We start from the raw sequence: 52,093 nt of genomic DNA on the forward strand, positions 1-52,093 counted from the left end.
ACCACTGCGAGGGGGCAGTTAAGGGAGACTGGTCCTTCTTCTTAAGTCTTCGGGACACCGCACGTGCTCATAAGTTTTGATTGCATTGATGATTTCCTCAGTCAGCTCTTGATCTGAAAAAGTTCTAATTCCTGACTTGTATCTAAAAGGAGACATCGAAAGAGTTGAATTGTACTTTGTATTTAGCTTCTTACAGATGACGCTTGCAACTTCTTTTGCCATGACTCTAAAAGTCGTATATTTTCCACCTAGGATCACATGCATATTATGCTTTGGTTGATAATACTTATGATTTCGTGCTGTCTTGGCCCTATCATTTGTATCATCTTCTTTAACAAGAGGTCTAAGTCCTGCGAATTTGCCTACAACATGTTCGTGATTTACTTTTGCGTTAGGGAAGTACTCATTTAAGTTCGCAAGTAGATAATCAACTTCTTCATCGCTTACTTGCATATCAAACTTGTTTCCGTTGTATTCAACTTCTGTTGTCCCAATTAGAATGTGATTTCTTTGCGGGATGACAAAAATTACTCTGCCATCCTTGGGTGTTAATACTAGTGGAGAGCTAATGTTGACTGAGTCCTTCTTTAGCCAGAGATGACTTCCTTTTGAAGGGAGAAGCTTGCGACTCCATTTGAAATCAGGATGATCAATAAGAAGTTCGTCTGTAAATGGGCCTGTTGCAAAGACAATTTCATTTGCCGTTACTGTTTTCTCTGTATTGCTTAGTTCGTCGATGATTGTCGCAGTGACGGTGTTACCATTGAATCTGAAGCTTTTTAAGGAAGTGTGATTAATGGCATCGCAATCACTATTAAGTGACCCGTCTGCAATAACTTCGATAGTTAGGCGAGCATCATCGACGATAGCGTCGTGGTAGACGCCGGCGCCTATTAGTCCATTACTTCTTATGTCTGGGAGTGCCTTAACTGTTTGATCCTTGTTGGTCATAAAAAAAGGCTTGTTGTGAAAACTAGAGAGTAGGTCATAAAGGAAGAGGCCACATCTAATCATCCATTTTGGCCTTAGTGAGTCGCTGAAGATTGGCAAATAGAAAGGAGATTCAAAGCATAGATGTGGAGCAATTCTTAGCCATAGGTTTTTTTCGTGAAGGGCTTCAAAAACTAGATCGAAGTCCATGTTTTCGAGGTAGCGAATGCCTCCATGTAGCATTTTAGAACTCTTTGAACTTGTCTGTGAGGAGAAGTCCTTTTTATCGATGAGAAGTGTTGAAACTCCGTTGAGACTTAGGTCCCTATAAATACCTGCACCGACAATTCCACCACCAATGATAAGACAATCATAGTGATCTTTAATTTGATTTTGTGAATTAATCATGTTTTTGTTATCCATTTTTTTCGATAATCACTGCATCACCTGAACATTGAAGTTGATAGAGGGAGTCCCCGTCTTCTTCTTGATGATTAAGTACTGGAGTGAGAGTGTGCCCAATAGAGATAATTGCGTTGGCGCCTTTTTCAAAGGCCTGATCTTTGAGTGTTTTTATCATGAGGTCATAAATTTCTGTGGAAGAAATTTTGAATTCACTGACGTCGCCGTTGCCATCGAATTGAGTGGTTTGTTCACTTAGGTCCCCAAGCGAAACAAGGCGAGAAGTCGTGATGACTCCAATATGTTCGACAATTGTTGTTCCAGCTATTTGATGCTGCTTGGAAACAAGTAGGTCTTCAATAGAAAATTTATGTTGTGCTTTTTTATATTTCTTATCTTTGTTTTGAAAGATACTTCTCTTGGTTACTAGGCCTTTGTTCTCATTCTCGTAAGAGCGACTAGGGTGGATATCTTCTGATAGCCCAACTTGGATATCGACACAGTATTTTCTGAGCTTGGAGGCCAAGTAGATTGCACTATATTCTGAAATTTGGGCAATCAGGAGGTTCCCCAGCATCATTGATTGTTTGTAAATAGATTCATTGTCGCCAAGAAGGCCATGCTCATTGAGGATTGCTAGGATTGAATCGTGGACGTCTTCGCTTAACAGATCTTTTAAAAGAATTGAGAAAGCGGGATTTCCACCGACTTGCACGCTACCGTATGAGATATTTTTTGCAAATTCTTTAACATCTTTAAAATCTTCTCGTGGTGCTGAGTCTGAAGATGATGAGTATGAAGGTGTTTCTTCGTGAATAACTTGTACGGCCGCTGGGGAGTCTGTAAAACTGTCCTCATCTTGCACTGATTCATATGCGAGGTCTTGCTCTTCGTAGTCTTCCTCGTCCTCTGCAGAAAATTCATCGCCCGTATTATCTTCAAAGTCTTCTTCTGTATTGTCTTCGCTTAATTCAAAGCCGTCACTAAGCTCTTCTGTCTGTTCTTCAGGACTTTCTTCGTAGTCTGGGTAGGCGCTATCATCAAACTCGCTAGAGAATTCATTTTCTTCGGAGTCTGACTCTGAAGACATTTCAAATGAGTCTTCTGTATCATCTTCTGGCTCACCTAGCTCATCTAGCTCATTATTATCGTCGGAAGGAAACTCTGGGAACTCAGAATTTTGAAAAGACATTGTGGCATCTTCTACGTCTTCATCCGATTCACTTGGAATATCTGGGAATGCCAAATTTTCTTCATCTGAGTTATCAGTGAAATTATTATCTTCAGATTCATTACTGCTTAAATTAGGATTGAATTCTTGAAAATTATTGAAGTCCTCTGAGTCTTCATCGTCTTCAAGATCGTCGAGATTGGCAAGCGGAGCACCTATTGTCTCAATTGGTGGTGGTTCATCGTCAAAGAGAGAATCGGTCTCAGGATCCTCTTGGTGTAGAAATTCCGAGAGGTCTTCGATCCTTGTTAAATCTTCCTTGTTAGACTTTTTGCTCATATGCTTGCCATCCTTGGCGTTTAAATGTGAGGGGGCTAGTTAAGCCCCGTGACAATGTTTAAATTTCTTTCCTGATCCACATGGACAGTCGTCATTTCTTCCAACTTTTACTTGTCCTCTTTGAAGTGGAATCGCTCTTCTTGCTTCTGCTTCTGCTTGTTTTTCTTCAGCTTCTTGCATTGCTCTGTAAGCATCAAGTTGCTTTTGAAGCTCTTCTTCGTGCTTTCTTCTAAGCTCTGCAATTTCTTCTTCAGTATAAAGTCTTACTGAGAACATATTTCTTACAACACTCTTTTTAACTTCAACTCTGATTTCTTCAAATAGTCTGAAAGCTTCTCTCTTGTATTCAGTTAGAGGGTCTTTTTGAGCATATGCTTTAAGGTTGATACCTTCTTTCATATGGTCCATTGAAAGTAGGTGATCTTTCCAGTGCCCATCAAAAGTAGTGAGAAGAATTTCTCTTAGAGCAAGAGTAACTTGCTTTTCTTCATAAGCAGAAAGTTTCTTTTCAAGAATTTCGATTGCAGTATTTGCGAAATATTTATCGAGGTCACCTTCGTATTTTTGAGAGCACTCAAGGGCAGATATTTCGTAATCAGTGTTGAAAGTTGTTTTGAAACCATTTGCCATTTCATCCCATGGCCAGTTTTCAAGAGGTACTTTCTTTTCAGTTCTATATGTATCGATTAGGTGAGAAGCAACGTCTTCTGTCATTTCTTTAACAAATCCCATATTGTCCATGTCTGATAGAATATCTTTTCTGATTCTATAGATGACTCGTCTTTGCTCGTTCATTACGTTGTCAAATTCAAGAAGGTGCTTTCTAATTTCAAAGTTGTGAGTTTCAACTTTTTTCTGTGCTTTTGCGATGGCGTTAGAGATCATCTTGTGCTCGATTGGCTCATCTTCTTCCATTCCAAGAGTTCCCATAACTTTTGAAATTCTATCACTTCCAAAAATTCTCATAAGATCATCTTCGAGAGATAGGAAGAATTTTGAACGACCAGGGTCACCTTGACGACCTGAACGACCTCTTAGTTGGTTATCGATACGACGAGACTCGTGTCTTTCTGTTCCAAGAATAAATAGACCACCTAGGGCCTTGACCTCGTCATTGATTTTAATATCTGTACCACGACCGGCCATATTCGTTGCAATTGTGATTGCACCTTTTGTACCAGCATTCTTAATAATTTCGGCTTCTCTTCCGTGTTGCTTAGCATTTAGTACGTTGTGTGCAATACCTGCAGCTGTAAGCTCTTCAGATAAGTGCATTGAGCTGTCAATTGAAATGGTACCAACAAGAACAGGCTGACCTTTAGCGTGCAGTTCTTTGATAAGTTTCACGATTGCTCTGTGCTTCGCAGCTGTGTTTTTGTAGATAACATCTGCATCGTCAATTCTTGCAATCGGTAGGTTCGTTGGGATTACCACAACATCAAGGCTGTAGATCTTTTGAAATTCTTCTGCTTCAGTATCGGCAGTACCAGTCATCCCTGAAAGCGTTTCATACATTTTAAAGTAATTTTGAAATGTAATTGAAGCTAGAGTTTGGTTTTCACTTTTTAGTTCAACGCCTTCTTTTGCTTCGATTGCTTGGTGTAGACCATCAGACCAACGAGAACCAGTTTTTAATCGACCAGTGAACTCGTCAACGATAATTACTTCACCTTCTTTAATAACGTAATCAACGTCAAGTTTAAATAGGTTGTGAGCACGTAGCGCCTGGTTTAAGTGGTGAAGAAGTTCTGAATTTTGAATATCGTAGAGGTTATCTACTTTCATCATTTCTTGAACTTTTAAAATACCTTCTTCTGTAAAGATTGCAGATTTTGATTTTTCATCAATTGTGAAGTGCTTTTCTACTTGTAGTTTTGGGATCACTCCATTTGCTACGTGATATAGTTTAGAGTCACCTTCACTTGGTCCTGAGATTAGTAGGGGAGTTCTCGCTTCATCAATTAAAATCGAGTCAACCTCATCTACAATACAAAAATGGAAATCTCTTTGAACATAGTCATCAAGAGAGAATTTCATATTGTCTCTTAGATAATCGAATGCGAATTCGTTATTTGTTCCGTAAGTAATATCTGATTGGTAAGCGGCTTTTCTATCTTCGTCACTCATGTCTGAAACAATACAACCAACAGTCATTCCTAACCAGTTGTAGAGTACACCCATTTCTTCCGCATCACGACTTGCAAGGTAGTCGTTAACTGTTACAAGGTGAGCACCTTTCCCCTCAAGGGCCTTAAGGTACAGAGCAAGAGTCGCAGTTAGGGTTTTACCTTCCCCTGTCTTCATTTCTGCAATTTTACCTTCAAAAAGAACGATACCACCGATGATCTGTACATCGTAGTGTCTCATTCCCATTGCTCTTTTTGATGCTTCTCTTACTGTTGCGAAAGCTTCAGGAAGTATATCTCTGACTTTTGCACCATCTGCTAGCATTTTTTTTAGTTTTGGTGTTTGAGCTTTTAGTTCTTCATCGCTTAGTTTTTCCATCTCTGGTTCAAGAGAATTGATCTTTTGAACGAGTGGTTGCATTTTTTTGATATCCCTATCATGTTTTGTGCCAAATAAAGCCTTCATTGGGTTTAGCATATTTTCTCCTAATCTAATCTAAAATGTAGTAAAGAGGATCCACTGGCGTTCCGTTAACGCGAACTTCATAGTGAAGGTGAGGACCTGTTGAAAGACCTGTGTTTCCTGTCTTTCCAATTAAATCACCTCTTTTAACTCTTTGTCCTTTTTTGACAAGAAGCTGCGAGTTGTGAGCGTATAGTGTTTCTAGTCCATATCCATGGTCGATTTCGATATAGTAACCAAAACCAGGAGTCTTACTCGATGTTTTAACGATTCCATCTGCAGGGGCGAGAATATCTGTTCCAACAGGGGCTCCAACATCAAGTCCTTCGTGCATCTTCACTCTATCTGAGTAGTGACTGACACGTGGGCCGTAGTAAGACGTAATCCAACCATATGACGGCAGTAGCGTCGGCGTGGACTTTAAAAATGAATCTTTATCTAAGAGGTATTGATCAAGGCCGTTAATCCTATTTTCTAAGGCGCCAGCAATCTGTCTCATAATGGTAAAGCGATAATCGAAATAAGCAAAACTGATAGCGAGTTTAAAACTCTGCTTAATTAATTCGTTCCACTCTTTAGTATAACTATAACCAGTAAGAAGACCAAAGTTGGTCGCTATTTTACGTTCGTATAAATCTTTGATGTCTTGAAACTTTTCGACAGAGCTAACTTCTTCGACTGTTTTTTTTACCTCAGAAATAAGGTCATCCTCTTCCGTAGGAAGGGAGATTGAGTCCGGAGAACGTTCACTTGGTGATTTGCCGCCATGAGAGTGGTCGTGGTCGAGATCTTTGGCCTCAATACCAGGGTTAAACTTTAAAGGCTTCGTTTGGTTAACGTCTTTAAAGCCAGTAATGACCCTCAATTTCTTTTCAAATTGTTGAACTCTCTCAATATCATCAGTGAGAGTGTTGAGTTTCATATTGAAGAGCTGAATCTGTTCTTTGAGTTGTCTATTTTCGATCGAAAGGTGTCTGTTTTCGTAAACTTGTCTAAGAATCTTCACATAGTCGTAACTTAGGATACCGATTATCGCCACAACAACCAAGATGAAGAAAATAAAACTATTGAATATTATTCGTGGAACCCTAAAGGACTTAACACCTTTTTCCTTTTCGGGAATTACCATGATTGTGTAAAAACGACTCAAATCCGTGACCTCGTAAACAACTAATTATGAAAGCATTTTAGTTTTCTTATTAGGTGTTTGCAACTTGAAAAAGACAAAAATACTATTGCGCAGCAGCGATGATGACCGAGATATTGTCTTGACCACCATTTTCATTGGCCTGTCGCACTAGTCTTTGGACGCAGTCTCTTATTTTTGTGAAGCTCAGTTTTTTACCGATTAGGTCTTTTTTAATCATATAGATGATATCTTCATCTGATACTTTTCCGTGTAAACCGTCAGAACAGATAAGAAAGAAGTCGCCTTTTTTCAATTTATAATTGAAGACGTCAATTTTTACATTTTCTTCAAAGCCGACTGTGCGCGAAAGAATATTCTTATGAGGGTCTTCTAATGCTTGTTGTCTAGTATAAAGACCCATGTTCATTTTTTCTTGAACTAGTGAGTGATCTTTAGAGAGTTGAAAGATATTTTCACGACTAATCAAGTAGGCGCGAGAGTCTCCAACGTTACCAATAGTTACATTGTCGTCACCGAAAATCATCGCAACCACAGTTGTTCCCATTCCTCTTAAAGTTTCGTCATTGTCAGCAAATCTTTTAATGTTGTTATTAGCATATAAGATTGCATCTTTCATGTGCTTGTCGCGTGCATTTTTAAGATCTACTGATTTGAGATACTCTGACATATGTTTGATGGCCATTGTTGATGCGAGTTCTCCTCCAGAGTGTCCTCCCATTCCGTCTGCTACAATATAGACATGGTCCGAGTTATTTAGATAAATCGAGTCTTGATTTGTATCTCTTTTTCTTCCGATATCGCTAATCCCTGCAGCTATAAATTCCAAAATATTCTCCATCTGTGTATTTGAATATATTGGTTATATTTTCTAAAGGTGTGAAATTTTTGTCAAATTGGGGCAAAAAAAGTACCTGAACAAAATGGTGTCTTTTTGTCTCTATGTAATTTGTTAATTATATGCAATTTTTTTATGGTTTTACTTTGTTTATCCCCACAAGAGTGTATAATTAAATAGTATTAATGAACCACTCAAGGACGGGAGAGCTTCATGAGTAAATTAAATGTAAAAGAATTCGTAAGTGAGCATTATAAAGTACAAGATTTTGCTCATCTAAACTGGTCTGGCTCGTTTCAAGATTATGTTAATCTTGTTTCTGAGAATCCTAAAATTGCTAGAAATGCCTTTCAAAGAATCCACGATATGATTATGTCATACGGGACAAGTACGTATAACGAATACAAGAAAGAAATTACTCGTTATCACTTTTTTGATGATCCAAATAATAATGGAAAAGATGCTGTCTTTGGAATTGATGTTCATTTAATGAAACTTGTGAACTTCTTTAAAGCTGCGGCCCTTGGCTATGGAACAGAGAAAAGGGTTCTTTTACTTCACGGTCCAGTTGGTTCTGCAAAGTCATCTATTGCAAGAAATTTAAAGAAAGGCCTTGAGCATTATTCAAGAACTGACGATGGAGCTATATATACATTCGAATGGTATGATGCTGAAGAGAGCGACATTCTTGGCGGACAGAAAAACTTTCCATCACCAATGCATGAAGATCCATTAAAGCTTATTCCTGTTGAAATTAGAAAAACTTTCTTGGAACAAATTAATAAGGGCTTAAAGTCTGAAGACAAAGTAAAAATAAAAGGCGAAGTATGTCCGGCCGATAGATATATTCTTAACGAATATATGAAAAAATATAACGGTGATTTTAATAAAGTTGTTGAGAATCATGTACGTGTTAATCGTCTTATTCTAAGTGAGAAAGATAGATTAGGTATTGGTACATTCCAGCCAAAAGATGAGAAGAACCAAGACTCAACAGAGTTAACAGGAGATATCAACTACAGAAAGATTGCTCAATATGGTTCAGATTCTGATCCTAGAGCGTTTAACTTCGATGGTGAGTTTAATATTGCAAATAGAGGTATTATTGAATTTATCGAGATGTTAAAGTTAGATGTTGCTTTTCTTTATGACCTACTTGGTGCTTCACAGGAACAATCAATTAAGCCGAAAAAATTCGCGCAAACAGATATAGACCTTGTTATTCTTGGTCACACTAACGAGCCAGAATTTAGAAAGCTTCAAAATAATGAATTCATGGAAGCTTTAAGAGATAGAACTGTTAAAATCGATGTTCCATATATCACTAGGCTAGATAATGAAGTGAAAATTTATCAAAGAGATTTTAATAACGAAAAAATTCCACACGTTCACGTAGCTCCTCACACGCTTGAAATGGCTGCAATGTGGGCGGTACTGACTCGCCTTGAAGAGCCGAAGAAAGCTGATTTAACACTTCTTCAAAAAATGAAATTATATAACGGTAAAACATTGCTTGGTTATAATGAAGATAATGTTAAAGAACTTAGAAAAGAAGCGGTGAGAGAAGGACTTGAAGGAATTTCTCCACGTTATATTCAAGATAAGATTTCTAATGCTCTTGTTAAGCATGGTCACACTGGATCTTTAAATCCATTTATGATCTTTAATGAACTTGAGTCAGGTCTTAAGCATCACTCATTAATCAATTCTTCTGAGCAAGGTGAAAAGTTTAGAGAATTATTAGCAATCGTTAGAGAAGAGTATACTGACATTGTTAAAAATGATGTTCAAAAGGCAATTTCACTTGATGAAACAGCAATTGAAACTCTCTGTGCTAACTACATCGATAACGTTAAGGCTTATACTCAAAAAGAAAAAGTTAGAAATAAGTACACTGGCAAGCTAGAAGAATCAGATGAGAGATTTATGAGAAGTATCGAAGAGAAAATCGATATTGCAGAATCTCGTAAAGATGACTTTAGACGTGAAATCATGAACTATATTGGAGCGCTTGCAATTGAAGGTAAGCAATTTGATTATAAGATGAATGAAAGACTTCACCGTGCACTTGAATTAAAGCTTTTTGAGGATCAAAAAGATGCAATCAAACTTACAACAATTATTTCAAACGTTGTTGATAAGGAGACACAAGAGAAGATCGATATCATCAAGTCACGTCTAATCAAGAATTATGGTTACTGTGAGATATCTGCGACAGATGCTCTTAATTATGTTGCTAGTATTTTTGCAAAAGGAGATAGCGCTAAGTCTTAGGACTTTGCGCTCCCACTAAGCTTGGAGGCGTGAGTGGATCATCCAATTAAACGAGATCATGCAAGATTTCGTAAAATTATCAAAGGTAAAATCAGAGACAATCTGAAGAAATATGTTTCTCGCGGAGAAATGCCTATTCCTAAAGGGAATGGGCAATTTAAAGTTCCAATGCCATCAATTAACACGCCAAGATTTAAATTTGGTGACAAGAGCCAAGGTGGTTCAGGACAAGGTGATGGACAACCTGGAGATCCAGTTGATGGACAACCAGGAGAAGGACAACCGGGTCAAGGGCAAGAAGCTGGTCAAGATGAAGGAGCGAAGGAGCTTGAAGTTGAAATGTCTCTTGACGAGCTTGCAAGTATTCTTGGCGAAGAGTTAGCGCTACCTAAAATTGAGCCGAAAGGTAAAAAGAATATGCAGTCAACTGTCGATCGCTACACAAGTATCGGTACAGTTGGACCAGATGCTCTTAAGCACTATAAGCGTTCTTATAAAGAAGCGCTAAAGCGTCAAGTAGCAATGGGGACATATGATCCAAAGAATCCTGTCATTATTCCAATTAAAAGTGATATGAGATATCGCTCCTCTGATACTAAGATTGAATTTGAAAATTCCGCCGTTGTTATTTATATGATGGATGTTTCAGGTTCGATGGGTGATGAACAAAAAGAAATCGTTAGAACAGAATCTTTCTGGATCAATCTATGGCTAAAGTCGCAGTATAAAGATATTGAAATTCGCTATATCATTCACGACGCCACAGCGAAAGAAGTTGATGAAGAGACATTTTTTAGAACACGAGAAAGCGGTGGGACACTAATTTCATCTGCATTAAAAGTATGTCGTGAAATTATTCAAAATGACTACAACTCTGCTGAGTGGAATATTTATCCATTTCATTTTTCTGATGGTGATAACTGGTCAACTGAAGATACAAAGCTTTGTCTTGATATTTTAAAAGAAGACATTATTCCAAATTCTAATGTGTTTTGCTACGGACAAGTCGAGTCACGCTATGGTTCAGGGCAGTTTTATAAAGACCTCGCAGCTGTTTTTGGTGAAAACCATGAAGATGTTATCTTAAGTAAAATTAAGAGTAAGGAACACATCTTAGAATCGATCAAAGACTTTCTTGGAAAGGGAAAATAATATGATGGAGAGAACAAAACCACTAACTGGAGAACTTCTCGAATTACGCGATGAGATTTACGGTTACGCAACTGCGTATGGACTTGATTTCTATCCTGTTGTTTTCGAAGTTTGTAATTACGATACTGTTTGTATTTTGGCTGCAAATGGCGGTTTTCCGACAAGATATCCACATTGGCGCTTTGGAATGGAGTACGACCAACTCTCTAAAGGTAATACATACGGTTTTCAAAAAATTTATGAGCTTGTGATCAATACAGATCCTTGTTATGCATATCTATTAAGTAGTAATCGTTATGTTGATCAAAAGCTTGTTATGGCCCACGTTTATGGACACGCTGATTTCTTTAAGAATAATGCGTGGTTTGCTTCTACCAATAAGAAGATGATGGATGTGATGGCCAACCATGGAACAAAGATTAGACGTTACATGGAAAAGTATGGTCACGATAAGGTTGAGGCATTCATTGATATTGTTCTCTCTTTTGAGAATCTCCTTGATGTGAATGAATTATACCGCACGGCAGACTTTGCTGCTAAGACGGTTTTTGATGAAGATTTCGTGATGCCAGATGATCGCTCATCTGTTCTTAAGTCTTTTATGAATTCTAAAATTGGTGGAAAACCAAAAGAATTGGCGAAGCCTAAAGAAGATACTCCTCTGGATAAAATCGATGAAAAGGTAAAAGGAACTCGCGATATTATGAAGTTCCTGATGGACTATGCTCCAATTGAGGAATGGCAATCAGATATTCTTGGAATCCTTAGAGAAGAGGCATATTATTTTCTGCCACAACGAATGACGAAAATTATGAATGAAGGGTGGGCAAGTTACTGGCACTCTAAAATCCTAACTCAAAAAGCGCTTCGCTCTTCTGAGATCGTTGATTTTGCAGACATCCACTCTGGTGTTATGGCCATGAGTCAGAAGTCAATAAACCCATATAAAATCGGAATAGAACTCTTTAGAGATATCGAATACCGCTGGGATACGGGGAAATTTGGTAAGGACTATATGGAGTGCGATGACCTTCAGACGAAATCAAATTGGAACCGTGAAACAAATATGGGACGTGAGAAGATCTTTGAGGTACGTAAGTCTCACAATGATATTACTTTCATAGATGAATTCTTCACTGAAGAGTTCTGTGATCGCATGCAACTATTCACTTATAAGTTTAATCCACGTACAGGAAGAAATGAGATTGATTCTCGCGACTTTAAAGAAATTAAAGGGAAACTCCTACAGCAGCTTACAAATTTTGGTAATCCAATCATTGAGGTTGAATCTGCCAACTTTAAAAACAGAGGAGAACTTCTTTTAAAGCATGTTCATCAAGGAGTTGACCTCGATATTAACTTCGCAAAGGATACGATGAACAATCTATATAAGATTTGGAAACGTCCGGTTGTTATATCTACAATCATTGAAGAAAAGAGTGTTTTCTATATTCATGACGGAAAAGAGTTAAAAGAATTAAAAGAGTAAAACCATTGACCATGCCTTTAATTTGAGTCAAAATTATATTAAAATAACTCAGATTAAAGGCTTTATAAATGTCTCTCAAAAATATCATTTTTTGCATATGTTTATTTCTAAATTCATATGCATTTTCTCGCTCATCAATTGCAACTGTCGAAATTGTAAAAGGTAATGTTACAAAACTTATCCCTGGGGCTTTGATTGCTAATAAAGTTAAAACTGGAGACGAGCTTTATGAAGATACAAGTGTTGTAACGGGACCTAGAAGTTTTGTGAAAATCACTTTCATTGATGATTCTAAGATTTCAATTGGGCCACAATCTAAAGTTGTTATAAATCTTGTTCAAAAAGAAGCTGGAAGTGTGATTTCTCTTTTAAAGGGAAAGATTAGAACTTCTGTTATTCCAACAGAGGAAAAAGAAAAAAACAAATTCTATATCAAGACTCGTACAGCGGCCCTTGGCGTACGAGGAACAGAGTTTCAAACAATTTATAACCCAGAGAATAAAATCACAAACCTTCTAACTTTTAGAGGGGAAGTGGCCATGGTTAATATTGAGAAAGAAGCTCACTTGCAAGCTAGTGAAGTTGAGGCTGATTCAGTCTCTGTTGAAAGAGATGCTGATAATAAACTTCAATTGGAAAATAATCCTATTAAGTCTCAAGATGACAAGATTGCTAATCTTATCAATTTAAATGAGGCCTTAAAGGCTTCAGATGCGGTTGTTGTTAAAGGTGGACAATTCTCTGGAACAACTACTGAGCTCGATAAGGTCTCTCTTCCAGTTAAGATTAATCCAGTTCAACTTGGTATGTTGTATGCTAATGATACATTCACGAATAAGGATGCTAGAGACTCCAAAATTATTAAAAATGTTGGTGAGGTAGAAAAATTTGTTGCAGTAAAGCAGGAAGACCAGATCCCACCACCTGAAGGTTTTTATAACGAAAAGACTGGAGAGTATGCACCTAAGGCCGGAGGTCTAATTGATACTGAGACAGGTCTTTATATCCCGCCTGAAGCTGACGCAAAATTTGATGAAGATAGACAGATCTTCGTTCCAAATAAAGTGGGACGCCTTGAGGTTGATACTGGTGAGTATATCGCTCCACGAGGGATGAAGCTTGATGCAAGAAATGGATTTGTTATTCCGAATTCCCATAATCAAAAAATAGCAAGTCTTGTTCAACTGAAAGAATCGATGAATGATAGCATGGGTAAAGAGTTATTCATTGAAAAAGAAAAGAAAGCAGAAGATGTAAAAATTTATTCCCTAAGAGAAGAGTTTACGAAGGATCTTGTTCTGTTCTACGGGCATAGTTTCTCACGCGATCTTAAAGTCAGTGAGCGATCTGATTCATTTGATAATGAAGATCTCGCCCTTGATGGTTCAAAAGAAGTAGGGGTTGACTGGAGAATGGCCGGGAATGGTGATTATAGACCTAAAGTAGATTTCTCATTCACAAGAGCGGACTATAAAGGAGCACGAGATTATAAGGGAACAAGCTCTTCTCTTTATTCTTTTGGTTTTGGTGTTGATAAATATATTACATCAAGGTTCTTTATTGGTGCGGAGGTTAATATTCACCAGCAGATTTTCGCTCTTACAAACACAGACAAAGACCTTGCTCGTGTAACTCTCACTACTTTTATGCTAACTGGTGACTATGTTTTTGCTAAATGGAAGAAAGCATTCTTCAATCTTCATACAGGGATTGGTACAAACTTTTATAAGAAAGATGATCTTGTAAGAGTTAAAAATGGTCTTGCCTTCGAACTCGGTCTTGATTTTGGATACTGGATTAATCAGAAAAATCAACTAAAGATTGGACTACTAATTAATGGTGAAGATGCTGACATTGCAGGATCTGGATTCTTTGCCAATAACTCTTCTCACGAAAATGGATTAAGATTCGTTTTCGGCCATGTCTTCTAGATAAGGGTCCTCAACGATATCAAGCTCAATAATGTCTTTTTGCTTGATAAAGATGGACTCTTGGATTTTTGGATATAATTTTTTCTGAGTAAGATCTTCAAGAAAAGTTGTCACCTTGAAATCTTTCTTTTTAAAATCTTTGATATCTTTATGGTAATCCTTCCAGATCTGTGACTGAAAATGCAACCAGCAGTTAACTCCATCATAACGGATACAAGCTGTATCTGAAGTTTGCACCCAGCGATTATCCATTTCATTGAAGTAGATATAGCTCTCAAGCAATAGGCCTTCAAATGGCATTTTCTTATTATAATCGTAGTAGAGCCTCTCTATTTCAAAGGAAGCTCGTTGAAACTTCTTCTCTTGAACAAGAAATGATGTCGTCAATAATCTTTTTTCACGTTCATAGAGGGCCACTGGAATTACTTTTGATAATGCTAATCTTCCGTTCTTGTAATTCCCTGTGATCCAGCTGTTAGCAGTTAACAAGAGATTTGCATTGATACTATATGGCCTACGATTCAATGATGATAGAATATGAGCATATGAAGTTTTATAGTCATTGTCTCTTGAACTTAATAGCGCTTTTAAGTAAGCAGCGTTTGAGTTATTGATATCCTCAATGAAGTCCTTTGCTTGTGCCTTGTCATCAATTCGATACAAGTTGTAGGCAATTAAAGTCCTTAGAATATCGTTTTGAAATGCTTTTTCTGGAAGCATATCTATCGTATCAACTACAAACTTTTCATTGCCAAGAAGTAGTCCAAATTTTAGCCAAGATCTTAGATGGTCATCTTTGTTATAAATACCAAGTCTACGAACAATATTCGTGTAGTATTTAAAGTCTTTCACTTGCTGGGACTTAAAATTTTCAACATAATCAAGCCAAACATAGTCATTCAGTGAGTACTCAAAGTTAAGAGCTTTACATCGAAAGAAATCGCCTTTTAATTCATCAGTATATTGGCCATAAAGACTAGAAGCAATTTTAAGTAGACAAATTTTTTGAAAATTGGCCGTGTCTGAAAATCTTGGATCTTTTAATAGCTTTGATGTTTCTTGAAAATTTCCAGTTGAGAAGTAAGCTATTGCTAGATATCTTTTTGCTAGAAGAGTTAGCTTGTTCTTTTGATTCTTTTCTACTATTTGCGAAAGAAGTTTGATTGCACCATTCGCATCTCCACCTAGTAGGGCGATCTTGGAGACCTGAAGGTCTTTAATAAAATCATTTTTCTTTTCTATCTCCAATGTTTGCATTAATTCTTGAATCTCAACGTCGTTATAGATCGACCAATCAAGGTTAAGCTCATTGAGTACTTTTGCGTACAAATTGAATGAAAATACTATGAGTATTATTAACTTCTTCATATTAAACATTTCGGGTTAAATTCCGATAACTTAAATGAATCACAGGATAGGTAATGGAATACTTGACTAAAATGTTCATTGTAATGGCTCTGGCATATTCATCGCTTGCGATGAGCACGGACAGTAATATGGCAGTTAACAACTCATTTATTTTTGAGTTGATTAATTCTCACCATCTTGAAGTCGTATCAAAGTCGAAAAAACAATGGCTCAATCAAATGGCCCATTACCGTATCTTCTATGTGGAAGGTGAGAATCTAAAAAACTCTTGTGAGACGATGCCAAAAGTATACTATGCTAATAGTTTTGAGCAAAATAGTGTCGAAACATCTATCGTCGCAACTTTGCAGAAGATCATTTTTGATCACACCATTCCGGCCATCGAAAAGTATTCAAGAGCACTGGATTTGAATGAAAACGAATATTTTAATATGGTTGAAAATCTTATCAGAAGAAGTTGTTCTTCGAATCTTTCAGTTATTAGTCATCGCCGAATAAAAAAGAAATTTATAGATTTTCGCAAGAATAATTCTTATGTCCTTCCATCTTTAGAGGGGAATCCGCTCTACACTCCTAAGGTTGTTTTAAAACAATCTCGTGAGGAGAAAATTGCCAAAGAGCTTTATTATACAGTAGGTCTTTTCGAGATGGCATGTTCTTGGGGACAAAGAGTTGAGGCCCTTCGTGGACTGATGCCTTTAATTCAAAATCCTTCCATTGCTGCTTTTATCATTCGTCAAATGTCAGGATTAAAAATAGCTGATGATGCAAATTTTAATTCTCGTTTCCTTACAGAGAGTCAAGATACGACGAGAGTTCATTGTGATGGTCTAATTTGTCGTGAAAAAAGTAGCGCTAAGTTTAAAGAGGATTTTGTGAAATCAATTGGTCATCAAAGTATTCTTTCTGATTTAAAATCAAATTACTGTCATTCTATTTCAAAAATAAAAAAAGATGATGAATTTGAGGTTGATCAAAAAATTACCAAAATAATTCAAAAATATAGTGGTTTTGAGGGAAGCCGTATGCTTGGGCAATTCATTGCACTACTTACAAAAATTCCAGACTTTAATGTTTGGACAGATGATGCAAAACTACTTGATGAGTATATGAAATTTGGCCTAGACCACTTCTGGGATGGGTGGGCGATGAGAACAGTTAAACATCTTGAAAATAATCTGATGTATGAAGAACCATTAGAACTTGAAGTAGTTGATCACAATTTATTCCTTGATCCTGAAGATTTTAAACCTCGCATAGAGCTCGATTTAAATAGTGGAGAGTTTGATAAGTCTGTTGCAATGAAAGGGAAGATCACGTTTAATTTTGATATTAATATACTCGATCTTGATCTTGCTTGGATTTATCATGGCTATCGCGAAATAAATCATGAGGATAAAGAGGCGCTTGAAAAATTAGACAACTTAATAAAGCAATACGTTATTAAGGACTTCAAGCTTATTAAAAAAGAATTTGAGTCATATATCATTGATGGGGATCTCGTTGATCTCCTCGTTAATGAAATTAAGGACCAAATTCTTTTCTTTAGAAATATGAATCTTAAAATGGAGCGAAAGCTTGTTTCTATCCCCGTAAATGTGAACGTGAGCCCATTTGCCCTTATCTATTTGAAAAATAAGCGAGTTATGGATGAGGCAAATCAAAAAGAAATTGCTCGCGATGAGCAGTTTGAGGCCGCAAAGAGAATTGATTCTATGGCCTTAGAGCCGAATAAATGATAAATAAGAGACATGAATAAAAAGGATAAGGCACCAAAAGTCGAAGTTTTGCCATCATTAGATATTGATCTCAAAAAATCAGGCACTAGTGATAGAAAAGCTGATATCGACTACGAAAACATTATCTCTGAGCTTCATGATGAAGTTGAGGGTGAAGAGCCTGATCTTGTTGATCTTGATGAGGATATGATTCTTCCTGTGCTCAGTGAAAAACTTCCTGCTATTACAGATGTTTCAACTAATAAACTCAACCAATACCTCAAAGAGATTTCACGTTATAAACTTCTATCTCGTGATCAAGAGCTCGCACTCGCTAAAGCGCTAAAAGAAACAGGCGATATTGAAATCGCTAAGAAACTAGTTCTTTCAAACCTTAGGCTCGTTGTTAAGATTGCAATGGAATACAAGTATACATTTAATAATGTGATGGACCTCATCCAAGAAGGGAATGTTGGTCTAATGAAGGCCGTCTCTCTCTATGACCCAGATAAAGGGGCTAAGCTTAGCTACTATGCGAGTTGGTGGATTCGTTCTTATATTTTGAAGTTTATCCTTGATAACTTCCGACTTGTAAAAATTGGAACCACAAACGAACAGAAGAAACTTTTTTATAACCTGATGAGAGAGAAACAAAAATTATTGAACCAAGGGATTGATCCAGACCACAAAGTCCTAGCCGAAAACCTTGATGTTTCCGAAAAGGCAGTGGCCTTGATGGATATGAGACTTGGCGAAGGCGGGGGAGAGATATCTCTTGATCGCCCAGTTGGTGATGAGGCCAAACAAAGTATTGGAGACTTTGTCTCGTCAGGAGAGGACTTTACTGAGGATATTTCATTCCAGCAAAGCTTGAAATTATTGCAAGATAACTTAGACGATTTTGTTAAGGGGCTCAAAGAAAGAGATCGTGAAATCTTCCAAAAACGATTATTGTCCGAAGCACCTGCGTCATTACAAGCAATTGCGGACGATTACGGGGTTTCAAGAGAGAGAATTCGTCAAATTGAGTCTCGTCTTATTGATAACTTAAAGCTTTACATGTCAGATATTATTAGATAATATGCATCATTAAAAATCGCCCCATTCTCGGTTTGAAAAATAACTTTCATACTTGGTTTAGGGTTTGTTAGGAGTATATATGATTTCAAAATTAGAAACAGAAACACTAGTAAAAGAATTTGGAGCAGCTTTTGGTTCAGGTGAAAAAGATGCTGGTTGTACAGCTGTACAAGTTGCAGTTCTTACAACAAGAATCAACAACCTAAAAGAGCACTTTGCAGCTCACAAGCATGACTATTCTGGAAACAGAGGTCTATTAAAGATGATTGGTAAGAGACGTCGTCTTTTAAAGTATCTTGCAACATCTGATGATGCAAAATACAAAGCAGTTATTTCAAAACTTGGTTTAAGAAAGTAATAAAAAAGGGGAACCCAAGGGTTCCCTTTTTTGTTTTTAAGCAGTAAAATTTAACTAAGATTATTTGACCTTTAGTTGTAGAAATTTAAGGGATATTTGAATAGGGGTGGAAGCTCACATTGAAATATTCTTTGGATTTCCTCTAAACAAAAATAATCACAACATTTAATTTATATCTTAAGACCCACGAAGGGTCTTTCATCGGAGTGCATTTATGCTAAACAGCAAAAAACAATTTACGTACAATTACGGCGGAAAAGAAGTAACAATCGAAACAGGAAGACTTGCAAAGCAAGCTGATGGTTCGGTACTTGTTTCATGTGAAGGAACTCAAGTTCTTGTTACAGTATGTTCTGCAACTGAACTAAAAGACGGACAAGATTTCTTTCCACTTTTAGTTGAGTACACTGAAAAATTCTACTCAGCAGGTAAATTCCTGGGTGGATTTATGAAAAGAGAAGGCCGCCCAACAGTTGGTGAGACTCTAAACGCGAGACTAATCGATAGACCACTTAGACCAATGTTCCCAGAAGGATATATGTTTGACACAGTAGTTTCTTGTACTGTTATTTCTTATTCTGAAAATGGTGACCCTGAGGTTCTAGCTGGTATTGGTGCTTCTGCAGCACTTACTATTTCTGATATCCCATTCTATGGACCAATTGCTTCATGTAAAGTTGGTAGAATTGGTGGCAAACTAGTTCTTAACCCAAGCCACTCTCAATGGGCAGAGTCTGATCTTGAAATCGCTGTTTCAGCATCTGAAGATGCGATTCTTATGGTTGAAGGTGAAGCGAAAATTGTTCCAGAAAGTGAAGTTCTTGAAGCTATTTTCTTTGGACATGACGAAATTAAAGGTTTCGTAAAATTCCTTAAAGAAGTTCAAGCTGAAGTTGGTGTTGCTAAGAGAGAATATATCCCAGCAACTCCAAATAAAAAACTAATGGAAACAATCACTGAGCGTTTCTCAAGTAAAGCAAGAGTATGTCTTGCGATTGATGATAAAATGAAGAGACAAAAAGCAGTTAAGCTTCTTGAAAAAGATGTTGCTGCTGATATGTCAGCAAGTTTCGCTGATTATCAATTAGAAGAAGGATCAAGCTTTTCAAAATATGCTAACAAAGGTGTTGATGAGCTTCTTTATAACCTTCTTAGATCTGACCTACTTGATCACGAGAAGAGAATTGCTGGTCGTAAGCTAAATGAAGTTAGAGAAATTGAAACTGAAGTAGATATTCTTGCTACTCCACACGGATCTTCTTTGTTTACTCGTGGTGAAACTCAGGTAATGGCTACTGTTACTCTTGGAGGTTCATCAGGTGAGCAAATGGCAGATAGAATTCTTGGTACATCTTATGACAAGTTCTACCTACATTATAACTTCCCTCCTTACTCAGTTGGTGAAGCTCGTGGTGTTAGAGGTGTTGGACGTCGTGAAATGGGTCACGGTAACCTTGCTGAAAGAGCGCTTAAGGCTGTTTTCCCACACGGAGAATTCCCATATACAGCAAGAGTTGTGTGTGAGGTTCTAGAGTCTAATGGTTCAAGTTCGATGGGTTCAGTTTGTTCAGGTTCGATGGCCCTTATGGATGCTGGTGTTCCTATTACTGCTCCAGTTGCAGGTATTGCAATGGGACTTGTAAGTGATGGTGACAGATACAAAATCTTAACAGACATTCTTGGAGATGAAGATCACCTTGGTGATATGGACTTTAAAGTTGCAGGTACATCTGAAGGGATTACAGCAATTCAAATGGATATTAAGATCACTGGTCTTACTCGTGAGATTATTGAAAACGCTATTAAACAAGCACAGGAAGGAAGACTTCATATTCTTGAGCAAATGGCGAAGACAATTTCTACAAGAAGAATGAATTATAAAAAAGGTGTTCCTATCATGAAGTCAATGATGATTGCACAAGATAAAATCGGTGCACTTATTGGACCTGGTGGAAAGAACATTAAGAAGATTCAAGAGCTATTTGCCATTACAATTGAAATTGATGATACAGGTCTAACTAAATTTGTTGGTGCAGATTCTGAGATCGTTGATTCTGCAATGGAACTTGTAAAACTTCAGTTAACTGGACCAGAAGTTGGTGCGACATATACAGCTACAGTAGCTTCTATCAAGGACTACGGTGCATTTGTTGATATTGCTGAAGGTGTTTCAGGTCTTGTTCACGTATCTGAACTTGCTGATGAAAGAGTTAAAGACGCAAACGATTACGTAAACGTTGATGACAAAATCAAAGTTAAGGTTCTTGAGATCGACAGAATGGGAAGAGTTAAGCTTTCTGCTAAGGCCGTTGAACCTCTAAAGAGAAAAGATGGACAAGCACCAGCTCCTAAAGCTGAGAAGACAGAAGAATAATTTCCTATGACTTCGAAAGTTAAATTAAATATAGTTAAACTGCCTAATTATGATGAGGCCCTAGCACTCCCTAGTTACGAAACAACTGGGGCCGCTGGAGCTGATCTAAGGGCAAGTATTGGTCCAGGAGAGTCACTTGTGATTCATCCTGGTCAAAGACTTTTAGTTCCAACTGGTCTGGCCTTCGAAATCCCTCATGGATATGAAGTACAAATTAGACCTCGTTCGGGAATGTCTCTCAAAACAGATATTCTTGTGGTTAATTCCCCTGGTACAATTGATTGTGACTACAGAGGGGAAGTAAAGATCATACTTGGGAATTTTGGCTCAAGTGATTATACTATTAACCATGGTGATCGTATCGCACAAATGGTTATTGCTCCTGTTTTACAGGCTGACTTCCAAGTTGTTGATAGTTTAAGCGACACTGAAAGAGGCTCAGGTGGATTTGGCTCAACTGGGACAAACTAAGAGGATGTAAAATGGATCTAAATGTTAATTACAATATTGCAAAGTCGGCAACAGAAGCGTATGACCTAGCAAAAGAACAAATCACTCCTGATTATGTAGCAAAATTTAACGTTCCTTGTGACATTGATTACTCACCTGGATCAACTACAATTTCTGCTAAAGGGAAGGGATTTACTTTAACTCTAGTTTTTGAAGAAGATCGTTGTGCTGTAAAGCTAGAGCTTTCATTTCTTTTAAGACCGGTTAGAGGAAAAGTTCTAGATACAATTGAAAATAAATTAAAAAAGACGGTGTAAAAATGGCAAAGGTAAAGTTACTGCCAAGTGGAGAGACTCTCTACGTTGATAATTCAAAGTCACTACTTGAACATTTAAAAGATAGTGGAATCTACGTGAAATCTAGTTGTGGTGGTCACGCAAGCTGTACTGACTGTGTTGTAAAAGTAGTTGAAGGCGCAGACAATATGAATACGCCAACTTTTGATGAGATGAAGCTTCTAGGAAATGTTTTTCATATTACAAAAGAACGTCTTTCTTGTCAGTGTCTTATTGCTGATGATGTGACAATTGATATCTCGGCTCACGATAAAGGTTCTGATGAAGAACGTCGTGATAACAAGAGCAAGAAAATTACTTCTAAATTCAAAGTACGAAAGAAAGAAGAATACGATAAAATCATTACAGAACGTAAAGAAAATAGCATTAAGAAGCAAGAAGGTAAGGATACTTGGCAAAGACACTGGGAAAAAGAAGGTGTTAAATTTGACAAGAAGCTCGGTGGAAATCGTAGACCTAAAGGTCTTAAGGATCTTGATCTTGCTGAAGAAAAAAAGAAATCAAAAAAAGATAGAGAATAAATAAAAAAAGACCTCGATGAGGTCTTTTTTAGTATTTAGCGAGTAGTTCTTTCATTTTTACAAGATCGGCCTTGCGTGAGTGACGATCAAGGAAAAGTTCCTTCCCATTACTTGTGGTCATGAATAACTGGAAGTAACCCTTATTTTCAAAACCTCTAAGCTCGGCACTTCCCTGCATTTTTGCAACGTTTGGAGAGTCCATGAAGTGCTTTACTTCAAATGCATCCTGAGATTTTAATGTATGTTTTCTTGAGAAAAGTGGGATCCAAAATACCTTATGTGTAACAATAAGACTTGTACCAGATTTCTTAATAACTTTCTCATAGAAGAAAAAGCATAGCATGACGAGAGGGATGAGGGTCATCGTTAGGGTCGCTCCGATAACGATTGCCTGGTTGATTGAGTCTCCTGTCTCATAGAGCTTGAACATTGGTCCTTTAACAGCAAGGGCCATTGCGAAGACCACTGTCAAAATAGCTGCTAGATAACCCCAAAATATAAGAGGAAGTCCATAACTTTTTAAAGAGATTTCATTGTTTTTTAAATCGATTCTATCTGTTTCGTCTTCGGAAACAGGAAATTGTATCATTAGTCCCATGGCGAGATATTATGATTTTTGGGGCTTTTTGGCAATATTTATGCTGGGAGTGTGATTGAAAACTCCGCAAAGTCCCCAATTTTTCCATCTACGCTGATTTTCCCACCGTGTAGGCCAGTGATGATATCATAGCTTAGAGAAAGGCCTAGACCAGTTCCTTCACCTGTTGGTTTAGTCGTGAAAAATGGTGTAAATACTTTTTCGATAGTTTCTTTATCAAGTCCCATCCCATTATCATGAACGACGATATTGATGTTACTTCCATCTTTTCTTGTCGTGATATTTAGCTCGGGAATGTATGACTTATCATTAAATTTTTCACTCTTTTTAAGCATTGAATAAAATGAATTAGAGAATAGATTTAAAAATACACGAGCGATATCAGCAGAAATTACTTCTATTTCACCAATTTTATCATCAAAATTTTTAATAATATTGATATGAAAACCTTTGTACTTTGCTCTCATCGCGTGAAAGGCAAAGTTTAAGTTTTCATCGAGTATGTTATGAATATCTGCTTTCTCTTTGATATTATTTTCATTTCCTGCTCGTGAGTGGGCAAGCATACTTTTAACAATTTGTTCCGCGCGTTTTCCGTGACTGGAAATTTCACTTACCATTTTTTCGATGTCATTGATGTCATCAATAATTTCTGATTTTGCTGTTTCTGATGCTTCCATGTCGTTAACCTTAGTTAAGACGTCTTTTAAACTTTCATCTGAAACTTGTGCAAAGTTAATGACGAAATTTAAAGGGTTATTAATTTCATGAGCAATACCACTCGTTAAATTTCCAAGTGATGCTAGTTTTTCCTGCGCGATCATGTGATCTTGCATTTTATTAATCTCATCGATTTTTTGTTCAAGAATCGAATTCTTGTCATTCAGCTGCTTTGTTCTTTTTAGAACGAGATCTTCAAGATGAGACTTATAATCTTTTAATTGTGATTCTGCATCGTCTCGATTCTTAATATAATTCTTGAGATTGAGCCTCATGCGATTCAAGGAAATGATAAGATCGAAAATTTCATTATTTTCATCAATAGCTGACTTGTTAATGACAAGCTCTTGGTCGATATTTTTATGGGTCAAATCTTCGGCATACTTTGAGATAAGAATAATTTTCTTGGCAATTGTCACGTAGATAATAAAGAGAATTATAAACGAGACGAGGAATGTTTTTATTGTTTGGGTGACTAGAACGATAAATATTTTGTCGAGAATTCTATCGTAGAGGTAGTCTAGATTTGCAGAAACTACGACATATCCAATTGTACTTTGATTTTTCTTTCCATAGCTTAGGTCAAAGCGGTGCTCAATCTTTCTTGTAAATTGGTTATTACCCTTTTCCATGAAAATGGCATCACCATTATTCTTTGATTCAACGACTTTGATATACTCAATGTCACGAAGTTTTAATATACCTGTTAAGAGAACATCGATCTGGTCGTTGTCTAGATGCCAAAGCGAGTTTGCAAGAGACGATGAATAACTCGACTCGACCTGGATAATTGTCTTTTGAATTGAGTTATAATCACCTTTATAATCTATATAAACTTGTACCAATGTACTGATAAAAGTAAAAAAGCTACTAGTTATTAAAATATATTTTAATAACATAAAAGATAATCTGGATTTAAACCACTCTTTTACCATATTATTCCTGTAAACTGATTTCGCTTATAGTATCGGTTATTTTCTAATTCCCTTAAAGCTTTTTATTTCCAAATATCTGTTTTTAGGGAATTTGTATTGATGTGCTATTAATTGATGTACTTTCTCGAGATTTAGAATATTAAGGGTAAGGGGCATTGAATCGTATATAGCCCCTTTGCTCTTTGCGACTTCGATGCCACAAAGTTGGGGGCATAGAAATAAAAAAGGCTCCTTGTGGAGCCTTTTTTTATACTGCTCCTGTGCTTCTTACTAGAATTTTGCAAAAAACAGGGGAGCATAGATAAAAAAAATGCCCCATTAAGGGGCATTGTTTTTATCTATTTAATAGCTTCGCGGATGCGAGAAGATAACCAGTCCATTAGCCATACGATGATAGCGATAACGATAACTAACATCCCGACTTCGTTCCACTTTGCAAGACCTTGGTACTGCATAAGCATAGTACCAATACCCCCACCACCAACTAGACCGATAACTGTCGCCATACGAACGTTGATATCCCATCTATAGATTGTGAAAGAAAGGTAAGGAAGAACGATTTGAGGTACAACACCAAACCAAATAACTTGGATTGGGTGAGCTCCTGTTGCCATCATTGCTTCGATTGGACCGTTAGAAACGTTCTCAATTTGCTCAGAGTAAAGCTTAGAAAGCGATGATACCGAGTGAAGACATAAAGCAAGCATACCAGCGAATGGCCCGATACCAACCCATACCGAGAAGATAATCGCCCATACTAGTGGCTCAATTGATCTTGAAACGTTAAGAATAAATCTTACAGATGTGTAGATCGCCATAGTTGTACGTGATCCGCTCATAAGATTTCGAGCTGCAAAGAAAGCAAGAATAAATGCCATTGGAAGAGCAACTACAGTTGCAATAAATGCCATATAAATTGTTTCAATAGCTGCAAATGTTGCATCTTCAATAATTCCCCAGTTCGGATTAATTAGAGCAGTAAAGATTCTCTTTGCTCCATGAAGTCCACTTTCTGAAAGGAATTCAGTAACTGAAACTTGTGAAATTCTAATTCCAGCTACAAACGTTAAGAATACAACGAATAGTAGTAGGAAAGTGAAGTTTTCACGCATGATTGGTTTACTTTCATCTCTTTTCATTAGACCTGTAATAGCTCTACCAAGTGAGGCTGATGTAAAGTATAGGACTAGCGCTATAAGAGCACCTACAAGTAGGGCCGTTTGAGGCTGAGTCCAGTCAAATTTTGGGTATCTTAAGCCTAAGATAACTTTTTCATAAATTACTTTCCAAGATACAAGGACAGTATATGCCCAAAGTAATGTATCGATTGCGTAGGCAATAAAATGCTTTTTCGCTAGTGTGCCAGAGAATTCCTTTGGCGCGTTTAAATTTGAAGCTTCTGATGATGCACTCATATCTATTCCTTTAAGAATTAATTAATTGTCACTTCAACGGCATCTTCACCGTAGATTGTTTTAAACCAGTTTTCATCGATGTCTAAAGGATTACCTTCATAAATCAACTGTCCACCTTTAAGAGCAACTACTCTCGAAGCATATTGTCTTACAAGAGATAAGAAGTGTAGGTTACAAATAATCGTTACACCTAGTTCTTCATTAACCTTCTTAAGGTACTGCATAACTGAGTGAGAAGTTGCAGGATCGAGAGAAGCTACTGGCTCATCAGCAAGTAGAACTTTTGGATCTTGCATTAGTGCTCTAGCAATCGCAACACGTTGTTGTTGACCACCTGAAAGGTTGTCAGCTCTCGCGTTCTCTTTTCCTTCAAGACCAACGATTTTGATATATTCTTGGGCTTTCTTCTTGTCCTCTTCTGAGTAGATTCCAAGGATTGACTTAAGAACGCCTGTTCTTGAAAGCGTTCCTGAAAGAACGTTAGTCATAACAGTCTTTCTAGGAATTAGATTGAAGTGCTGAAAGATCATTCCAATTCTGGCCCTAGCGTTTCTCATCGCTTTACCTTTTAGTTTTGTAATGTCTTGTCCTTCAAATAGAATTTCACCATCTGTCACATCGTGAAGACGGTTTAGGCATCTTAGCATTGTTGATTTTCCAGAACCAGAAAGTCCAATAATTACTAAGAACTCACCTTTTTTTACGTTAAAGCTAACGTTGTTTAGAGCGCGGCATCCGTTAGGGTAGACCTTGTTTACTTTTTTAATATCAAGTATCATTTTTTGTCTCGCTTATCTTATTTCTTTAGTTGTTCTTCAATATTAATATTAATTGCTTTAATAACATCTCTTAAGTTGTTGTAGTCAGCATCTGTAGTATCATTAACAGCTTCAACACTGTAGATATTTCTGAAGATTTGCTTCCCTTCTGGTGATGCGATGTACTTCTTTACAGCAGTAATAAACTTTTCAGTAACTTCTGCAGGTAGATCTTTTCTAAATACGAATGGATCGTTTGGAATTTTATCTGTAATCGTAACGATCTTTACCTTGTCTTCAACGTCTGGGAACTGAGTTTTAACTCTTGATCTTGCGTCTCTGATTTGACCATCTTCTGAAGGAGCAGAGTAGTAAGTTGCTCCAGCATCTACTTGTTTTTGGTAAACCATAGTTACAACGTTATCGTGCTTAATTGCAAATGTTTGGTTTCCAAGTTCTACACCTGCATCTTTAACGATTTTAAGTGGGAACATATAACCAGAAGTTGATGATGGATCAGTAAATGCAAACTTCTTTCCAGCAAGGTCTTTTATTGATTTGATATCAGAATCAACGTGAGCAATAATTTGTCCTTGGTAATAGTCGTGACCATATCTAACAGTTCTAAGTAGAGCTTTAGCTCCATACTTATCATTTGCCATTAGGTAACCGAAAGAGTTCATTACTGCGATATCTGCTCTTGATGAGCCAAATGCTTCAACTACAGAAATGTAGTTTGTTGGAATACCACTTTTAAAAAAGTAACCTGTTTCACTTTCAAGAAACTTAATGAAGTCTGTTGAGTTAGATGCGATTGTATCGGCGTCAACTGATGGTGTGAAATAAAGCTTAATTGGGTTGTTCTCAGTTCCTAGTTTGTCTTGTTTTTGGCAAGCCGAAAATAATAATGCTGCTAAAACAGGAACGATTAAGCGAATACCTTTCATTCGTTTCTCCTTACGTCAATTCAAGTATTTATGATTTCTTTTCTGGCCCATTATTATCATGAATGACACGATTCTTTTAGAATTTAATGAATTCTTTAATCAGTTTTTTTAAAATGCGTGTAATTTTAATACTTTATCTACTTGTCTTGTGCTGTGCATTTATGTGAAAAAAATGGAGACGCGGTGTATAATTCCTTTATGGCGTTAAATATAAAAAATCTATTTCCATTGCCTCACCCGAAGCAGACAAAAAAAGGTGGGAAAATAACCTTGGCTTTTGGTGAAGAGGAGCAGGGCCTAGATAATGCTACCGAAGATCGTCACCGGTCTAAAAAGCGTTATAAGTTCACGAAAATTAACAATTTAACCAAAATTAATATCATTAATTGAGTTGAGCTTCCGATAAAGAAACAATAATTTTCAGGAGATATTTTGAAGATCGTAAGAAAGGTTCTTATTTTATCGATTAATACTGATTGGGCCAATGAATTGGCCGAGCTATTGAAAGAGAGCCCAAAGATAGAAGTAGTCTGTGCGACTTCAAGAACTGCTGCAACTAAGCTTATCACTGACTCTCATTTTGAAGCTGTTATTATCGAAGAGAGCTTCAAGGAAAAGAATATTGATTATTTTTTCCGTGTTGTCGTAACTCAAAAAGTAAAACCAGATAATGTTTTTTTGTGCTTTAGTGACTTTTTAAGTTATAGACGAATAGAATTACCTGATAGTTTGGATGGGATCAAAATTAAGATCCACAGTCTTCCAATGCCGAAAGTGATCCTAAAGGATCTTCTCTATAACGAGCTCTTTCCTATGGGGCTTTCTAATCTCTCGATCGATAGAGAGTTTAATCAAGTACTCGTGCGTGCGTCCCATCGTGTTCTTGAAAGTTTAAGTATAACCGATATCAAGACCTCTAAGCCTGTTCTTCTTTCGAAAATGGAGAAGTTTGATATTGCTATTCGTGGAAAAGTGATCATTAAGACGGAGTTCTTTTCAGGAGCTTTGTTGATTTCGTTTCCACTGGAAAGTTACAAGTCTCTCTACAAATCAGTTGTTGGAGTTGAAATCGAAGAACTTTCTGCCGATAACACTGACTTCGCTGGGGAAGTCGCTAATATGATTTATGGTCAAGCTAAAAAAGAATTAGATGAAAATGGTGTAAAGCTTAATATGGCCATTCCGGTGCTTGATGTATCTAAAGAGTTGTTATCAAAAAAACCAATTTACGTTATTCCCGTTGATAGTTCTGTTGGCAGAATCTATATCAAAATAGCCCCTGATTACTTTTAGGGGCTAGACAAAAATCACATCTAAAATATCGAGATGAAGAAAAGTTAAATGTCTTAATGGGATATGATTTAACTTACTCATTATTAATTCTTTTTCAAAACGAAGCCTTAATTGCTCATTTGTTGGTATATGACTAATAAGTTGTTTTGAGTTTGTAAGTTTTGAAAGCCTAAGGTCTAAAATTGCTGACATATCTTTAAAGTAAGGCGTGAGTCTTGAATGAATTTCGAGATTTTCTTCCATTAGCTGTGAAAGTGCAAATTGTCCTGGTTCATGAATGTATTGAGCAACGATGAAAAAGAAGGTAACAAGATCGTGCTCTTCCTGACCTTCTGTAAATTCTAGTGCCATCTGTAGTTCGTGATAACCGTTAACTTCGTCATTTGTATCAAAGCTAAATTGTGCTTTGATGAGATGGAGGTATAAGTCTTTCGCTCGTTGATTTGTTTCTTTTTTAGAAAGTAGATCAGTTCTTTGACGATCCCATAAGTCTGACAGGTTTACGATATTTCCGGTATAAACTTTTGGGGCCTCTCCTGCAATATAAGAGGTTGTCATAGCACTTGGATTAAATATAACTGCAGCCATAGTTGAAGGGGTAATTGAAGAGAGACTTGATAAACTTTTCTCGGTTGGTGTAGTAAAACTTTTAAGGATCTCTGCATCTTTTTTATTGAAAGTTTTCTTTTCAAGCTTCTTACAATTTTTTCTTCTGACTGAATTGTAATTACTCATTCCAAAGGGCAAGAAGTCTTCTTGATTGGCGTCTGTATTTACAAGCTCATTACAAATGTACAAGAATTTTTTGTCATGAATATTGTATAAGTTGTAATGCCTTTCGTTACCATCAATATCTATTTCAAGGATATTTCCTTCCTTGTCCATAATATTAAGATTCCAGCAAGTAATAGTTTGTGAGCGCTCTAACAGTTCAAGTGCTTCTTTTACGCTACTGCAGTTTGAGACAACTTGATGGGCCAGGAAGAAGATCGGTGTTCCATGCTGGTTGAAGGTATTTGAAAATTTTTGATGAATAGCTACAGTTAGACCACTACTATTCATACTAGTTAGTCCAGAGAATGGTAGTCCAACACTAGAGTAGTTAAAAGTTTTAAGGCGATTTTTAAAGTTTGTTGTAACGATTCGTTCATGTTTATCGTAAGTATTTTTTAGTGGAAAATCTAAGATTCTAGCATGTACCGGTTCACCCTTTTCATTGAGAGTGAAAAGACTTGAGCATCCAAAATTAATCGGGGAGATATACTTCGTCCACGAACCTAGAAAAGAACAAAACTCTGGTATAAGTAGTGCACCAAAAATGTCGGTCTTTAATACATTTGCACCTTGTGCGTATGCGCCTAAGAGTTTATCAAACTCATTATTTTTATACAGTACTTGATCAATTATCTTTGAAAACGACTGATGGATAAGCTTATTCACTGGGGCCCAGGGTGTGGAGATAAGTGATCTAATCATTTGGATGGAGTATTTTGCACTCTCTCCATCTTTTAGGCCTAGTTGGTAAAACGCTTCTTCCTCTTCGCCGAAGAGGTTAATGAGCGGTAATAAGTCGCAGTTTTTGGAGATTTTAGTCATGTCTAGTATTTTAAATTCAATTATCTACCCAAGCAATCAAACAATTATTGCCATCATGGTAGCTCTTGCAGGACTTAGAGTTTTTATTGAGATGACACCTCTTAACCCTTCTTCATGGCCTATTTCTGCTCGTTGGGCAAAACGTGTGGGGCAAGAGCACGTAGAAAAATTTCACCGCACTGGTCTTATTATTTGTATTGGTCAAATTTTTCTCTGGGCACCACAACTACTTTTTAGTTAAGGTTAGTAGAGTTCTAGTGATTGAGCACCAAAACTAAACTGTTCAGGAATATTTAGAGTCGTCTCTTCTGCTTTTTTTCTTATATAGATTTTAATTTCAGGGTCGACCTGAGTTCTTTTGATCATATCTTTTAGCTGGTAAATTTTATTGAGCAGAAGACTATTCTGTTTATTGCTAAGTTTAAAAGCTTCGTAATTTTTTAATCGGTTCCAAATTTCTCTCGCCTCAAGTCTTCCTTTGAGAAGTTCATAGAATGTGAGATAGATAAGTGGATCAGATTCGAAGTTATCTCCCATCAGAACTATCTCTTTTGGGATTCCTGTCATGTAAATAATGTCTAGCAGATGCCCTAGTTTATAGATTCCCTGAACCTTTAAGTCTTTTGGAGTAAGATCCCCTTCGATGATTGAAAAAATCTTACGGTAATCTTTTAAGAATATTCCCGCCGAGTAGATATTGTTTGCATACAACCAATCCCTCATCGCTGTTTCATAAAAGTGAGGAGAGGCCGAAAGGATAAAGGGGTGATATCCCTGATCAATATATTCTTTTATTATCTTTACCGACTTATCAATTGTCGGGAACTTTTCAATCGGGCTTGTTAGGGACTTGTAAACTTCTTCTGGTGTCGAATACTTTGTATCAACGAGTGTTTTGTCAAAGTCACAAATCACAAGTTTCTTGTCTTCGCCAATTTTAAGAGGAATATATGTTCCAAGAAGAATATCGAGGCCTGGGTACTTGGCAACTTCGTAAACTTCAATCACGTGAACCTTTTCAAGCTCATCTATATTTTTCATTTTGATATTAAAACATCCAAAAGAATCAGATTCAAATTCTCTATTAAAAAGAAATTCGTGTTTCTCGTCGCGTGCAACAATTTTAATCTTGAAGGCATAGGCCTTTAGAAGTTTGTAGGCCTGAATTGGAAAACTTGGGGAAAATTTCTCAAGAGTTGTCGTCTTGGAAAAAATATTTTCCTTCATAGTTAAAGAAGCTCTTATGGCGAGTTCTTCTTTTGTTTTAATTGCGAGAAAGTTAACTAAATGAGCTCTTTTCATTGTGTATATTCTCACGCATAATATCTTTGGTGACAAATAAAAAAATGGAAAATGTTAATGAAGAATATGTATATTGAATTTTTTGGTTTTCTCCCTCTGTACATTGCGCTTGGGATTAAAATTGTGACTGCTCTTATCCTTGGTGGACTGGTTGGACTTGACCGTGAGCAGAAAATGAAGTCTGCCGGGATTAAAACAAATATGCTGATCTGTCTGGGGGCAACTGTTTATACTGCGTTATCAATTCTATCAATTGATCAGGGGATCGGTGCTGCTGATCCAAATCGTGTTGCGGCTCAGATCGTATCAGGGATCGGTTTTCTTGGCGCTGGTGCGATTATTCATGGTCGAGGTGGGGTTGTTGGACTGACAACTGCTGCGACTATCTGGGTTGTTGCGGCCATCGGTGTGACAATTGGTTACGGCTATCCGATAGCAGCAGGTCTTATTACAATTACAATTTTGATAGTTCTAAGAATGGTTACCCCACTTTATAAGCTTTTTGAATCAGAAAAGCACTTTAGACGCTTCCATGTTGAGGTTCTATCTCAAGGTCGTGTAAAAGGTATGGTTAAGGAGATCGTCTATAATAGAGTAGATCAAATTGATGAGATTTATGAAGAAATGATGGATGTGGATAATGATATCCGTTTACTTCATGTATACTTAAAAGTTCATCCAAGAAGAATTCCACAAATTCAAAAGTCTATTAGCTCACTCATAAAAGTTGATAAAGTAAAAATCCATGAAGCTGAGAGAACAATTGATCATAATAATGAGGAGAGTGACGAGTAGTTACACTCCTACAATTTTGCGATTTGAAAGCTTAATATACCATCTTGGTAGTTTGATTTAACTGTTCTTGGGTCCATAATTTCTGCGACTTTGAAATTTTTTGATAGAACCTCTGTTCGGCGAGTATCAAATTTCTCATCACCCGCTTGGGTTTCTTCCTGAAATTTTCTAGTAAGTACAATATTGAGATTTCTCTCCTGAGCAGTAAGGTTAACTTGTTCTTTTTCAAATTCAGGAACAGGGAGGGTTACCAGGTAGTGTTTTCCTTGGTCGACAATTGTTGGTTCTAGTTTTGTTATATGATAGAAGTCATCTTGCGCCTTGTTGGCTACAAGATCCTTAGCTTGGGCATATGAACCAACTAGTTTTTTGATATCAGTATCAAATTTAGTTTTAAGACGATTTAGAATCTCTGTATGGTCTTGCTCAAGAGTTCTATATTTCTGTTCAAAAGACAGCCTTTTTTGCTTTAAAACTTCATTGTGATGATCAACTTCACTTTTTGTAATATGTTTTTCTGAAGCAATTCTTTGGTTTCGATCAATAGAATTTTTTCTTTGAAGCTCATCAATTGTTTGATTATGATTTCTTTGTATTTCTTCAAGCTGCGTATCATGTTGTGAACTTACTACTTTAACTTGATTATCGTGTGCTCGATTTATTGTGATGAATTTTGAATCAAGATCACGAGATAGTTCATCGGCCCTGATTTTAGTGTCAAATAATACGTCTTGGACTCCAAGCTCACTATTTTTTTGAATATCTTTTATCGTGCGATTTGATTTATCAACAATATCACGATTGATAAGTTGGTTTCGAGTATTAACATCTATAATACTTTGCTCATGTTGATTTGTAAGGTCTTCATAGCGTTCAAAGTAATCACTCTTAAGTGCCTGTTCTTGGTCCACGAATTTTTGGGTGTTGACTTTATGTTGGGCCTGAATTTTTTCGAGTCGTTCTTGCTTGGAAAGAAGTGAGTTTTCAATATCAACTTTATTAAGTTCAACCTGATTATAAAGGGCAAGATCGCCTTCTTTTTTTACGTTTTCGAGTTTTTTGTCATAGAGGACATCAATCTTTTCAATTTCATTTTCTTTCTTTGCAATAATATTGCGTTGGGCTTCAGTAAGCTTATTGAGGTATTCTCGATTTTGCTGATCAAGAGTTGTCTTCAATTAAGCTCCTTCGTTGTTGATTCTAGCATTAGTTTTGCTACTGGATCATCGCAAATGTCACTGGCAGAAGTATTTCCTTTGCAGGTCCAAGTCTTTAGCAAATTGATTCTTAGAGCGTTCATACCACCGTGGTAAGTAACATAAGTTTTTGGATCAAGTGTACTTGTCACTGTAAAGCTTGATGGAGTTCTCGTTTGTAGGCGAGGTGATACAATATACTGATAAACCCTGTATTCAGCGAATGCTGGTATAGAGATTAAAGAGAATAGTGCGATCTTACTGAAGATGTGGATTTGCATCAAGGATCTTTCCTTCAATTAGTTCTAGTAGCGCCTTTGCTACGATTACTCTGTCTAAATCTGTAAAGCTTGAGAATAAAACCTTTTGCTTCTCAAGGTTGTTATATCCTGAAATTTTTTTTAGGAGGCTTTTTGCCTTTAGGCGGTCAGACTTAGTCATTTTTACGGTTTGGAATCCATCTGTGTAGATGTCATTTTCAAAAAGCGGAAAATATCCATTTGATCCAAAATCAATGAGCCTTTTTATCGAGTCGTACCTTTTTAAAAAACCTAGTTCAATCAATTTGCTTCCTCCTGTTACACATAAATATCTTAATCTATTCTTAATGTAGAACTACAGGAGGAAGATTCTACCTTCACTGAAATATTAGTATGTTAGGCTATTTGTAAGTAATTTTTATAATCTTTGATAGAAATGTTCGTGTTTTATTTGATCTTAGGTGTTTTTTTTGTGTAAAATTAAGCGGATTAATGTTTCCTATTAGCAAGGATGGTATATGAAAACATTATTTTTATCGCTAATTCTATCACTCAATTCATATGCATTAGTTGACTATTCTGATCCGTCAGAGTCAGCAGCACCTGTCGTAAAAAGAAGTGCTCCTGTGGCCGCAAAGGCAGTCAATAGATCAAGTGCAAGACAATCTGCCCCAAGCCGTGGTTTTGATCGCTATCTTGAGCTTTCAACTTCATTTGCAAGCTTGGATTACGCTAATGACCAACGAGCAGGTAAGGTTGATGAACTATTAGTCAAGGGCAAGATCGAGACCGATTACAATATCTTTTTGAAGTTTGAGCAGCCTTTTTATTCAGGGAAATATCAAGATGACCAAAAGTCAGTGTCAAATGAAAGAGGAAATGCCTCGTTAATCCTTGGTATTAACTGGTTTGAATACGGTAGCACAAGTGATGCTATTACCATTGATCTTCATGGTGGCGCTATACTTGGTGGAAGTGGCGAATTTACGTCAAAGAGAACTGACAAAGTTGTGGGTGTAGAAACATCTAAAAGGTTTTATAACTTTGCCTTAAGTCTTGGGTATGAATTAACTCTTACTGGGGATTCATCTGATGACAAAGAACAAGACATTGGTAATATCGGTACAATGAAAGCACAACTTGGTTGGCTTGTAAGTAATGATATTAGCTTTGTATTAACTGGGGCAACTGTAACAGTGAATAAATCAAATAATGATTCAAAAGCAAATGGCTTAGCTAAGGAGCTGAAGTTTGCATATGTTCGTCCTGAAGTTATTTTAGGGCTTGGTGGCGGAGTGGACTTAACTCTTGCTGGATTATTTAGAACAAGAAGAGTAAGTAGTGAAGATATTTCTTCACAGCTTAAGCTATGGAACGCTCCTGGACTATATGGAAATTCAATTAGTGCCGGTTTAAGCTTTTCAATTTAACAAAGGCCATTAATTGCTAGTTAATGATAATTTCTATTTTTGTAAAAACTGTAAAATGATTAAAGATAGTCTTGATGATCTTCTTTTTGTTGAAGAGGGATCATCAAATTGCTTTTGTAGTGAAGACTGTATTGAAAAGTTTTATGGGCCAATTATTGCACATTATTCAAATAAGATAAATAAGCTAAGAAAAGATCTTAATCTACTTGAGGAAGATGCCCTAAAACTTCTTGAAGACTCTTCTAATATTGAAAAAATGCTCTCAAAGCCAGATGAGATCTGGCGAGTAGAAAATCAATTGAAGGAAGAGATTTATACATATATTAAGAAAATTACAAAAGGTGATAAAACTACTTATTTAGCGGCCCTTTGTTTTGTTTTTAATAAGTCACCATCTTTTATTTTAGGACTAACTGCGACGAGTAATGAGTTTTTCTTGCAACAATTCCAAATTGGTGAGCAAGTTGAATCAATTGATGAGTATTACGGAAAGCAGTTTGCTGATGAGTATCAAATTGATCCAGAGCTTTTAGAGCAAATTGAATTTAAGAAATCTCAATACCTAGCTAATCATCTCGAATTGAGATCGGAAGTTGATATCCCTTTTGAAAACTTTGAGCTATACGTCGATTACATCGGCCAGACACTTGATGCACCTGATGAGTCATACTCTGCTCAAGATGAATTCTCTGAAACATTTTCGACATTTATCAAAGCTTTCGCTCGAGATGGAATCTCATTTTTCTATATTGTTGTTTGTATGCAGATCACTTCAGAGGAGGGGGCGCAGGTAATTGTTCCAGTGTTCTCGTTCCCAACAATCGACGGTAAGCTCTGTGATGAATACCGTCGTGGTGAGCAGTTAACTGGTAATTTAAAAAATTAGAATTTTTTGAAAACGTATTCGCCTTTTGATTTGAAGGCGTCACAGTATCTTGAGTCGCCATAGAGATCAAGATTAACTGAACAAATAAAGAAAGCATCGTAAGAGATTTGGTCTCTATAGAATGGAGAGTCAAAAAAGTATGATGCTTCTTTCATTACCATTACACTATTAATTTGAAAATTTTGGTACTTTCCGTAATCTCTATTCTTAACAAGAGGGAATCTATACAGTTTTAAATTAGATTCGATGAACTGACATCTTGCTTCTCCAAGAAAGATTGATCTATCTGATGTTGTATACGTTGGTATAACGCAAAGTCTAGTGCTAGGAAGAGGCGTTTTAAGCTGAACATAAACCTCTGATTGGTCTGTCGTACTTTGACAGATGGTATGTGCACCTAAGTGAGTATTGCTTGAAGTTGCAAACCCTGACTCACCATCTAGAGACCAACTACATTTTTGTAGTGCTGCTGGAATCGTAGAGCCTGATGATCCTGTTGTTGTGCCTGAACCATCATCCACCTCAATGGCCGAACCATTTGAGCCCGATGATGAAGATCCATTACTACTCGATGAAGAAGAGCTTTTCTCGTTGTCTCCGTATAGCGCACGTTTGTCACGTGGGGCTACACATGAAACTAAACTCAGTGTGATTAATAATATAGAAAACTTATTCATTCAGTTACTCCATAAAAAGACTTCCAATAGTCTTATCGTAAAATTTTAAAAAAAATTAAGAAATATATGTAGTATTTTATCTAAGTAACCGAAAAGATGATTGTGAAGGCAATATTTTTACTGTTGATTTTAATCTGTCCACTATTATTGGGTGTTTCTCTTTTATTAGAGTCGCCTTATCGCTTTTATGAAACTGTGAGAAAGGAAGGACTTAGTGATGGTCTCGTAAATATTTCGAAACCTAATCCAAGGTTATTTGGTACACAATTTCTTAAGACGTTTGATGCTATGAAGTTAGATTCCGAATCCCTTTGGAAGATGATTGATTACGATAATTATAGTATTCCATTACCATTTGGACATCCAAGTTTTTATATTGCACCGAGGCCATTTCTGGAAGGTAACAGAATCATTCCTGCATTTAGTTATAGTGAATCAGATGGAGATGAGCTTGTTAGATTTAGACCTCTTCAAATTGAAAAGGTCGATCTTTCTCTTCCTCCTGATAAGCTTTTTAGGCTACCTCTTGTTAGGAAATATATTCATAGGAAGAAGGCCATAAATATTTGGCACGATATTTACAACAAGAATTTAAAAGTTGAGGAAACTTCAGTACTAAATCCATTTAAGTCCTATGAGCTTTGGAGTAAAGTTAGTCCTATTGAAATTGCTTATAATATCTATCTTTATAAAATGAGAGAGAAATTGATTCTTAATGATGCACTAAAAATCTACTTTATTGGAACAAGGCATATTCTTTCTGAAGTTGGGGCAATTGATGAACAACGAAGTCGATATATCGGTCAATATTTTCACAGTGGTAGGCTTTACACTTATGAGTTACTTGTTAAAAATAATTTCGCAATGGCCAATATGATCATGACTCGTTTTATACGTGACTTCAAAGTAAGTGAATCAAATGCTAAAGAGGATTCACAGCGTCTCTACGCAGCCTATCGTGCAATTCCTTATAATCAGCGTGCTTCATATGATGCTTTAAATTACCTTTATAGTGCCTGGACCCATGAAAAGGAGAATCAGGCTTTTATTCGTGAGATAATTCAATTTTTTGAAAAGAATAAAGATTTTCAAAATATCCTAACTCCGATGTATTCTTTTGCCCGTAAGAAATGGGGAACAACTTTTTCTAATAAAGATAAGTTGCTTGATGAAGCGGCAGAAGTTCGTCTTCAAAGAGGAATCGAGCAAGAAAAAAGGAAAGAGGAAATGGAACTTGGAAATTTTGAGACTGAAGATATTGAAAACTTATCTAAGGAAGAAAAAATTAAATACCTCCTCAAAAAAGGGAAGAGGTACAAGCAAAACAATTCTGGTTCAATTATTGAAAACTAGATTTTATAAGAGATACCAAACTCAATCTTAGCTCCTCCCATTGAAGAGAAAGTATATTCGTTAAGATCGTCATCTTGAATGGCATCCATGTTTGTTATTTTATTGCTAAATAGAGAAGCTGAGGCATTGAATCCAAAAGTTGAAAAAGGGAATAGTCTAGCCCTAACTCCAAGATCTGTCCCATACATCACACTCTTGGAGATTTGACCATCGATCATTGTAATCTTCGCACCACCAGAAAATTGTAGTCCTGCAAAGCCTTCGATTGAAATCAATTTTGTTTGAATCAGGCGGTACTGATATTCTCCTCCGATAAGTGGAGCTTCAAATTTTGCTATATCCGTAGATGTATTCATGTAGCCTAGCCAGATTGAGAAACCATAACTTTTTAGGCTTGTTCGATGTTCTAGGGAAAGTCTGAAAGTAGAGAGGTTCTTTTTTTCTGACTCAGATTCAAGAGAGCTATTAAACTCTTCCCATTGTGTCCCAGTTCCGCTTACTCCAAGTGATAAAGTCAGAAAGTTATTTTCTTTTAACTTGTCTTCATCAGTTAGAAATAACATGTCGACATCATGATCCTTTATTTCTGGTGCAGCTGATATCTCACTGCCGTTTGACTCAAAAGTAATATCTTTTATTTGGACATAGGCAATTCTTCCGGCCACCAAAATAGGAGTAATTGTATTTGTTTTTAAATTATTATCTCCTACAGTAATTTTACGTCCTGCCCGAATATAACCGATAGGAATATCAAGGTTTTCATCTGCATAGACGATTGTCTTGATATTGGTTGTATATGCCATACGAGTAGCTAAAATTTGAAAGTGGCAAAATACCAGAATTAGAGTTAAAATTATTTTCATATTATTATTATACTTTGATCTAAAAACATTGCAAGAGAGTCAAATAAATTAAGGTGAAATTATGAAGTTTCCAGGAAAGAGAAAATCTAAACATTATTTTCCAGTTGAAGAGCTTGGTAGAGTTCCCTTTGAGAATAATTTGATGTCTGAAAAGAGTGTCTATATTACAGGGATTGATCAACTCTTAGTAGATATCGAGATCGACGTAACGGATGATATCTTGGAAAAATATAATGTTACTAAGGGACAGTCACAGGTTTTAAGTGATGAGATTGTTGAGAGTATTTATCGGGAATGTAAGGATAAGAATCTTATTCTTGGAGAGTTTGCTGGAGGTGCTGTTGGTAACACTCTTCATAACTATTCGACGCTTTCTGATGATCGATCAGTTGCTCTTGGAACAATCTGTGAAAATATAAAAGTTGGTGATTACGCTTTTAAATATATTTGTACGACGAGTTCAAAAGTTGATTTCAATCACCTACAACCAGTTAAAGGGGCAATGGCCAGAGCAATGTGCTTTGTTACTCCAGACAAAGAGAGAACATTTGCTATTGGAAAGGGGATTATGAATGAACTTGATGAATCATATATTCCTGAAGATGTTATCAGGAACTCAGCTTCACTTTTAGTAACAGCATTTCTACTTAGAGATGAGAAGTCTCCACTTTTTAAAGCAACAATGAAGGCCGTAAAAGTCGCAAATGAGGCCAATGTTCCAGTTGTTTTTGCTCTTGGAACAAGTTTTTTGATTGAAGAGAAGAGAGATTTCTTTCTCGATTTTATTTCTAAGCATGTTAACGTTGTTGCAACAAATCTTGATGAGGCCAAGGCACTTTCACATCATGATGACCCTTTACTGGCAGGGGAGTTTATTTTAAACCTCGCAGATCTTGTTTTGCTTACGGTAGGTGCTCGTGGACTCTATGTATGTGCTTGGGTTGATGAGAAGAATGCGCGTGAAACTAAAGACCATCTCCACTCAAAGTCACTTGTCGATTACAATGCTTTTGAATACTCAAGAGCTCAATTGAAAAGTGATTGTGAAAAGCCAATCAAAATATATACTCACATCAATCCTTTTATGGGTGGACCAGTAAGGATTGAAAATACGAATGGTGCTGGAGATGCTGCATTATCTGCTCTTCTTCATGATATTTCGGCCAACAACTATCACCGTCAGTGTGTGCCGAACTCACCAAAGCATAATGCAAACTATTTAACTTATTCTTCTATTCATCAGATTAGTAAGTATGCGAATAGAGTCAGCTACGAAGTTTTAAAGCAGAGGTCGCCTCGTCTTGCACATGGTCTTCCAATGAAAGAAGAATCTCTTGATGAGAGTTATTGGGAATTGTAAGACTGGTTATTCTTCGTCTTCGTAAGGGATAACAAGAGTAAAACTAGTATGACCATTTACAGGTTCATAGTAGAGGTCTGCTTTATTCTTGATTGCTAAGTCTTTGCAAAGACCAAGCCCAATTCCTGTTCCAGTTTCTTTTGGTTTTGTGGTAAAAAATGGTAGAAATATTTTTTCTAGGTCTTCGTCTTTTATTCCTGGTCCTGAGTCGGTCACTTTTACATGAATAAGTTTGTCTTCTTTTTGTACTTCGACTCTAATCCATCGATCTTCACTATCGCTGATTGCTTCAATAGAATTATTGATAAGATTGATAAGAATTTGAATGATTTGACCTTCGATGCAATTAATCACTGTGTTTCTAATTGACTCAAGATTCTTTACACGAAAATCAATTTTAGCAGAGATGATTTTTGATCTTAATAAGACATCAAGTTCTTCAAGAATTTTGCTAATCTTCGTTTTTTGAAGGTTATCGTTGTAGTCATCACGAGCAAGATTTTTTAGACCATCGATGATATTAAAAATTCGATCAGTCATATTATCGATTTTTTGAATGAACGATTTCTTTTTTTCTTCGGGAAATTCATCATGATGAATTAGTAAATCAGTAGTTCCCTTGATGATAGATAATGGATTTTTTATTTCGTGAATAATTCCAGTTGAAAGAGCTGCAATTGTTTTTAGTTTATCATTGTGCCAAAGTTTGGATTCTAGTAGCTTGGTTTGAGTGATGTCAAAACCAATGATAATGGCCTCTTGCGAGTTTTTATACTTTTGAGCGACAATAAGAAAGACCTTATGTTTTCCATTGATTGTCTCATTAATTTCGATTTGGCTATAGTCACCATGGTGAAGGAAGAATTCTTTAATAAAAGTTGTGAATTGACTTTCGTCTTCTTGAATAAAGCCAACTCTTTGGTTTTCTATGCTTTTTTTCTGAATTCCAATTAGGTCTTCAAGCGCATTGTTGATAGCGATATATCTTAGGTCGCTATTGATCCAACTAATTGTGCATGGAAGATGATTAATAAGATAATCCTTCTGCTTTAGTTCTTCCTGAAGAGCGCTATTTTTCTCTTCGAGTTCCTTAATCAATTCTTTTAGTTCTTCAATATTTTCCATACGACCACCACATGGATAATTGTAGTCGTTATTTTAGAAAATTCAATGTTAATTGTTTAAACTAGTAATTCGCTCTGGATTATCTCTCAACGCACGTCCCATAACAAGATAGTCAGCCCCTCGTTGAAATGCCTCCTCAGGCGTAGATACGCGCTTTTGGTCATTTACTTGATCTTGTTGAAATCTGATCCCAGGACAGATTGTTAAGATTTTGTCATCTTTTGAAATGTATTTAAGTTCTTGAGTAGAGCAAACAATTCCGTCTAGATGAGATAAGGTCGCTTGTTTGAATAGATTTTTGAAGGTCAGCTCGAGGTTTTGATTGTAGATACTTTGGCACTCTCTTTCGTCCATTGATGTAAGAACGCTAACTCCAATCAATTTAGTACTTGGGAGATATTCATCACAAGCTTTTCTGGCGGCCTGAAGCATTGTTGTTGAGCCGCTGAGATGAATAGTTAAAAAATCAATTTCAAGGGGAGATAGAGATTTGATCGCACTGGCCACTGTGTTAGGAATATCATGTAATTTAAGATCGAGAAATATTTTTAAATTATATCTACTCTTTAATTCGGTAATAAGTGTTGGCCCATATCTATAAAATAATTCCATTCCTATTTTAATAAGCGAGAGATTCTTTGCGTGTAGGTCTAAGAAACTTAAGACCTCTTCTTTAGACATATTATCTAGAGCAAGAAAAATTCTATTCATATTTTTTGTTCCCATCAAAATGATTCGCGGTAATTTCTTGTAAAGCAAGAGGAGAAGAATCTTTAATATTTCCATGGATCATTGACTCACAAACGGCCTTTATATTTTCAAGCCGTGTAAAGCAAGGAACTCCATAAGAGATTGCAATATTTCTAATTATTTCTCCATGATTTTTTGATTTTCCTTGATTCATTGGAGTATTAAATACAGCTACTAGATGATCGTCTTTTATCGCATCAATCATGGCCACGCCCTTCACATGTTCATCAAATTTCTCAACAAGCTCACAACTGAGACCAAGTTGTTTAATGGCATGGTAAGTACCTTTAGTCGCCATAAACTGCATTCCTAATTCATGAAGGGGAGAGAGTAGAGATAAAATTTCATTCTTTGAGTCATTAGACAGTGATAGAAGTATTTTTCCTGGTCGATCAAGGTTTGGATAATTTCCGAGATATGACTTCATTAGTGCGGTCTCAAGCTTTTTGTCTATTCCGAGAGTCTCGCCTGTTGATCGCATTTTAGGCCCAAGAATAATATTGTCTTTTACAAATCGATCAAAAGGAAATGTTGATTGCTTTACAATAAACGCATCAAGTTCAAACCGTGTAATATTTGGAATTTCTTTTCCTAGAAGCGCATCAGTTGCAAGCCCTGGTAGGTCAATGTCATAGGCCTTACTTAGAAATGGTAAGGTTCTTGATCCCCTAGGATTTGCTTCGATACAGTAAATTCGATTTTCTTTAAGTGCAAACTGAAAGTTGACTGGGCCAACGATATTGAGGCGACTGGCCAGAGTAATCGATAGCCTTTGCATTTTATCGAGATTCTCTTGTGAGATAATAACAGGAGGGGAAATCATTCCTGAATCTCCCGAGTGTACGCCGGCGTGTTCAATATGTTCACAAACAGTAAAGACGGTATGACCCTTAGTATCTCTTATTAGGTCAACATCATATTCTATTGCGTTTTCGATATAGTTTTCGACTTGAAATACTATTGAAGATCCTGAGGCATCATTGTCAAAAATTCCATCCAATTGTGCTAAGTCATTATGACCATTGATGATGAACATACTTTCTCCACCAATTACATAGTTTGGTCTGATGATTACTGGATAGCCAATTTCTGCAATAATATTGAGAAGCTCTTTATGACCCCTGGCCTGTTTTGATACTGTATGATCAAGCTCTGTCTCCCTTGTTACCATATCAAAACTCTTACGATCTTCTACCAAGTCCAGAGTTTGAAGGTTGGGTCCAAGAAATTTTAATTCATGATATTTTTTTCTAAAATTTGCTTCAAGGTTTTCTCGAATATTAATTCCTGTTTGACCACTAAATGACGAAATAATGTGATTAGGCCTTTCAAAGTGAAGGATGTCAAAGAGGTCCTCTGAGTAAAGAGGAGTAAGGTAAAGTCTATCACTACTGTCATAGTCGGTACTTACTGTTTCTGGGTTTGAATTTAGCATGATACTCTTGATACCGTGCTCGCCGAGTTTTAGGCACCCTTTAACACAAGAGTAATCAAATTCAATTCCTTGGCCAATTCGATTTGGTCCTGAGCCAAATATTGCTGTACTCTTAAACTCATTTGATAATGGCGTTGGTTCGTTCTGTACCGAGTATGTCGAATAATAGTATGGAGTTCCCGCACTAAATTCTCCTGAACAAGTATCTACCGCCTTGTAGACTGGGAAGATAGAGTTTTTAAATCTAAGGTCAAGAATATCTTCTTGTTTTTGGTCTGTTAAATGGGCGAGGTATTTGTCTGAGAACCCATACTTTTTAAAGTTTAAAAGCTGTCCAGGGTTTTGGATTAGTGTTGGATCGTTTTCTAGTTTTCTTTGTAGGATAACGAACTGTTCAAGTTGCTCTATAAACCATTTTGTAATTTTGGTTTTTTGATAAATATCCTCACTAGTCACTCCAAAGCGAAGGGCCTCTAGACATGTCAATACGGATAGTTCTCTTGGACGTGAAAGTCTATCCATTACGTATTCTTCACTTGCAATAAATGGAGTAGTTTTTAATTGATTGAGTTTTGGTATTTCTAGACCTTGTTCTGTTGAACGCAGGGCCTTCATTAAGGCTTCGGTGAAATTTCCTCCAAGAGCAAGTACTTCGCCAACACTTCTCATCTGAGGACCAAGATCTTGTGATGAGGAAGGGAATTTGTTGAATGGAAAAATCGGAATTTTAACCGCGACATAATCAAGTGTCGGCTCAAAACTAACGGGAGAAACTTTTGTAATGTCATTTAGAATTTCAAAGAGAGTTAATCCAACAGCAAGTCCAGCAGAAATTTTTGCGATTGGATACCCCGTCGCTTTAGATGCTAATGCAGAAGATCTTGATACCCTAGGATTCATTTCAATAACTACAATATCGTCTTCATCTTCATTGTTAATGGCAAATTGCACATTAGCCCCACCTGCAACAACATTCATATGTTTTGCAATGGTTAAAGACATTTCTCTAAGCTTTTGATAACACCTGTCTGATATAGTCTGCGCCGGTGCAACGGTAATTGAATCCCCTGTGTGGATACCGCATGGATCGACATTTTCGATCGAACAAATCACAACTCCATTTTTGTTCTTATCGACCATTACCTCGAGTTCAATCTCTTTCCAGCCGAGGAGTGACTTTTCCATTGTTACAGGAAATTTAATATCACTACTGTCAAAAATTTCTTTGAGATCATTCTGATTGTAGGCAAGGGCGGCCCCTTTTCCTCCCAGTGCGAAGTCTCTTCTAATAATTAGTGGAAATTCAACTTCTGATTTTGCAAGTTCGTAAGCGTGCTCTTTAGAAGTCGCTGAAAATCTCTTGCCGGCCTTGTAGCCCAGTTTTTCAAGTTCTTTTGCAAATAACTCTCTGTCTTCAGTCTTCTTTATCGTGTCGACATTGGCCCCAAGAAGTTTTACCCCATTACGAGAGAGAAACTCCTCTTCTTCAAGCTCAATACAGATATTTAGTGCAGTCTGTCCTCCCATTGTTGAGAGAACAGCATCGACATTTTCTTTTTTTATAATTTTTTTGATCGTATCTTTAGTGATTGGTTCAATATAAGTTTTAAAACTCATATTCTTGTCCGTCATAATTGTTGCTGGATTTGAATTCAAAAGGACGACTTCAATTCCTAACTCTTTATATGCTTTTAGTGCTTGGGTTCCTGAGTAGTCAAACTCTGAAGCCTGACCAATTTTAATTGGACCTGATCCTACTAATAGAATTTTTTTGATCTCGCTATTTAATTTTCCCTGGTGATAAGTTGGTAGTGCTTGTATATCTTCCGATTTGAATGTCAGTTTCTTCCCATTTATAAGAAAATCTCTAATTTCATCAAAGAATACCGCTGCATCTGTTGGCCCAGGATTGGCCTCTGGATGAAATTGTACAGAACGAATATTAGAGTCAGTGCTTCTTATCCCTTCAATTGATCTGTCAAAAAGCGAAGTGTACTCACAGACAAATTCACGCCCACTTGAATTGCAGTTACGGAGTTTTGAAAAAGAGCTTTCTTCAATCGCATATCCATGATTTTGAGCAGTGATCAGTAAATTTCCAGTGATGTGATCAAATACGGGGTGGTTTGAGCCTCTTTGTCCAAATGGAAGCTTAAACGTGTCCATCCCAAGAGCTAAACCGATTAACTGATGACCAAGGCAGATCCCACGAATTGGAATGTCTGTTTTTAAAAGCGCTGCAATTGTTTGTATTTGATCTTTATATAGTTTTGGGTCTCCTGGTCCATTTGATAGAAAAATTAATGATGGTGACAGAGCTAGAATATCATCGCTTGTGGCACTATAAGGTAGTTCAACAACTGGTAGACCAAAGCTTAGTAAGTTATTTGTGATTGCCTGCTTTATTCCATAGTTTATGATGACTATAGGCTTTTCACCTTCTCTATGTATCTTTTTTGTCGCAATAGAGACGCGCCTAAGATCATTGCAAATCAAATTGTCACTTTCAAAATCATTTATTGATGGTGGTGCTTCAGAGCTTGTGATTATTGCCTTATGATTTTTAGACTTTGTTGATAGGTACTTTGTAAGTGCCCTTGTGTCGACATCTGAGATTAGCGGAGTATCGATTTGGTTGAAGAATTCATTATAAGAGAAGTTTCTTGCAATCAATGTTTTTGCGTGAACCTTCTGTGATTGCAAGACTCTCTCGTCTGCGGCATAGTTTCCGATATGGGCACTTGTGTAGATAATATGTTGTCCGAGAAATGATGGGTCAGTTGCCGTTTCCTGGTAACCTGACATTGATGTCGTGAAGGCCGCTTCTGCGATGAGTATGTCTTCAAAATTTGGGATGTTAATGAATCCTTGAAAAGTTGTGCCGTCAATGAAATGAATATAAATAGGAGATTGTTTGAGAGAATCTTGAAAAGTTTTTTCGTCGTGAATAAATTTTTTAGGTATTCCTGATTCTCTCACTAATGTCTCCTGGGATTTTCTTATATTGTGAACCAATATGATGGTCTTCGTTATTAATCATTGCTTCAATTATCGCCATTCTCACAAAAACAGAGTTTTGTACCTGCTTGTGTGCCATCCATATCTCGGAGTTAACAATGTCCTGTTCGACTTCTATGCCAATATTTGCTGGCCCTGGATGAAAGACTGGGAGTACTTTTGAGTGTTTTCTAAAACGATCAAAAGTTAGTCCCCATTCTTGCTGGTAATTTTTAAGTTTGTCTGAGATCGACTTATCATGTCTTTCAGTTTGAACGCGGAGTAAATAGATAGCGTCTGATTGTTCAATTGCTTCATCGAGACTCGTGACACGGTTTACTCCTGCTGGCATCTCTTCTGGGATGAAAAAGTCAGGTCCACAGAGTAGTACATTTACACCAAATTGTGGAAGTAGGTCTGTTAGGGAATGAGTTACTCTCGAGTGGATACAATCTCCAACAATTGAAATTGTTTTCCCCTTAATATTCTTGAGGCCGCCGAAGTGATCTTGTAACGTATAGAGATCTAGTAGTGCTTGTGTAGGATGTTGATTAATTCCATCTCCTCCGTTAATTATTTTAATTGGAGGATATTCTCTAAATTGATCTAGGAGGTGTGATTCGTTAGTTCGAATTATACAAATATCAACACCCTGATATTTCAATGTGAGGAGTGTCTGTTCAAGAGATTCACCTTTTTTAAGTGAAGAGCTCTCTGCATGGAAATCAATATGGTATCCACCAATTCTCATGATTGCCATAGCGAATGATAATTTTGTTCTTGTGGAATTTTCGAGGAATGAAGTAGCAACAGCTAAGGTTTTTTGCAAGGGAAGACGAGGGGGCTGACCTGATTTAAGGTCATTCGTCCTACGAAGCAAGGCCTTAATATGGCCAAGTTCTAGGTCTTTAATTCCTTCTAATATTGAAGGGAAAGCAGACATTACTATCCTTTTCAACTATAATTTCGTATGATTACCTTATTATAGTTGATGCTGTGAATTTTAATAATAGTAGAAAAGAAATAGTCTTTTGGCCATGAAAATAAATAAAGAATTTAAAACCATTCACAATAACATTCAAAAAGAAGCCTTGATTAATGAAATTAAAGGCAATCTCTTTGAATATCTTGTCGCTCATCATTGTGCCAAGCGTCTGAAAATTGAGAATGCTTTTCTCGAAAGCTTTAGTGGCGATATGAAGAGTATGTTGATGACTTATGAAAAATGGCTTCGTCAAAATGATCGAGAACTAATTTCTAAGTTACAAACACTTTCTATGAAAACTTCTAATGAGGTTTCGTCTTATATAGAAAGTATTTTGAATGAAGGTGAGATCATAAAGACGATTGTGGTTATTGGAAAAATTACTGGTGGCCATCATAATGATATCTTCAAGGAAGCCGATATCATCTTTAGTACAAGTGAAAGGGAAATCCCATTAAGCCTAAAACTCTCAAAGAAGAATGCTTTTGTTAACACAAAAAGCGCTGGTGCAAAGAGTTTTGTTTCAAAGTATTTTGATGGCTTTGTGGAAGCTCCAATTTTTCAAAGTACGTATAATGATATTATAGATAAACTCTTCTTTGAGCTGGGTGAAAAGTTATACGAACGTCATGGGCTCGAGTTTTCTGGACGCTTCGATTCTACTTGGGATGGCCCAGACTTACCTGGTGAGCTCGATGAAGAGGATCGCGCTGACCTTCATTATATGTATCAGGAGTTATCCCGAAATCTCTATCAAACACTTAAGCAGTTTTTTGAGATTTCCCCTGATCGTTTCATGGCATCTCTCTTTCCACTTTTAGGTCAGGGGAGTGATAATCTCATTCAAGTAACCTGTTTTCACCAGGAAAAAGTCATTTCCGGAGTTAAAAATCGTTATGAGTTTTCCTCTGTCAGTATTAAAGATTACGCAACTACACATACGGAAGTTGAATTTTTACCATTTAAAGACAGTACCTCTTCTTTTGATATTCGACTTAATGATGATATACTTCAGATCAGAATAAAACCGATGAATAAGTTTACAACCGCATCATACAAAGTAAATTGCTCAGTGAGATCAATCAATGAATAACAGCCTATTTGATACAATTATTACCGCTTACCACTTTGACGAATATCTCAATGCATTTGGAAAATATTTTAAAATGTTTAAAATGAAAGATCTCGAGGAAGCTGTCGCAAACTCCAAGGGAGCACTTGTTATTAACAATGAAGAATTCTTAGATATTTTAAATATCTCTAATATATCTTCTCCATCAAGTTTTAAAGTTTTTGGATACTGTGAGCATATAAAAGATCATTCTAGAGAAAGAATCTATCCTGGTGAAGATTACAAAGATTGTAGTGATTATTTCGTCGACACAACCTCATACGTTGTTTCTGCAAGTGAGTGTCACACCTTTAGCAATGACGTCGAATTTTCAAATTATCTTTTTTGCCCGATTGTTGAGAAGCTTGTTGGCCCTGATGAGTATAGAAAGGCGGTATTTCTTGACCGAGATGGTGTCATCAATATTGACCATGGTTATGTTTATCAACCTGAGAAGCTAGATCTCATCCCTGGTGTTATTGATTTTCTACAAATATGTGAAGCCTCAAATATTTTAAAGCTAGTTGTTACTAATCAGGCAGGTGTTGCGAGAGGACTTTTTACTGAGGCCGATGTTGCTCACTTTCACGATGTTATCTGTGAAAGACTCTCTAAAGAAGGTATTACGATAGATGCAATTGAAATTGCTCCTTATCATTTTCAGAATGGACACGGAGATTATAAGAAACATTCTTTTACTCGGAAGCCAGGTATCGCAATGGTTTACAAGCATCTTTATCGCTTTTCTGTAGATCTCTCACAATCTTGGATGATTGGAGATAAGCCAAGTGACATTTTAAATATCGATCTTCTTAATTATCTTCTTCTTCGCGGAGATTATAATTTGTCTCCATATGACAGTATGGTTTACGATGATTTTGAAGGAATAAAAACATACCTTTTTTCTCTTGATTTTTTGCATCAGGCCTGACATCATTTACCCACCACGGATTGGCAATTTGGAGACAAAATGAAGTTTGTTCTAACTATTTTATTCTTATTTATCGTTTCTTTTGCATTTAACTCAAATGCTCGCGACCTTACACTAAAAGAAAAAACGGCAATATTAAATCTATCTAAGACGACGCGTGTAGCGGAATTTGCTCTTAGTCATATCGATGCTTCGAGCCTATCTTTAACAGATTATCTAAGCTATAAAGTCTTGAAGAACTCTTGTACTCCACTAAATAAACAGATTGATAAAATTGGGCAGGAGACAAGTGAGTATGAAGACCAATCGGCTCGTCTAAGTACGCTGATGAATATCTGCTCACACGGAGTTATTTCATTAACAGATCTTATGATCGAATATAACCACTAAGGCCTTTATATGTCTCAAAAAATTCGTGTTCTTGTTGCTGATACCTTTGACCCCTGGTTTAATTTAGCGACAGAAGATTGGATTTTTCGTGATATGGACCCTGAATACAAAGTTCTCTTCCTCTGGAGAAATCAAAATACTGTTGTCATCGGTCGTTTTCAAAACCCATGGACAGAGTGCAATGTTGAAAGAATGAATGCGGACGAAATTAAGCTTGCCAGAAGACAAAGTGGTGGCGGGGCCGTTTTTCACGATCTTGGAAATACAAACTTTACATTTATGGCATCTAAGGAGACTTACGATAAAAATGCCAATAATCAAATAATCATCAATGCGCTAAAGCGCTTTGGAATTGAATCTCTTGCTTCTGGAAGAAATGATCTCGTTTTAAAATCAGATGAGGGAGAGAAGAAGTTTTCTGGTAGTGCCTTTAAAGAGACTAAAGAGCGTGCATTTCACCATGGAACATTATTGATTAACGCTGATCTTTCACGTCTTGGAAACTATCTTAATCCAAATAAGAAGAAGCTTGAATCGAAGGGGATTAAGTCAGTCGTGGCGAGGGTGACAAACTTAAGTGCAGTAAACTCAGATGTTACACACGAAAGTTTGAGTCAGGCAATTATTGAAGAATTTTTTAAATTCTATGGTAGTGAATGCGAAATTGAGCACCTTGATTATGAATACCTCAAGTCAGTTCCAGCACTGAATGAATACTATGAAAAATTGAAAGATTGGAATTGGCGTTTTGGTGAGACTCCGAAATTTACTCACTTTATGGAGGAGAGATTTGTCTGGGGTGGGATAGAGTTGCATCTTAATTCTCACAAAGGACTAATTACAGAGGTACAAATCTACACAGATTCACTTCATCCTGAAATGATTGAGATTCTCGGTGAAAGCTTAAAAAATCTTCGTTATGAAAGAGATGATATCTCTCGTGCCATCGGTGAGTTAATTTCTCAGTATAAGATGTATGAGGAATTTCTGACTGATTTTAGAAATTGGCTTTGTTCTCAAATTAATTAATTTTAAACTGCTCCAGTTAAATGGGGACAGCATCTCTCAAATAAATCGAGTTATAGTAATTTATAAAAATATCGACATGCTTTTGAAGCATGTCGATTCTCTTTGTCGTACACCAAGTTCTTCTCGCTAGTCTGTTAATATTTGCCCTAAACATGGCGCACGTGTGATTCAATGTAAATAGTGGATCGAAGCGAAGCTTCTTAAGTTCGCCTTGTCCAGCTACACAACCTCGTCCTCCTTTGTATCTCTTATATTCTGCTGCTGGAAAGTATCTACTCACAAACTTTGGATATGCTTGGTGTTCATCTGATTGAATTGTTGCATCTTGAGCGACAACATTTTTAATCTTTTTAAATACTACTCTTAATCCTCTTTCATGATCATTTTTTCGATATCCATATTTCTTTCGTGATTTATCAGCGAGTAGTCCAAATGCAGGAATGCTTGAAACCTTTGCTGCAAGTATATA

General features: G+C 36.7%; 44 protein-coding genes and 1 pseudogene. 22 read left to right on the plus strand and 23 right to left on the minus strand.

The window, feature by feature from the left end; all coding sequences use genetic code 11:
- Positions 1-18: 18 nt before the first annotated feature.
- The 5 genes from M900_RS05985 to M900_RS06005 all read right to left on the minus strand — a co-directional run bounded on the left by M900_RS05985 (position 19) and on the right by M900_RS06005 (position 7,407).
- On the minus strand, positions 19-1,338 hold the full coding sequence (locus M900_RS05985; protein WP_021273960.1) for a glycerol-3-phosphate dehydrogenase/oxidase: 1,320 nt from the start codon (positions 1,336-1,338) through the stop codon (positions 19-21).
- 7 nt (positions 1,339-1,345) lie between these two features.
- Positions 1,346-2,842, minus strand: a complete 1,497-nt coding sequence (locus M900_RS05990; RefSeq protein WP_021273980.1) for a heavy metal-binding domain-containing protein — start codon at positions 2,840-2,842, stop codon at positions 1,346-1,348.
- Positions 2,843-2,881: 39 nt separating this feature from the next.
- A complete protein-coding gene (gene secA / locus M900_RS05995) occupies positions 2,882-5,446 on the minus strand; it encodes a preprotein translocase subunit SecA (RefSeq protein WP_021274003.1) in 2,565 nt (854 codons plus the stop codon).
- 13 nt (positions 5,447-5,459) lie between these two features.
- The gene (locus M900_RS17010; protein WP_157680562.1) at positions 5,460-6,581 is read right to left on the minus strand and encodes a M23 family metallopeptidase; all 1,122 of its coding nucleotides are present in this window, start codon (positions 6,579-6,581) and stop codon (positions 5,460-5,462) included.
- Positions 6,582-6,663: 82 nt separating this feature from the next.
- Complete coding sequence (locus tag M900_RS06005; RefSeq protein ID WP_021273964.1) at positions 6,664-7,407, minus strand: Stp1/IreP family PP2C-type Ser/Thr phosphatase; 744 nt, start codon at positions 7,405-7,407, stop codon at positions 6,664-6,666.
- A 222-nt stretch (positions 7,408-7,629) separates the two neighbouring features.
- On the opposite strand from M900_RS06005, the gene M900_RS06010 reads away from it, so the two are divergent.
- The 4 genes from M900_RS06010 to M900_RS06025 all read left to right on the plus strand — a co-directional run bounded on the left by M900_RS06010 (position 7,630) and on the right by M900_RS06025 (position 14,262).
- Complete coding sequence (locus M900_RS06010) at positions 7,630-9,690, plus strand: PrkA family serine protein kinase (protein WP_021273959.1); 2,061 nt, start codon at positions 7,630-7,632, stop codon at positions 9,688-9,690.
- A gap of 33 nt (positions 9,691-9,723) precedes the next feature.
- Complete coding sequence (locus tag M900_RS06015) at positions 9,724-10,842, plus strand: DUF444 family protein (protein ID WP_021273997.1); 1,119 nt, start codon at positions 9,724-9,726, stop codon at positions 10,840-10,842.
- 4 nt (positions 10,843-10,846) lie between these two features.
- Positions 10,847-12,331, plus strand: a complete 1,485-nt coding sequence (locus M900_RS06020) for a SpoVR family protein (protein WP_034731699.1) — start codon at positions 10,847-10,849, stop codon at positions 12,329-12,331.
- Positions 12,332-12,399: 68 nt separating this feature from the next.
- Positions 12,400-14,262 carry a FecR domain-containing protein gene (locus M900_RS06025; RefSeq protein WP_021274000.1) on the plus strand — a complete coding sequence of 621 codons (1,863 nt, stop codon included), beginning with the start codon at positions 12,400-12,402 and terminating at the stop codon, positions 14,260-14,262.
- On the opposite strand, the gene M900_RS06030 is transcribed toward M900_RS06025, so the two are convergent.
- Entirely contained in the window at positions 14,233-15,630 is a 1,398-nt protein-coding gene (locus M900_RS06030; protein ID WP_157680564.1) for a hypothetical protein, read from the minus strand. The two genes, M900_RS06025 and M900_RS06030, sit on opposite strands and share 30 nt — an antisense overlap.
- Before the next feature lie 53 nt (positions 15,631-15,683).
- Here M900_RS06030 and M900_RS06035 point away from each other — a divergent pair, with 53 nt between their 5' ends.
- From M900_RS06035 to M900_RS06065, 7 genes are all read left to right on the plus strand, one after another.
- On the plus strand, positions 15,684-17,369 hold the full coding sequence (locus M900_RS06035; RefSeq protein ID WP_021273968.1) for a hypothetical protein: 1,686 nt from the start codon (positions 15,684-15,686) through the stop codon (positions 17,367-17,369).
- Between the two features lie 12 nt (positions 17,370-17,381).
- Complete coding sequence (locus M900_RS06040; RefSeq protein ID WP_021274001.1) at positions 17,382-18,428, plus strand: RNA polymerase factor sigma-32; 1,047 nt, start codon at positions 17,382-17,384, stop codon at positions 18,426-18,428.
- Positions 18,429-18,507: 79 nt separating this feature from the next.
- Positions 18,508-18,786, plus strand: a complete 279-nt coding sequence (gene rpsO / locus M900_RS06045; RefSeq protein ID WP_021273967.1) for a 30S ribosomal protein S15 — start codon at positions 18,508-18,510, stop codon at positions 18,784-18,786.
- A 214-nt stretch (positions 18,787-19,000) separates the two neighbouring features.
- Positions 19,001-21,160, plus strand: coding sequence for a polyribonucleotide nucleotidyltransferase (pnp, locus tag M900_RS06050; protein ID WP_021273999.1), 2,160 nt, complete (start codon positions 19,001-19,003; stop codon positions 21,158-21,160).
- A gap of 6 nt (positions 21,161-21,166) precedes the next feature.
- Positions 21,167-21,631 carry a dUTP diphosphatase gene (gene dut / locus M900_RS06055; protein ID WP_021273990.1) on the plus strand — a complete coding sequence of 155 codons (465 nt, stop codon included), beginning with the start codon at positions 21,167-21,169 and terminating at the stop codon, positions 21,629-21,631.
- Between the two features lie 11 nt (positions 21,632-21,642).
- Positions 21,643-21,927 carry a polyhydroxyalkanoic acid system family protein gene (locus M900_RS06060; protein WP_021273958.1) on the plus strand — a complete coding sequence of 95 codons (285 nt, stop codon included), beginning with the start codon at positions 21,643-21,645 and terminating at the stop codon, positions 21,925-21,927.
- A 2-nt stretch (positions 21,928-21,929) separates the two neighbouring features.
- On the plus strand, positions 21,930-22,487 hold the full coding sequence (locus tag M900_RS06065; protein WP_021273974.1) for a 2Fe-2S iron-sulfur cluster-binding protein: 558 nt from the start codon (positions 21,930-21,932) through the stop codon (positions 22,485-22,487).
- Positions 22,488-22,515: 28 nt separating this feature from the next.
- On the opposite strand, the gene M900_RS06070 is transcribed toward M900_RS06065, so the two are convergent.
- The 5 genes from M900_RS06070 to M900_RS06090 all read right to left on the minus strand — a co-directional run bounded on the left by M900_RS06070 (position 22,516) and on the right by M900_RS06090 (position 27,860).
- Positions 22,516-23,085 (minus strand): hypothetical protein, encoded by a 570-nt coding sequence (locus M900_RS06070; protein ID WP_021273993.1) that lies wholly within the window; start codon positions 23,083-23,085, stop codon positions 22,516-22,518.
- 38 nt (positions 23,086-23,123) lie between these two features.
- Complete coding sequence (locus tag M900_RS17015) at positions 23,124-24,704, minus strand: ATP-binding protein (protein WP_198295955.1); 1,581 nt, start codon at positions 24,702-24,704, stop codon at positions 23,124-23,126.
- Positions 24,705-25,078: 374 nt separating this feature from the next.
- A complete protein-coding gene (phnE, locus tag M900_RS17020; protein WP_021273976.1) occupies positions 25,079-26,155 on the minus strand; it encodes a phosphonate ABC transporter, permease protein PhnE in 1,077 nt (358 codons plus the stop codon).
- Positions 26,156-26,172: 17 nt separating this feature from the next.
- Positions 26,173-26,934, minus strand: coding sequence for a phosphonate ABC transporter ATP-binding protein (gene phnC / locus M900_RS06085; protein ID WP_021273970.1), 762 nt, complete (start codon positions 26,932-26,934; stop codon positions 26,173-26,175).
- 17 nt (positions 26,935-26,951) lie between these two features.
- Positions 26,952-27,860: a phosphate/phosphite/phosphonate ABC transporter substrate-binding protein gene (locus tag M900_RS06090; protein ID WP_021273992.1), complete on the minus strand. Its 909-nt coding sequence runs from the start codon at positions 27,858-27,860 to the stop codon at positions 26,952-26,954.
- Positions 27,861-28,292: 432 nt separating this feature from the next.
- Here M900_RS06090 and M900_RS06100 point away from each other — a divergent pair, with 432 nt between their 5' ends.
- Positions 28,293-29,153 (plus strand): chemotaxis protein CheX, encoded by an 861-nt coding sequence (locus M900_RS06100; RefSeq protein WP_021273963.1) that lies wholly within the window; start codon positions 28,293-28,295, stop codon positions 29,151-29,153.
- Between the two features lie 3 nt (positions 29,154-29,156).
- Here the strand turns inward: M900_RS06100 and M900_RS06105 are convergent, their stop codons facing one another.
- Positions 29,157-30,749 carry a carcinine hydrolase/isopenicillin-N N-acyltransferase family protein gene (locus M900_RS06105; RefSeq protein WP_021273971.1) on the minus strand — a complete coding sequence of 531 codons (1,593 nt, stop codon included), beginning with the start codon at positions 30,747-30,749 and terminating at the stop codon, positions 29,157-29,159.
- Here M900_RS06105 and M900_RS06110 point away from each other — a divergent pair.
- A complete protein-coding gene (locus M900_RS06110) occupies positions 30,748-30,990 on the plus strand; it encodes a hypothetical protein (RefSeq protein WP_021273979.1) in 243 nt (80 codons plus the stop codon). The genes M900_RS06105 and M900_RS06110 overlap by 2 nt on opposite strands.
- A gap of 2 nt (positions 30,991-30,992) precedes the next feature.
- Here M900_RS06110 and M900_RS06115 read toward each other — a convergent pair whose 3' ends face one another.
- Entirely contained in the window at positions 30,993-32,051 is a 1,059-nt protein-coding gene (locus M900_RS06115) for a phosphatase domain-containing protein (protein ID WP_021273965.1), read from the minus strand.
- A 57-nt stretch (positions 32,052-32,108) separates the two neighbouring features.
- On the opposite strand from M900_RS06115, the gene M900_RS17025 reads away from it, so the two are divergent.
- The gene (locus M900_RS17025; RefSeq protein ID WP_021273986.1) at positions 32,109-32,846 is read left to right on the plus strand and encodes an MgtC/SapB family protein; all 738 of its coding nucleotides are present in this window, start codon (positions 32,109-32,111) and stop codon (positions 32,844-32,846) included.
- 8 nt (positions 32,847-32,854) lie between these two features.
- On the opposite strand, the gene M900_RS06125 is transcribed toward M900_RS17025, so the two are convergent.
- From M900_RS06125 to M900_RS06135, 3 genes are read right to left on the minus strand one after another with little or no spacing between them, the layout of a single operon-like run.
- Positions 32,855-34,024, minus strand: a complete 1,170-nt coding sequence (locus M900_RS06125) for an Hsp20/alpha crystallin family protein (RefSeq protein ID WP_021273985.1) — start codon at positions 34,022-34,024, stop codon at positions 32,855-32,857.
- Positions 34,021-34,323: a hypothetical protein gene (locus M900_RS06130; RefSeq protein WP_021273966.1), complete on the minus strand. Its 303-nt coding sequence runs from the start codon at positions 34,321-34,323 to the stop codon at positions 34,021-34,023. Before M900_RS06130 ends, M900_RS06125 begins: the two co-directional genes overlap by 4 nt.
- The gene (locus M900_RS06135; protein ID WP_034731679.1) at positions 34,301-34,606 is read right to left on the minus strand and encodes a hypothetical protein; all 306 of its coding nucleotides are present in this window, start codon (positions 34,604-34,606) and stop codon (positions 34,301-34,303) included. Before M900_RS06135 ends, M900_RS06130 begins: the two co-directional genes overlap by 23 nt.
- A gap of 214 nt (positions 34,607-34,820) precedes the next feature.
- On the opposite strand from M900_RS06135, the gene M900_RS06140 reads away from it, so the two are divergent.
- Together M900_RS06140 and M900_RS06145 are read left to right on the plus strand one after the other, a co-directional pair.
- The gene (locus M900_RS06140; RefSeq protein WP_021273995.1) at positions 34,821-35,732 is read left to right on the plus strand and encodes a hypothetical protein; all 912 of its coding nucleotides are present in this window, start codon (positions 34,821-34,823) and stop codon (positions 35,730-35,732) included.
- Positions 35,733-35,787: 55 nt separating this feature from the next.
- Positions 35,788-36,618, plus strand: a complete 831-nt coding sequence (locus tag M900_RS06145) for a hypothetical protein (RefSeq protein WP_021274002.1) — start codon at positions 35,788-35,790, stop codon at positions 36,616-36,618.
- Here the strand turns inward: M900_RS06145 and M900_RS06150 are convergent.
- On the minus strand, positions 36,615-37,295 hold the full coding sequence (locus M900_RS06150) for a hypothetical protein (RefSeq protein ID WP_021273991.1): 681 nt from the start codon (positions 37,293-37,295) through the stop codon (positions 36,615-36,617). The two genes, M900_RS06145 and M900_RS06150, sit on opposite strands and share 4 nt — an antisense overlap.
- Before the next feature lie 102 nt (positions 37,296-37,397).
- Here M900_RS06150 and M900_RS06155 point away from each other — a divergent pair, with 102 nt between their 5' ends.
- A complete protein-coding gene (locus M900_RS06155; RefSeq protein WP_157680566.1) occupies positions 37,398-38,648 on the plus strand; it encodes a hypothetical protein in 1,251 nt (416 codons plus the stop codon).
- Here M900_RS06155 and M900_RS06160 read toward each other — a convergent pair.
- Entirely contained in the window at positions 38,645-39,511 is an 867-nt protein-coding gene (locus M900_RS06160) for a hypothetical protein (protein ID WP_021273994.1), read from the minus strand. The two genes, M900_RS06155 and M900_RS06160, sit on opposite strands and share 4 nt — an antisense overlap.
- 61 nt (positions 39,512-39,572) lie before the next feature.
- On the opposite strand from M900_RS06160, the gene M900_RS06165 reads away from it, so the two are divergent.
- Entirely contained in the window at positions 39,573-40,871 is a 1,299-nt protein-coding gene (locus M900_RS06165) for an inosine/guanosine kinase (RefSeq protein ID WP_021273988.1), read from the plus strand.
- A gap of 6 nt (positions 40,872-40,877) precedes the next feature.
- Here M900_RS06165 and M900_RS06170 read toward each other — a convergent pair whose 3' ends face one another.
- The 4 genes from M900_RS06170 to M900_RS06185 are packed head-to-tail and all read right to left on the minus strand — an operon-like array spanning position 40,878 to position 48,121.
- Entirely contained in the window at positions 40,878-41,996 is a 1,119-nt protein-coding gene (locus M900_RS06170) for an ATP-binding protein (RefSeq protein ID WP_021273973.1), read from the minus strand.
- A gap of 48 nt (positions 41,997-42,044) precedes the next feature.
- Positions 42,045-42,707 carry an orotidine-5'-phosphate decarboxylase gene (gene pyrF, locus M900_RS06175; protein WP_021273962.1) on the minus strand — a complete coding sequence of 221 codons (663 nt, stop codon included), beginning with the start codon at positions 42,705-42,707 and terminating at the stop codon, positions 42,045-42,047.
- Entirely contained in the window at positions 42,700-47,160 is a 4,461-nt protein-coding gene (gene carB, locus M900_RS06180) for a carbamoyl-phosphate synthase large subunit (RefSeq protein WP_021273969.1), read from the minus strand. The genes pyrF and carB overlap by 8 nt, the downstream gene beginning before the upstream one ends.
- Positions 47,138-48,121 (minus strand): aspartate carbamoyltransferase catalytic subunit, encoded by a 984-nt coding sequence (locus M900_RS06185; protein ID WP_021273987.1) that lies wholly within the window; start codon positions 48,119-48,121, stop codon positions 47,138-47,140. The genes carB and M900_RS06185 overlap by 23 nt, the downstream gene beginning before the upstream one ends.
- Positions 48,122-48,215: 94 nt before the next feature.
- Here M900_RS06185 and M900_RS06190 point away from each other — a divergent pair, with 94 nt between their 5' ends.
- The 4 genes from M900_RS06190 to M900_RS06205 are packed head-to-tail and all read left to right on the plus strand — an operon-like array spanning position 48,216 to position 51,624.
- Complete coding sequence (locus tag M900_RS06190; RefSeq protein ID WP_021273961.1) at positions 48,216-49,256, plus strand: hypothetical protein; 1,041 nt, start codon at positions 48,216-48,218, stop codon at positions 49,254-49,256.
- A complete protein-coding gene (locus M900_RS17030; RefSeq protein ID WP_052600784.1) occupies positions 49,249-50,205 on the plus strand; it encodes an HAD-IIIA family hydrolase in 957 nt (318 codons plus the stop codon). Before M900_RS06190 ends, M900_RS17030 begins: the two co-directional genes overlap by 8 nt.
- 39 nt (positions 50,206-50,244) lie before the next feature.
- Positions 50,245-50,595 (plus strand): hypothetical protein, encoded by a 351-nt coding sequence (locus M900_RS06200; RefSeq protein WP_021273996.1) that lies wholly within the window; start codon positions 50,245-50,247, stop codon positions 50,593-50,595.
- A gap of 9 nt (positions 50,596-50,604) precedes the next feature.
- The gene (locus M900_RS06205) at positions 50,605-51,624 is read left to right on the plus strand and encodes a lipoate--protein ligase (protein WP_021273972.1); all 1,020 of its coding nucleotides are present in this window, start codon (positions 50,605-50,607) and stop codon (positions 51,622-51,624) included.
- Between the two features lie 16 nt (positions 51,625-51,640).
- Here M900_RS06205 and M900_RS06210 read toward each other — a convergent pair.
- Positions 51,641-52,093 (minus strand): annotated as a pseudogene (locus M900_RS06210) (transposase); the annotation flags it as partial.

Source organism: Bacteriovorax sp. Seq25_V (assembly GCF_000447795.1).
In the GTDB taxonomy this organism is placed as follows: domain Bacteria; phylum Bdellovibrionota; class Bacteriovoracia; order Bacteriovoracales; family Bacteriovoracaceae; genus Halobacteriovorax_A.

What these genes read in the sequence shown, in the direction of transcription:
- M900_RS05985 (WP_021273960.1), bottom strand. Translation starts at nt 1,338, where the DNA reads ATGATTAATTCACAAAATCAAATTAAAGATCACTATGATTGTCTTATC.
- M900_RS05990 (WP_021273980.1), bottom strand. Translation starts at nt 2,842, where the DNA reads ATGAGCAAAAAGTCTAACAAGGAAGATTTAACAAGGATCGAAGACCTC.
- secA (WP_021274003.1), bottom strand. Translation starts at nt 5,446, where the DNA reads ATGCTAAACCCAATGAAGGCTTTATTTGGCACAAAACATGATAGGGAT.
- M900_RS06010 (WP_021273959.1), top strand. Translation starts at nt 7,630, where the DNA reads ATGAGTAAATTAAATGTAAAAGAATTCGTAAGTGAGCATTATAAAGTA.
- M900_RS06020 (WP_034731699.1), top strand. Translation starts at nt 10,847, where the DNA reads ATGGAGAGAACAAAACCACTAACTGGAGAACTTCTCGAATTACGCGAT.
- M900_RS06025 (WP_021274000.1), top strand. Translation starts at nt 12,400, where the DNA reads ATGTCTCTCAAAAATATCATTTTTTGCATATGTTTATTTCTAAATTCA.
- M900_RS06030 (WP_157680564.1), bottom strand. Translation starts at nt 15,630, where the DNA reads ATGAAGAAGTTAATAATACTCATAGTATTTTCATTCAATTTGTACGCA.
- M900_RS06035 (WP_021273968.1), top strand. Translation starts at nt 15,684, where the DNA reads ATGGAATACTTGACTAAAATGTTCATTGTAATGGCTCTGGCATATTCA.
- M900_RS06040 (WP_021274001.1), top strand. Translation starts at nt 17,382, where the DNA reads ATGAATAAAAAGGATAAGGCACCAAAAGTCGAAGTTTTGCCATCATTA.
- rpsO (WP_021273967.1), top strand. Translation starts at nt 18,508, where the DNA reads ATGATTTCAAAATTAGAAACAGAAACACTAGTAAAAGAATTTGGAGCA.
- pnp (WP_021273999.1), top strand. Translation starts at nt 19,001, where the DNA reads ATGCTAAACAGCAAAAAACAATTTACGTACAATTACGGCGGAAAAGAA.
- dut (WP_021273990.1), top strand. Translation starts at nt 21,167, where the DNA reads ATGACTTCGAAAGTTAAATTAAATATAGTTAAACTGCCTAATTATGAT.
- M900_RS06060 (WP_021273958.1), top strand. Translation starts at nt 21,643, where the DNA reads ATGGATCTAAATGTTAATTACAATATTGCAAAGTCGGCAACAGAAGCG.
- M900_RS06065 (WP_021273974.1), top strand. Translation starts at nt 21,930, where the DNA reads ATGGCAAAGGTAAAGTTACTGCCAAGTGGAGAGACTCTCTACGTTGAT.
- M900_RS06070 (WP_021273993.1), bottom strand. Translation starts at nt 23,085, where the DNA reads ATGGGACTAATGATACAATTTCCTGTTTCCGAAGACGAAACAGATAGA.
- M900_RS17015 (WP_198295955.1), bottom strand. Translation starts at nt 24,704, where the DNA reads ATGTTATTAAAATATATTTTAATAACTAGTAGCTTTTTTACTTTTATC.
- phnE (WP_021273976.1), bottom strand. Translation starts at nt 26,155, where the DNA reads ATGAGTGCATCATCAGAAGCTTCAAATTTAAACGCGCCAAAGGAATTC.
- phnC (WP_021273970.1), bottom strand. Translation starts at nt 26,934, where the DNA reads ATGATACTTGATATTAAAAAAGTAAACAAGGTCTACCCTAACGGATGC.
- M900_RS06090 (WP_021273992.1), bottom strand. Translation starts at nt 27,860, where the DNA reads ATGAAAGGTATTCGCTTAATCGTTCCTGTTTTAGCAGCATTATTATTT.
- M900_RS06110 (WP_021273979.1), top strand. Translation starts at nt 30,748, where the DNA reads ATGTCTAGTATTTTAAATTCAATTATCTACCCAAGCAATCAAACAATT.
- M900_RS06105 (WP_021273971.1), bottom strand. Translation starts at nt 30,749, where the DNA reads ATGACTAAAATCTCCAAAAACTGCGACTTATTACCGCTCATTAACCTC.
- M900_RS06115 (WP_021273965.1), bottom strand. Translation starts at nt 32,051, where the DNA reads ATGAAAAGAGCTCATTTAGTTAACTTTCTCGCAATTAAAACAAAAGAA.
- M900_RS17025 (WP_021273986.1), top strand. Translation starts at nt 32,109, where the DNA reads ATGAAGAATATGTATATTGAATTTTTTGGTTTTCTCCCTCTGTACATT.
- M900_RS06130 (WP_021273966.1), bottom strand. Translation starts at nt 34,323, where the DNA reads ATGCAAATCCACATCTTCAGTAAGATCGCACTATTCTCTTTAATCTCT.
- M900_RS06140 (WP_021273995.1), top strand. Translation starts at nt 34,821, where the DNA reads ATGAAAACATTATTTTTATCGCTAATTCTATCACTCAATTCATATGCA.
- M900_RS06145 (WP_021274002.1), top strand. Translation starts at nt 35,788, where the DNA reads ATGATTAAAGATAGTCTTGATGATCTTCTTTTTGTTGAAGAGGGATCA.
- M900_RS06150 (WP_021273991.1), bottom strand. Translation starts at nt 37,295, where the DNA reads ATGAATAAGTTTTCTATATTATTAATCACACTGAGTTTAGTTTCATGT.
- M900_RS06160 (WP_021273994.1), bottom strand. Translation starts at nt 39,511, where the DNA reads ATGAAAATAATTTTAACTCTAATTCTGGTATTTTGCCACTTTCAAATT.
- M900_RS06165 (WP_021273988.1), top strand. Translation starts at nt 39,573, where the DNA reads ATGAAGTTTCCAGGAAAGAGAAAATCTAAACATTATTTTCCAGTTGAA.
- M900_RS06170 (WP_021273973.1), bottom strand. Translation starts at nt 41,996, where the DNA reads ATGGAAAATATTGAAGAACTAAAAGAATTGATTAAGGAACTCGAAGAG.
- pyrF (WP_021273962.1), bottom strand. Translation starts at nt 42,707, where the DNA reads ATGAATAGAATTTTTCTTGCTCTAGATAATATGTCTAAAGAAGAGGTC.
- M900_RS06185 (WP_021273987.1), bottom strand. Translation starts at nt 48,121, where the DNA reads ATGTCTGCTTTCCCTTCAATATTAGAAGGAATTAAAGACCTAGAACTT.
- M900_RS06190 (WP_021273961.1), top strand. Translation starts at nt 48,216, where the DNA reads ATGAAAATAAATAAAGAATTTAAAACCATTCACAATAACATTCAAAAA.
- M900_RS17030 (WP_052600784.1), top strand. Translation starts at nt 49,249, where the DNA reads ATGAATAACAGCCTATTTGATACAATTATTACCGCTTACCACTTTGAC.
- M900_RS06200 (WP_021273996.1), top strand. Translation starts at nt 50,245, where the DNA reads ATGAAGTTTGTTCTAACTATTTTATTCTTATTTATCGTTTCTTTTGCA.
- M900_RS06205 (WP_021273972.1), top strand. Translation starts at nt 50,605, where the DNA reads ATGTCTCAAAAAATTCGTGTTCTTGTTGCTGATACCTTTGACCCCTGG.